Source organism: Variovorax sp. GW821-FHT09D05 (assembly GCF_059416325.1).
In genome coordinates this window covers 169882-223331 of record NZ_JBWKOZ010000006.1, presented here as the reverse complement: position 1 = coordinate 223331, position 53450 = coordinate 169882, and the positions used below count along the sequence as shown (strand labels likewise).

Genomic DNA, 53450 nt, shown 5'->3' with positions numbered 1-53450 from the left:
TTCCAGATCGAAGAGTGGAAGCGCAAGGGCGACTTCAACAAGGTCGCCGAGCTCCAGTACGGCCAGCTGCCCGCGCTCGAAAAGCGCTTGAAGGAAGCCGAGGCCAGCGAGGCGAACAAGGGCAAGTCCAGCGCGCCCACGCTGCTGCGCACCCAGGTCGGCGCGGAAGAAATCGCCGAGGTCGTGGCGCGTGCCACCGGCATCCCGGTCGCCAAGCTGATGCAGGGCGAGCGCGACAAGCTGCTCGTGATGGAAGACAAGCTGCACGAGCGCGTGGTCGGCCAGGACGAGGCCATCGGTGCGGTCGCCAACGCGATCCGCCGCTCGCGCTCGGGCCTGTCGGACCCGAACCGTCCGACCGGCTCGTTCCTGTTCCTCGGCCCCACGGGCGTGGGCAAGACCGAGCTGTGCAAGGCGCTCGCGGGCTTCCTGTTCGACAGCGAAGACCACCTGATCCGCATCGACATGAGCGAGTTCATGGAGAAGCATTCGGTCGCCCGCCTCATCGGCGCGCCGCCGGGCTACGTGGGCTACGAGGAGGGCGGCTACCTCACGGAAGCCGTGCGCCGCAAGCCTTACAGCGTGGTGCTGCTCGACGAAGTCGAAAAGGCCCACCCCGACGTGTTCAACGTGCTGCTGCAGGTGCTCGACGATGGCCGCCTTACAGACGGCCAGGGCCGCACCGTGGACTTCAAGAACACCGTGATCGTGATGACGAGCAACATCGGCTCGCCCATCATCCAGGCCATGGTGGGCAAGCCTTCCGAAGAGATCAAGGAAGCGGTGTGGGACGAGCTGAAGAACTACTTCCGCCCCGAGTTCCTGAACCGCATCGACGAGACGGTCGTGTTCCACGCGCTCGACGCGAAGAACATCGAATCGATCGCGGCGATCCAGCTCAAGGTGCTGAAGGCGCGGCTCGCGAAGATGGATCTGGGCCTGGAGGTGTCGCCGGCGGCGCTGGCAGAAATTGCCAAGGTCGGCTTCGACCCGGTGTTCGGCGCGCGTCCGCTGAAGCGTGCCATTCAGCAGCGCATCGAGAACCCGCTCTCGAAGCTGCTGCTCGACGGCAGCTTCGGGCCGAAGGACACGATCGAGGTCACGACCGATCCGATCCAGTCGCCGGGCAAGTTCTCGTTCGCCAAGGCCGGGGAACCAACGGCGGCGGCTTCGGCCTAAAGTTGGATGATGAACTTCATTTTTCGCGTCATTCTTCTGCTCCTGGGGCTGGTTTTCGCGGCCAGCCTGGCCGTGGCGGTCATGCTGCTGGCGGCTGTGTGGGGTGTGCGCTACGCCTGGGGGCGTCTCACGGGCAAGCCCGTGACGCCTTGGGTCATGCGTTTCAACCCGCGCTCGGGCTTCGATAAATTTCGTAATGCGGCACAGCCGGCCGAACCGACCGCCGCCGACGTGGCCAACGCGCGGGCACGCGGCGAATCGGTGGAGCGCCCGGTGCGCATTCGCGGCAGCGCCAGCGACGTGACCGACGTGTCGCCGAAATCGGTCTCGCGCGGCTGAGCCACTTCTATTTCAGGCGCGACAACCCGTCGCGCCTTTCGCCGTCAGAATCGTCCTCCTGCAGCCGCCGCTGAGTGCGGCTTTTCGCTTTCATCAGGAGAGACATTCCATGACATCGCGCGACATCTTCGTGGTCGGCACCGCCCGCACCGCCATCGGCACCTTCGGCGGCGCGCTGAAGGACGTGCCCAATACCCAACTGGCCACCACCGCCGTCAAGGCTGCCATCGAGCGCAGCGGCGTGGCCGCCGATGCCATCGGCCACCTGGTCATGGGCAACGTGATTCCCACCGACGTGAAGGATGCGTACCTCAGCCGCGTGGCCGCCATCGACGCCGGCTGCCCCATCGAGACGCCGGCCTTCAACGTCAATCGCCTCTGCGGCTCGGGCTTGCAAGCCATCGTGTCGGCGGCCCAGGCCATTGCGCTGGGCGACTGCGACATCGCCATTGGCGGCGGCTCGGAGTCGATGAGCCGCGGCCCGTACTTCGACACCTCGGCGCGCTACGGCGCGCGCATGGGCGATGCGGTGTTGGTCGACTACATGCTGGGCATCCTGCACGACCCGTGGGAGAAGATCCACATGGGCATCACTGCAGAGAACGTGGCTGCCCGCTACGGCATCACGCGCGGGCAGATGGACGAACTGGCCGTAAGCAGCCAGCAGCGCGCGGCAGCCGCCATTGCGGCGGGCCATTTCAAGGAGCAGATCGTTCCGGTCGAAGTGAAGACGCGCAAGGGCATCGTCTTGTTCGACACCGACGAGCACGTGCGCGCCGACACCACCGTCGACGCGCTCTCGAAGATGAAGCCCGCTTTCAAGAAGGACGGCCTCGTCACCGCCGGCAACGCCTCGGGTATCAACGACGGCGCTGCCGCGGTGGTGCTGGCAAGCGGCGAGAGCGTCAAGGCGCGGGGCCTGAAGCCGCTGGCGCGGCTGGTGGGCTATGCACACGCCGGCGTCGAGCCCGCATACATGGGCATCGGCCCGGTGCCGGCCACGCGCACGGTGCTGGAGCGCACCGGCCTGAAGGTGAGCGACTTCGACGTGATCGAGTCGAACGAAGCCTTCGCGGCGCAGGCCTGCGCGGTCATCAAGGAGCTGGGCTTCGATCCGGCCAAGGTGAACCCGAACGGCTCGGGCATTTCATTGGGTCACCCCGTCGGCGCGACCGGCGCGATCATCACGACGAAGGCGATTGCCGAACTGCATCGCACGGGCGGCCGCTACGCACTCGTCACGATGTGCATCGGCGGCGGCCAGGGCATTGCCGCCGTCTTCGAAAGAGTCTGACCCGCATGCTCCGTCCGCCCATCCTGATCGACCCCGACGAGGTCGACTTCAGCGCCATCCGTGCGCAGGGTGCGGGCGGGCAGAACGTCAACAAGGTGTCGAGCGCGGTGCACCTGCGCTACGACATCCACGCCAGTTCGCTGCCGGCCGACGTGAAGGAAAGGCTGCTCGCGCTGCGCGACAGCCGCATCACGCAGGAAGGCGTGTTCGTGCTCAAGGCGCAGCAGCATCGCACGCAGGAGATGAACCGTGCCGACGCGCTCGCGCGCCTGCAGGCGGTGATCGACAGCGTGGCCACGCCGCCGCGCGTGCGGCGCGCCACCAAGCCGACCTACGGCTCGAAGCAGCGCCGGCTCGAAGGCAAGAGCCAGCGCTCGCAGATCAAGAACCTGCGCGGGCCGGTGCGGGACTGAGCGCGCTAGCGCCGCCGCGCAGCCGGCGGATCTGCAGGCCGACGCCGATCAGGTACAGCACGAACAGCACGCCGGTGATCGCCTTGAGCTCCGGCGAGTCGGCGTTCGGCAGCAGCGGGGCGCCGAGCGGCAGGCGCGTCAGCGTTTCGGTGAAGGCCGGAATCCAGTGGAACAGGAAGCTGGCCGAGAACGCGATGGCCTCGACATAGCGCGCCGACTTGCCGAAGAGCACGCCCCGGCCCGCGAGCGTGCCCACGGCCAGCGCCAGCAGCGTGATGATGCCCAGCACATGCGGCTTGCCGAAGCCGCCGTGCTGGAAGATGCCGAAGCCCGTGAGGCAGGTGAGCACGGTGGTCCATACGAAGACCTGGCCGAGCCCGGTGCGCATCGTGATCTCTTTGTAGCGGAACAGGGCCAGCAGCCCTGCGGCGACGGCGATCAGGCTGATCGCGGTATGAACTGTGCCCAGGGACGTGAGTCCCAGCCATCCTGTCGGTGCCATGCGGATCCCCTCGTTGTTCGTGGTGCGGCATTTTGGCGCGTTGCATCAAATTTGTGGAATCTGGGATGAAATGAGTGCAAAAGGCCCTGCTTTACGGGCCTGAAACATCTCCCAAGCACAATCGTGGTCATGAGAAGGCTCTTTTCGCGCGCCGTGCTGGCCGCGCTCCTGCTGGTGCCGGCCGCGGCGCTCCTGACCGGCTGCGGTCCGGGAGTGGCGGCGCAGCAGACCGCGAGCGCCGCGCCGGCCCCCGAGCTCAAGTGGGAAGAGCTGATTCCCAAGAGTTGGGATCCGACCAAGCGCTACCGCAACATCAGCCTCGAGGCGCTGCGCGACAACGACCCGCGCGCGATCCAGATGCTCGACGAGATGCGCGCCGTCTGGGACAACGCGCCGGTCAACGTGGCGCTGGACGACAAGCCGGCCAAGCTGGCGGGCTTCGTCGTGCCACTCGACAGCACGCAGGACGGCATCCGCGAATTCCTGCTGGTGCCGTATTTCGGCGCCTGCATCCACACCCCACCGCCGCCCGCCAACCAGATCGTTCACGTGATCGCGGCCACCACCGTGAAGGGCCTGCACGCGATGGACACGGTGTATGTCAGCGGCACGCTGAAGGCGGCGCGCTATTCGTCGGTGGACATGGGCGTGAGCGGCTACGAGATCAAGTCGGCCGCGGTCGAGCGCTTCGTGGCCAAGCAGCCGCAGTAAGCCGCGGTAATTGCCGGCCGCGCAGCTCAGGCCATGCGCTGCGACAAAAAGTCCAGAAACGACGTGATGCGCGCTGTCAACTGCGTGTTGCGGTAGTACACCGCGTTGACCGGCTGGCGCACGTCCGCCGTTTCTTTCGCCAGCACCTGCACCAGCGCGCCGCTGGCGCGGTCGGCACCCGTCATGAAATCCGACAGGCAGACGATGCCTACGCCGGCCAGCGCCAGCTGGCGCAGCGTTTCGCCGCTCGACGCCATCAGCGTCGGCGCGATGTTCCATTCGTCGCCATGCACGCCGCGCAGGGGCCAGCGGTTCAGCGACTCGGGCTGGGTGAAGCCCAGCAGCGCGTGCTCGGCCAGATCGGCCACCTTGCGCGGCTTGCCATGCGCTTCGAGGTATGCCGGGCTCGCGAGCACGCGCAGCCGGTGCGTGCCCAGTGGCCGCGCATGCAGCGTGGAATCGCGCAGCGGCCCGATGCGGATCGCGATGTCGGTGCGGCGCTCCAGCAGGTCGATGGGCAGGTCGTCGGTGTCGAGCTCGAGGCTGATCTGCGGGTAGAGCCTTCGAAACTCCGGCACCAGAGGCACGATGGCATGCAGCATGAAGGGCGAGGCCGCGTTCACGCGCAGCCGGCCGGCCGGTTGCTGGCGGCGAGCGGCCATCTGCTCTTCGGCGTCGTCGATGGCATCGAGGATGGCGCGCGTGCGCTGCAGGAAGGCCGCGCCTTCTTCCGTGAGTTCGAGCCGCCGCGTGGTCCGGCGCAGCAGCGTGGTGTCGAGCTTCTGTTCGAGCCGGCTCAGGGCGCGGCTGATGCCCGAGACCGTTTGCGCCAGCTGCTCGGACGCGGCCGTGATCGAGCCCGTGTCCACCACCGTACGGAACGCGACCAGTTCTTCGATGGTGGTCTTCATGGGCGCTGGCGGGTCAGGCTTCGGCTTCCTGCACCGCGGGTATGCCGTCGATGCGCGGCATCAGCGCCGCGAGCGCTTCGCCGTCGGTGCGGTAGCTGAACAGCATCGGCCCGGGCGCCAGCAGGCCGGCGCGCTCCAGCACCTGCATCGCGGGCAGCTTCAGGCCGCTCAGGTGCAGGCGGATACCCTTGGATTCCATCATCCGGCGGATCGAACCGAACACCTCCGCGCCGGTGATGTCGATGCGGTTGATGGGCTGCGCGAACAGGCACACGTCGGTGAGCTCGGGCCGCTCGGCCAGCGCCACGGTGAGTGCGCGTTCGAGCGTGGAGGCCGAGGCGAAGTCGAGCTCGGCATCCATGCGCAGCGCATAGAGCTGCGGCGCCAGCGGCGGCAGCTTCCAGAGGTTGCGGTCGCGCAGGCTGCCGTCGGGGTGCAGGCCCACTTCGATGATGCGCGGGTGCAGGTGCCGGTACATGTAGTGCGCCAGGGCGGCCAGCAGCCCGCCGAGCACGCCCCAGTAGATGCTGGGCGCGGTCGCGATGGTCAGCACGAAGGTACCGAAGGCAATGCCCGCCTCGATGCGTGAGATGCGCCACAGCGCGGTGAAGCTCGCCGGCTTCACCAGCCCGAGGATGGCCGTGACCACCACCGCCGCCAGCACCGCCTGCGGCACGTGGTACAGCAGCGGCATCAGCCACAGCAGTGCGCCGGCCACGACGACCACGCTGAACAGCGTGGCCCAGCCGGTCTGCGCGCCCGCATAGAGCGTGATGGCCGAGCGCGAGAAAGACGAGCTGGTGGGAAACGCACCCGTGAAGCCTGAGGCCAGCTTGGCCAGGCCCTGGCCGATGAGGTCCTGGTTTTCGTTCCACAGCGTGCCGGCACGCGCGTTGTCGACCTTGGCGCTCGATGCGGTTTCAAGAAAGCTCACCAGCGTGATCATCAGCGCCGGCAGCACCAGCGCGCTGAAGGTGCTCACAGGCAGCAGGCCGGGCCAGTAGAACGAGGGCAGGCCCGAAGGCAGGCTGCCCACCACCGCGCCGCCGCGCAGCGCGTAGTCGATGACCCAACTGATGGCGGCAGCGCCGGCCACCAGCGCCATCGTGGTCGGAAAGCGCGGCAGCATGCGCTTGCCCAGCCACAGCACCGCGATGCTGCCGAGCCCGAAGGCAATGGCCACGAGGTCGGGCAGCGGGCCGCCCTGCAGTACCTGCGGAATGGTGCGCCCCGTGAAGCCGAGCAGCGCGGGCAATTGCGAGATGGCGATCAGCACCGCCGCGCCCTGCGTGAAGCCGATGAGCACCGGCGAATTGACCAGCCGCAGCAGCCAGCCGAAGCGCCCCGCGCCGAGCACGATCTGGATCGTGCCCGACATCAGCGTGAGCCACACCGCCATTGCCACCCACTCGGCGCTGCCCGCCACCGCCAGCGGCGCAAGCGAGGCGCCGACCAGCAGGCTGGTGAGTGCCGTGGGCCCGACCGACAGCCGCTGCGACGAGCTGAACATCACTGCGATCAGCGCCGGGAACAGCGCCGCGTACACGCCCGTGACCAGCGGCATGCCCGCCAGTGCCGCATACGCCACGCCTTGCGGAATGACCATCAGCGCCACGGTGATGCCAGCCATCGCCTCGTTGCGCAGCAGCGCGGCGGAAGGGCGCGGCCAGGCGAGACAGGGAACCCAGCGCGCGAGGCGCTGGCGCAGGGAGGGAGAGGGGGCAGCCGGGGTCATGGAGATTTGCGGGCGCACTGGGGAAAACTGCAAACGCATGCGCGGTGCGCCGCGCGGGAGCGATGTGGAATGCGGGTCGGGATCAGATCAGCGAACTCGCGTTCTTCAGAACGTAGTCGCAAGCCTTTTCCTTCACCTTCGACGACAGGCCCTTGAAGTTCAACGACTTGCCGTCGCCGCCCTGCAGCAGGCCCTTGGCGCCGCTGGCGAAGCCGGTTTCCTGCTTCTTCTGCCCGGTGATCCTGGCGAGCAGCTTGTCTTTCACCGAGGCCGCGTCGCCGCCCAGGTAGTTGTTCTTCACGCAGTACTGCAGCACGCCGGCTGCGTTGCCCATGGTGCTGGAGCCGATGGCGGGCATCTTGAAGCCCAGGTTGCTGCCGAGGCTGCCGAGCGCAGATCCGCCTGCGCTGCCCTGCGAGTTGGAGGTAGCCGCTTCGCCGGCCTTTTCCTTCAATTGGTCGAGCAGGTCGTTGGCTTGTGCCGAGGCGCCTGCCGCAAGCAGAGCCAGGGCGATGAGGGTGGAACGGGCGTGCATGGTGTCCTCCTGTCGGTAAGCGTGATGGAAAGCGGCCACCAGCATACCGGAGACTTCCATGGGCGCACCCCCTCGGTGCACGCCCGCTTGCCTGCTTACTTCGTGCGGGGCGGGCGCTTCTCGAGCAGCGGCGCGCTGGTGCCTTGCACGCCTACCAGACCGAGCACCGTCACCAGCGAGTTCTGCGCACCCTTCCAGCCGTCGGTCACGTCGATCCACTCGGACAGCGCATGGAAGCCGCCGGTCTTGCCGCCGCCGCCGATGATGATCGCCGGGATGCCCAGCGACATCGGCACGTTGGCGTCGGTGCTCGCGCCTGTCAGCAGCGTCTTGTGGCCGAAGGCGCTGTTCGCGCGCGTGGCGGCTTCGACGATCACAGTGTCTGATTGTGTGCGGCCACCCGGGCGGTCGCCGATGAGCTTGGTGCTCACGCTCAGCGTGCTCACGTTCCAGCGCTTGTTTTCTTCGACCACGGCTTCGTCGATGGCGGCCAGGATCTTCTTTTCGGTTTCGAGCAGCGGCGCCATTTCGTCGGAGCGGATGTCGACCGCCATGCGGGCATCCGGCGCGATGGTGTTGACCGAGGTGCCACCGCCCACGGTGCCGACGGTGAAGGTGGTCTTCGGGAAGCTCGGCGTGCGGATATCGGCGATCTTGGCGATGGCGCGGCCCATGCCGTGGATGGCGCTCGGCACCTGGCCGAAGGCACCGTAGCTGTGGCCGCCCGGGCCCTTGAAAGTCACTTCGTAGCGGTGGCTGCCCGTGCCCAGCATCAGCACCGAGCCGTCCGGCGCAGGCTCCAGGCCGACCATGCCGTCGATGTCGAGGTTGTCGCGGAAGATGGCCTTGATGCCGCGCAGGTTGCCGAGTTCTTCTTCGCCGACATTGCCCACGAACAGCAGGTCGCCCACCGTCTGGACCTTGTTGTCGTTCAGCACCTTGAGCCACGACAGCAGCACCGACAGGCCGCGCGTGTCGTCGGAGATGCCGGGGGCGTAGAGCTTGCCGTCACGCTCCTTCACCTTCACGTCGGTGCCGGCGGGGAACACGGTGTCGAGGTGGGCCGAGATCAGCAGCTTCGGGCCGTTGCCCGTGCCCTTGCGCAGGCCGACGACGTTGCCTTCGGCGTCGATCTTCGCGTCCGTCAGGCCGAGGGCCTTCATGCGGGCGAGGAAGGCTTCGGCGCGCTTCTGTTCCTTGAAGGGGGGCGCCTCGATCTCGGTCAGCATCTTCAGGTCTTCGACCGAGCGATCGTGGTCGGCCTTGACCGCGTCGAGCAGCTTCTGGATGGCGGGCGAGGCCATCAGCTGTGTGTAGGCCTTGTCCACGTCTGGCCGCACCTGCGTGGGGGTGGCCGCGACGCTGCCGCTCTGGGCGTGTACGAGGCCGGCGGCCGCGGAGGCCAGGGCAATAACGAGCGGGGCGAGACGAAGCGACACGAGGCGGGGCATGGTGCGGGGATGTCCTTGTAAGCGAGCAACGCCGACGCGGCGTCTTCAGCGATTCTTACGGCTGTGTTAGCCGTGCGCTCTGGTTTAATCTTCGGCGTCGTCAGTTTTTCTAACAATGCCCGCCATGCGCCGCCACATCCCCAGCACCCGAGCGCTGCTGATCTTCGACGCGGTGGCCCGCCACCATGGCGTGGGCAAGGCCGCGGAGGAGCTGTGCCTCACTCACAGCGCGGTGAGCCAGCAGCTGCGGCTGCTGGAGACGCAGATCGGCGTGCGGCTGGTGCAGCGCACGGCGCGCGGCACCGAGCTCACCGAAGCCGGGCGGCGCTACCACGGGCAGATTTCAGGCGACCTGCTGCGGTTGCAGAACCACACGCTCGAAGCCATGGCACAGCGCACCGACGGCCTGCGCCTGCTGGTAGGTGCGGTGCCGGTGCTGGCCGAGGGCTGGCTGACGCCGCGGCTGCCGGAATTCATCGCGCGGCACCCGGGCTGCAGCCTGCATCTACAGGTGTTCCCGACGCACCTCTACATGGAAGACATGTCCTTCGACGTGGGCGTGCAGTACGACGATGCGGTGTGGCCCGGCGCGAATGCGCTGCCGTTGATGGGCGAGTCCTGCGTGGTGGTGTGCTCGCCACAGGCAAAGGGGCGAGCGGCCATGGCGCGGGGCGATTTCCGCGCAGCGTCGCTGCTGCAACTGCGCACGCGTGTGGGTGCCTGGGAAGAGTGGTTTGAGCAGACGGCACATGCGCAGCGGCCCGAAAACCTGGTGACGGGGCACCGCTTCGACCTGTTCTCGTCGCTGGTTGCAGCGGTGCGTGCCGACCTGGGCGTGGGGCTGGTGCCCGAGTACTTCGTCGAGCGCGAGTTGCGTTCGGGCGAGCTGGTGCTGGCCTGCCCGCATCGGGCGCCGTCGAGCCGGGGCTACAGCGTGTTCGTGGCGCCGAGCCGCACGGACGATCCGTTGGTCAGCGCTTTCGTGGCATGGCTGTGCGCGGCGGCGGCACTGCCAGAAACTTTGCCTGCCTAGGCGCGGCGGAAAAGCAGCACCGAGTTCGTGCCGCCGAAGGCGAACGAGTTGCTGATGGCAGCTTCGAGCGACGGCGCCGCCGCGTCGTCTTGCGTCACCAGGTTCAGCCTGCAGTCCGCATCGATCTCGCGGCAGTTGGCGTTGGGCGGCAGTTGCCGCTGGTGCAGCGCCAGCACGGTGATGAGCGCTTCGAGCGCGCCCGCCGCGCCCAGCAGGTGGCCATGCAGTGCCTTGGTCGAACTCACGCGCAGCGTGTCGAGCTCGTCGCCCCATACATCGGCCAGCGCATTGCGCTCGACCACGTCGCCGATGCGCGTGGCCGTGCCGTGGGCGTTGCAATAGCCCACGTCGCGCGGCTGCAGGCCGGCCTGGCGCAGGGCGGTGCGCAGCGCTCGGGCCTGGCCCGGTGCATCGGGCTTGGTGAGGTGGGTGGCGTCGCTGCTCAGCCCCCAGCCGGCCAGCGTGGCATAGCTGCGGGCGCCGCGTGCGCGCGCCCGCTCGGCGGATTCGAGGATCAGGAAGGCCGCGCCTTCGCCGAGCGCAAAGCCGCTGCGGTCGGTTGCGAAGGGCCGCACCGCGCCGGCCGCTTCGCCGGGCTGGAAGGTAGCCAGCGTCTGCATGGCCTGCCAGGCCACGACCACGCCCGGCACGATCAGCGCTTCGCTGCCGCCGGCGATGGCGATGTCGACCTCGCCGCGCTGCACGGCCTTGGCCGCTTCGGCAATCGCGGCCGAAGAAGAAGCGCAGGCGACCGAGTAGGTGAGCACCGGGCCCTGAACACCCTGGCGCATTGCCACATGGGCGGCCGGCGCGTTGGGCATGAAGGCGGGAATCGTGAGCGGCGACACGCGGCCGTTGCCGCGGTAGGCCGCTTCGAGCGCCGCCGCGCCACCCATGCCGCAGCCGGCAAAGACGCCCACGCGCTCCGGGTCGGCGTCGGCAACGGCCAGGCCCGCGTCGCGCATCGCCATGTCGGCGGCGGCCACGGCCAGCTGGCTCACGCGGTCGACACCCGCCAGCTGCAGCTTGGTGAACCAGCGGGTTTCATCGAAGGCCACGGTGGCTGCGGCGGCCGGCTTGGGCAGATCCGCAAAGATGGGCTGGATGGCCGATCGGCCCTGCAGCAGGGCCTGGAACAGCGCGTCGGGCTCGCCGCCGTGCGGCGCCATGACGCCCAGTCCGGTGACTGCGACCTCGTGGTTCACGCGACTTTCGCGGCTCGCACCTTGTCGACCAGCAGCGCGAGTTCGGCCAGGGTGTCGATGCTCGCGTCCTCGTCGGGCATGGTGATGCCGAAGTGGTCTTCGATGGCGAACAGAAACTCGGCGAGGGCCAGCGAATCGAGTCCGCCGGTTTCCCGCATCGAGGCGTGGGGGTCGAGCTTCGACGGTTCGATGCCGTACTTCTCGTGGATCAGGTCCTGCAATTCCTTCAGCGAACTCATCGTGCAATGCCTGTCGTCATGTGCCGTTGATCGATTGCCACCGTGTGGTGGTTGCCATTGAATCGATCCCTTCCTCGTCGGCCAGTGGTGAGTGTGGTCAGTGATTGCAGATGATATCCGCTCCGACCCGAGGGGCATCCCCTCGCTAACGCGCCCCCGGGCGCCAGCGCAACGAGGGTAGTGCGAAGGCCATACCCAGCAGCGCGCCGGCCGCCACGTCCAGCGCCACGTGCTGCTTGACCGCCAGCGTCGAATAGGCGATGGCGGCGAACCAGGCCCAGTTCAGCACGCGCCACAGGGCCGGCGTGCGCGCATCGCGCAGCACGTGTTCGACGCGGATGGCGGTGAAGATGGCCACGGCCACGTGCATCGAGGGGCAGGCGTTGCCCGCCGCGTCCACGCCTTGCAGCATCGCGAAACCGGGGTAGCCGGTGCCGTCGATGGCCATAGGGGGTATCTGGGTCGGCCAGAAGTAGAAGAGGCTCAGACCGGTGATGCACAGCCCGCCGATCCACAGCCCGTAGACCACCAGCTCGCGGAACGTGAGCTGCAGCCCCGGCGCGATGCCCACGTACACCCAGAGCGAGAGGTACGCGCCCAGCGTGTAGGGCTGGAACGGAATCAGGTGGTCCAGCGGCGTCAGCGGCATCACCGCCACCGGAAAGGCCGGGTTGCGCAGCAGGTGGAAGTAGCCGATGAAGAACAGCCACGTGAAGACGGTGGTGCCGACCGCTTTTAGCAGGAAATGGCGGCGCACGCGCAACCAGATCTCGGCGGTCCACGTGGGGGGCCGGGCGTCGGGCGCCATGTGCAGGGGGATCGGTGAGTGCATGGTGTTGTCGGTCGCCGATCTTGCCAGAGCACCATGAAGCATCCCCTGCGATGCCCCGCTGCATCAGGGGGAGGTGGGCCGCTTGCGGTGCTGGAACGAAGTGGGCGAGCGGCCTGTGGCGGCCTTGAACATCGCGCAGAACGCGCTGTCTGTGGCATAGCCGCTGGCGGCCGCCACCTGGCTCACGGCCATGCCGCGCGCCAGCAGCGGCAGCGCATGTGCCATCACGGCTTGCTGGCGCCACTGCTGCCAGCTCATGCCGAGCTGGTCGCGGAACAGGCGCGCCACAGTGCGCTCGCTGGCACCGATGGTGGCGGCGCGCTCGGCCAGCGTGGCGCGGTCGGCCGGGTTTCGCAGCAGCGCCTCGCACAGCTGGCGCAGGCGCTTGTCGGTGGGTAGCGGCACATCGATGCGGATCTGCGTGGCGCGCTCCACCTCGTCGACCAGCAGCGGCGCGATCATGCGTTCGCGCTGCGGTGCGTGCGGATCGGTGGGTGGCAGGCCATCGGGCGTGGTGTCGAGAGCCAGCATCAGCGCGCGCAGCAGCGGGCTGATTTCCAGCACTTCGCACTTTTCCCAGGTAGGCGCGATCCAGGCGTGCAGGTAGACGGTACGCAGTTCGGCGTCTTCGATCAGCGTGATGCTGTGCGGCATGTTGGCCGGCACCCAGAGCGCGCGCGAGGGCGGCACGATGTAGCTGCCGTCCTGCGTGCTCAGGCGGATCACGCCGCGTGTGGAAAAAGTGAGCTGCGGCCACGGGTGCTCGTGCAGTTCGACCAGCGTGTCCGCGCTCAGGAAGTGCTCCTTGGCGCGCAGCGGACGCACCGCGTCGGGGGCGTAGAGGTGCGGCGTGAGAGAGGCAACGCTGGTGATCGGGGCGGGGGGCGCGCCGCGCGGCCTGGCGGGCGCGGCGCTCCTGGAGGTGGGTGAGGCGGCGCTTGGCATGGTTTCGACAAATGTTGTCGCTGTATCGCCATTCTGCCGCGTCCCCGGCGCATAGCATCGATGCCTGCCCCGTTTTTTTGTAGCAATCCATGTCTTCCACTTCGTCCGCGAGCGCTGGTTCTCCTCCTCACAACAACACCTTGCGCACCGACGCCAAGCTGATCGGGCTGGTCGGCCTGGCCCATGCGGTCAGCCATTTCAGCCAGCTCATCCTGGCGCCGCTGTTCCCGTGGCTGAAGGACGCGTTCAACGTGAGCTATGTGGAGCTGGGCGCGGTGCTCACGGTGTTCTTCGTGGTCTCGTGCATCGTGCAGGCGGCCTCGGGCTTCATCGTCGACAAGCTGGGCCCGCGGCCGGTGCTGTTCGTCGGGCTCGGGGCACTGGGGCTGGCGGCTTTCGGCTACGCCGCGGCGCAGAGCTACTGGATGCTGCTGTTGTGCGCGGTGGTCGGCGGCATCGGCAACGGCGTGTTCCATCCGGTGGACTACACGCTGTTCAACCGCAAGGTCGCGCCGACGCGGCTGGGCCATGCCTACAGCGTGCACGGCATCACCGGCAGCCTGGGCTGGGCGCTGGCGCCGGCCTTCGTGGTGCCGATCGCCATCGCCTTCTCGTGGCGCGTGGCGCTGGCTTCGGCGGGCGTGGTGGCTCTCGTGGTGCTGCTGGTGCTGTGGGCGTATCGCAGCGTGCTGTCGCTCGACGCGGCGGCCGTGCACAAGGCCACGGGGCAGGGCGAGCCCGCACCCGTCGGCGGCGAGTTCGACTTCCTGCGCATTCCGGCCGTATGGATGTGCTTCGGTTTCTTCTTCTTCTATGCCGCGGTGATCAGCGTGGTGCAGACCTTCGCGCCGGTGGCCGCGGGACACCTGCATGCGGTGCCGGTGGCGCTGGTGGCGGTGTGCCTCACGGTCTACATGGTGGCGAGCGCCGCGGGGATGGTGGTGGGTGGCTTCCTGGCCTCCGATCCGACGCGCTGCGAGCGCATCGTGGGCGCGGGCTTCGGCATTGCGGCCGCGCTGGCGCTGGTGCTGGCGTTCGCGAGCTTTCCGCCGGTCGTGGTGCCGGTGCTGTTCGGGGCCATGGGTTTCGTCTCGGGTGTCGCAGGGCCGTCGCGCGACCTGCTGGTGAAGAAGTCGACGCCGCCCAATGCGACCGGGCGCGTCTACGGCGTGGTGTATGCGGGGCTGGACATCGGACAGGCCCTGGCGCCGCTGGTGTTCGGGCGGCTGATGGACCATGGGCAGTACACGAGCGTGATCGTGGGGCTGGCGCTGGTGCAGGGTGTGCTGATCGCCAGTGCGTTCAACGTGCGCCGCGTGCGGCGCACGGCGCTGGTGCCTGCCTCGGCCTGAGTCCCTTCTTTTTGATCGAAGTGCGGTCGATATCATCGGCCGCATGCAAGCCTTGTATGTCTATGTGATCGCCGGTGCTGTATTGGCGGGTTTCGTGCAGGGCCTGTCGGGCTTTGCGTTCGGGCTGGTAGCCATGTCAGTCTGGGCGTGGACACTGGAGCCGCAACTCGCGGCGGTGCTTGCTCTCTTTGGCGCGTTGACGGGGCAGGTGATCGCGGCGGTCACGGTGCGGCGGTCTTTCGACAAGAGTGTTCTCTGGCCCTTTGTGCTCGGTGGGCTGGTCGGGGTGCCGTTCGGTGTCTGGCTGCTGCCGCACCTCGATCTTGTCGTCTTCAAGCTGTGTCTTGGCGTGCTGCTGGTGCTGTGGTGTCCGGCGATGCTGATGTCGCAGCATCTGCCGAAGGTTTCGTTCGGTGGGCGTTGGGCTGATGGCGTGGTGGGTGCCATGGGTGGTGCGATGGCGGGCATCGGCGGGTTCTCGGGGACCCTTCCCACGTTGTGGTGCACGTTGCGCGGCTTTCAGCGCGATACGCAGCGGGCTGTGATCCAGAACTTCAATCTGTCGATGTTGATGGTGGCGTTTGCCATTCATGTTTTCAGCGGGAGCATCGGGCGTTCTGTGGTGCCTCTGCTGGGGCTTGTTGCTCTGGCTGTTGCTGTGCCTGTGTTGCTGGGGGCTCGGCTTTATATCGGGATCAGTGAGGTGGCGTTTCGGAAGCTGGTGTTGGGGTTGTTGACTGCTTCTGGGGTGGCTTTGTTGGCTTCTGCAGTGCCTGCTTTGTTGCGGCGCTGAGGGGTTGTGTTCCGGGGCCGGGACTCGCCCCGGCGGGCGACCTACTTTTCTTTGCTTCGCCAAAGAAAAGTAGGCAAAAGAAAGGCGACCCCACTGTCTGCGACCCCTTCGCTTTGCGAAGGGGCAACCTGCGGTGCTCGCGTTTCGCGGGGTCTCGCCCAAACTCGCTTCGCTCAGACAAGGGCGAGCCCTGATCCGCGAAACGCTGCGCTCCTCGGCGCAGCCAGAGGGGAGAGGAGACGGAACGGGCCTTTGCTTCGCTCGGCTTGGTATCGGCTGTTCAGAGGCCGAGCGCAGCGATGGCCTGTTGGGCTCCCCAATCCCTTCTGGCTGCGCCGAGGAGCGCAGACGTAGGAGGGATCAGGGCCGCAGCTGTCTGAGCGGAACGAAGTGCAGCGAGTTCTGCGGCCCCCCTCCGGAGTCGAGCACCGCAGGTTGCCCGTAGCGAAGCGAAGGGACGCAGACAGTAGGGTCGCCTTTTCTTTGCTTACTTTCTTTTGGCGAAGCAAAAGAAAGTGAGTCGGCCGCCGGGCCGAGACCCGGCCCCGGAACGCACTAAACCAGCAAGGCTTCACCGAGGCAGCGCCAAGGCAAACGGCAAACTGAAAACCCCCAGCAAGGTAGACAACGTCACCAACCCCGCCACATAAGGCCCGTTGTACCCCATCCGAGCAGCCAGCACATAAGCACTGGAAGCCGTAGGCACAGCAGAAAAAGCCATCAACACGGCCGCATGCGTCGCATCCAGCCGCAACCAAAGCGCCAACCCCCATGCGACCAGCGGCAAGAACAGATGCCGTATCGCCAGTACCGAAACAGCCAGCACCTTCCCCGCCCCCAGCGTGGAGAACTTCATCCCAGCCCCCGCAGCCAGCAACCCCAACGCCAGCGACGCAGCCCCGATACGCGTCAACGTAGGCGTCGCCCAGGCAGGCACAGCCAAGCCCAGCACATTCGCCAGCAGCCCTGCCACCGTCGCGACGATCAGCGGGTTGCGCACCAGTTGCCGCACGAACCCGGTCTGCGCATGCCGCGTCATCGGCCACACGGCCGCGATGTTGAAGATGGGCACGCACACGCCGATCAGCACCGCGATCAGCAGCAGGCCCTCGGCCCCGGCCAGCCGCTCCGCCAACGCCAGGCAGATGAACGAGTTGAAGCGGAACGCGACCTGCGCACTGGCCGCGTGGTCGCGCCGGTCGATGTGCGTGCGCAGGCCCGGAATGAAGGGCAGGGCATAGGCCATCGCGATGCCGCAGGCACCGACGCCGACGCCCGCCGTGAGCAGGCTCGATGTCGCACCGAAGTCGAGCGGGCTGCGCACGATCGAATGGAACAGCAGTACGGGAAAAAGAAAGTAGTAAACGAGGCTCTCGACCTGATCCCACACGCGGCGGTCGAGCGCGGTGTAGCGGCACAGGAGCCAGCCGATGGCGATGAGGGAGAAGTCGGGGAAAAGCAGCTGAGCGTAATTCACCGCTTCGAGGATAAACCCGCTTGACCATGGGTAATCCACAGCACGGAGAGCGCTCCTGAACCGCTAGCATCCGGGCTTCGTTTTTCGACATCATTCATTCAAATACCAAGGAGTTTTCGATGCAACGTCGTCAATGGAGCGCGCTGGTGGGAGGCGCCGCACTGGTCGCCATCGCGGGTCAGAGCTTTGCGCAGGGTTACCCCAACAAGCCCGTCGAGTTGAGCGTGCCCTTTGCACCGGGCGGCACGACGGACATCGTGGCGCGCGTGATCTCCGATCCGCTGGGCAAGGTGCTGGGCCAGCCCGTGGTGGTGATCAACCGCGCCGGTGGCGGCGGCATCGTGGGTGCGGCCGAAACGGCACGCGCCACGCCCGATGGCTACAAGCTCGGCATTGCCACCGTGTCGAGCACGGCGGCCAACCCGGCCATCAACCCGAAGACGCCGTACGACCCGATCAACGACTTCACGCCGATCATCAACATCGCGGCCACGCCGAACATCATTGCGGTCAACCCGAGCTTCCCGGCCAAGAACTATGCCGAGTTCGTGGCCGAGCTGAAGAAGAACCCCGGCAAGTATTCGTACGCCTCGTCGGGCACGGGCGGCATCGGCCACCTGCTGATGGAGCTCTACAAGAGCCTGACCAACACCTTCGTCACGCACATCCCCTACCGCGGCGCGGGCCCGGCGCTGAACGACGTGGTGGCCGGCCAGGTGCCGATCATGTTCGACAACATTCCCTCGGCCATGCCCTTCATCACCAGCGGCCGGCTGATCCCCATCGTGGTGTCGGCGCCGCAGCGCCTGGCCGCGCTGCCCAATGTGCCGACCTTCAAGGAAGTGGGCCTGGAGCCGGTGAACCGCATGGCCTACTACGGCATCCTCGGCCCCAAGGGCCTGCCGAAGGAAGTGGTCGAAAAGATCAGCGCTGGCGTGAAGAAGGCCGTGGAAGAACCGGCGGTGCGCAAGCGCATCGAGGACACGGGCTCGCTGATCGTGGCCAACTCGCCCGAGCAGTTCGCTGCGCAGATCAAGGCCGAGTACGAGGTCTACAAGCAGGTCGTGAAGAAGCAGAACCTGAAGCTCGACTGATAACTCTTCTTCGCACGAAAGAAAGCCGCCCGCATGCCGGGCGGCTTTTTCTTTTGTTATCTTGCAAGGCATGACCGAGGCAGCCACGCAGACACCCGACATCGACGACTTCATCGACGCCCTCTGGCTCGAAGACGGGCTGTCGAAGAACACGCTGGCCGCCTACCGCCGCGACCTCGCGCTGTTCGCGCAGTGGCTGCACGCGCAGCGCAGCGGCGCCGGGCTCGATGCCGCGAAGGAGTCCGACCTGCAGGCCTACATGGGCGCGCGCCTGTCCACCAAGGGCAAGGCCACTTCGGCCAACCGCCGCCTCACCGTGTTCAAGCGCTACTACCGCTGGGCGCTGCGCGAGCGCCGTATCGTGGCCGACCCGAGCATCCGGCTCGCGCCCGCGCGGCAGATGCCGCGCGCCATCAAGACGCTGTCGGAAAAGCAGGTCGACGACCTGCTGGCCGCGCCCGACGTCGAGTCGGCGCTCGGCCTGCGTGACCGCGCGATGCTGGAGCTGATGTATGCGAGCGGCCTGCGCGTGAGCGAGCTGGTGGCGCTCAAGGCCATCGACATGAGCCTGAACGACGGTGTGCTGCGCGTGCTGGGCAAGGGCAACAAGGAGCGGCTCGTGCCCTTCGGCGGCGAAGCGCGGCGCTGGATCGAGCGCTACCTGGAGGAGTCGCGACCCGCCATCCTCGATGGGCAGCAGACGCCCGACCTGTTCGTGACCGCGCGCGGTGCGGGCATGACGCGCGTGATGTTCTGGATCATCGTGAAGAAGCACGCCACCGCGGCCGGCATCCACGTGCCGCTGTCGCCGCACACGCTGCGCCATGCCTTCGCCACGCACTTGCTGAACCATGGGGTCGACCTGCGCGCGGTGCAGCTGCTGCTGGGGCATGCCGACATCTCGACGACGACGATCTACACGCACGTGGCGCGCGAGCGCCTGAAGCAGCTGCATGCGCAGCACCATCCGCGTGGATGAAGGCGGACAATGAGAAGCGACGCAACCCTCGCAGACGAACGACAGACACCATGAATTTCCTTGCTTCCTCGAAGCCCTCGCACCGCATGGCGACCCGCCTTCTTGCTGCCGCCGCGCTGTGCGCCGCTTCCGGCGCGCACGCGCAGGCCGTGCCCAAGACGGTTCGGCTCATCGTTGCCTACCCGGCGGGCGGCGTCAGCGACGTGGTCGCGCGTGCACTGGGCGACCGGCTCGCTGCGCAGATGGGCATCACGGTGATCGTGGACAACCGCGCCGGCGCGAGCGGTGCCATCGGCATGGACGCCGTCGCCAAGGCCGCGCCCGACGGGGCAACGCTGGGCTTCTCGGCCATCAGCCCGCTGGTGCTGAGCCCGCACCTGGGCAAGCTGCCCTTCGACCCGCTGAAAGACGTGGCACCGGTGGCGAGCGTGATGTATTCGCCGGTGCTGCTGATTGCCACGCCGGCCAGCAAGGCGAAGGATTTCCGCGCGCTGATCGATGACGCCAAGGCGCATCCGGGTGCGGTGCGCTGGGCCACGTCGGGGCCGGCCTCGCTCGGGCACATCGTGCTGGAGCAGCTGCGTGCGGCGGCGGGCGTCGACATCACGCACGTGCCCTACAAGGGCGGCGGCCAGCAGCTCAACGATGCGATCGGCGGGCAGTTCGAGATCCTGTCGACCAACGCGAGCCCGACGCTGTCGTCGCACATCCAGTCGGGCAAGCTGCGTCCGCTGGCGGTGGGCGCCCCCGCGCGCCTCGAGAGCTTGCCCCAGGTGCCCACGCTGGGCGAGCTGGGCTACAAGGCGGCCAACATCAATTCACTGTTCGGCGTGTTCGCGCCCGCAGCCACGCCGAGCGCTCTGGTTGCGAAGTACAACGCCGAGATCAACAAGGCGCTGGCCAGCCCCGAGCTGCGCGCCAAGCTCACGGCCACCGACAACGTGCCGACCGGTGGCAATGCGGCCGCGTTTGCGAAAGAGATCGCCAGCGAGTTCGAAAGCAACGGCCGCATCGTGAAGGCCGCGGGCATCAAGGCCGACTGACGCCTGAATGACACCTCGGCTTGTGGTTTGATTTTCCCTACCTTATAGTAGGTAGATGACCAGCGCCACAGCCCTTGCCACCGGCAGCACCCGCGAGCAGATCCTCGCGGTGGCGCGCGGGTTCATCGAAACGCGCTCCTACCTGGGCTTCAGCTTCCAGGACGTGGCCGACGCGGTCGGCGTGCGCAAAGCCAGCCTGTACCACCACTTCCCGACCAAGGAGGCGCTGGGTGTCGCGGTGATCCGCGCGGCCACGCAGGGCTTCAAGGACTGGGACGCCGCCCGGGCGCGCGAGCCGAAGGACGCGCTCGAATCGTATTTCCGCATGTACCGCAACACGCTGAGGGCTGGCTCGGGCATGTGTCCCGCCGGGGCGCTGGCGCCCGGCTGGGGCGTCATCAACGACGAACTGCGCCAGGCCGTGCAGGAGTTGCGCAACACGCAGGTGACGTGGCTCACCGGTGTGCTGGGCGCGCTGATGCCGGCGCGGAAAAAGGGCGCGTCGGTCGCTTCGCTGGCCGCCTATGTGTTTTCGGTCTGCCAAGGCGCGCTGCTGTCGGCGCGCATGACAGGGCGCGTGGACGACTTCGACGAAGCCGTCGCGCAACTCAGGAGTTCACTGCCCGGCTGACCGCCAGGCCTGATGCAGGCACGTTTCGGCGTGCCTATTTTTTGACCTCGTAGCCTACCGATTGGATGGTAGATAAACCTGTTGGAGCACACCCATGAAAGCCGTCATTTCTGCCTACGCCCGTTCCCCTTTTCATTTCTCGAAGAAAGGCGCACTCGCTGAAGTGCGGCCCGACACGCTCGCCGCCGGCGTGGTGCGCGGCCTGCTGCAGCGCACCGACCTCGACCCTGCGCTGCTCGAAGACGTCATCCTCGGCTGCGCGTACCCCGAAGCCTCGCAGGGCAACAACCTCGCGCGCATCGTCGGGTTGCTGGCCGGCCTGCCGCACGAGGTGGGCGGCATGACGGTGAACCGCTTCTGCGGCTCGTCGATGCAGGCCGTGCACATCGCCGCCGCACAGATCGAGGCGGGCATGGGCGACGCCTTCCTGTGCGTCGGCGTGGAGTCGATGACGATGGTGCCGCAGGGCGGCTTCAACTTCTCGCCGAACCCCGAGTTGAAGGAGAACACCGACGCCTACATCTCGATGGGCGAGACGGCCGAGAACGTGGCGCAGCGCTGGAACGTGAGCCGCACCGACCAGGAGGCCTTTGCGGTCGAGTCGCACCGCAAGGCGGCCGAGGCGCGCACGCAGGGGCGCCTGGCAGGCGAGATCGTGCCCGTGCGCTTGGCATCGGGCGACATCGTCGATGCCGACGGCTGCATCCGGCCCACGACTTCGGCCGAGGCACTGGCGAACCTCAAGCCCGCATTTCGCCCCGATGGCGTCGTGACGGCCGGCACCTCGTCGCCGCTGACCGACGGCGCGGCCGTGGTGCTCGTTACCAGCGATGCCTTCGCTGCCAAGCACGGCCTGCAGGCGCTGGCGCGCATCAGGTCGTTCGCGACCGTGGGCGTCGACCCGGCCATCATGGGCATCGGCCCGATTCCCGCGACCCGCAAGGCGCTGGCGCGCGCCGGCCTGAGCGCGGCCGACCTTGATGTGATCGAGATCAACGAGGCCTTCTCCTCGCAAGCGCTGGCTTGCATCCGCGACCTCGGGCTCGACCCGGCGAAGATCAACCTCGACGGCGGTGGGCTTTCGATCGGCCATCCGCTGGGCGCGACGGGTGCGCGTATCACCGGCAAGGCTGCATCGCTGTTGGCGCGCGAGAAGGGCCGCTATGCGCTGGCCACGCAATGCATCGGCGGCGGGCAGGGCATTGCGACGATTCTCGAGCGGGTCTGAGCGTCCGAGAATGCGGGCAGAAACCACAAGGAGACCCGATGACGGCAAGCACTGAAGTCGGCGCGAAGCGCAAGCTGTACCTGGAAGACCTGGCGGTAGGCGACCGCTTCCAGAGCGGCGAGCACGTGCTGGACGTGGCGCAGATCAAGGCCTTCGCGCAGCAGTTCGACCCGCAGCCTTTCCACACCGACGAAGAGGCCGCCAAAGCCACCTTCTTTGGCGGCCTCGCCGCGAGCGGCTGGCACACGGCCGCCCTCACGATGAAGCTGCTGGTCGACAGCGGCATCCCCCTGGCCGATGGCATCATCGGTTCGGGCGGCGAGCTCCAATGGCCCAGGCCGACGCGCCCCGGCGACGTGCTGCACGTGGTGAGCGAGGTGGTGGAGATCACGCCCTCGCGCTCCAAGCCCGGCCGCGCGATGGTGACGATGCACTGCCAGACGCTCAACCAGCGCGGCGAAGTGCTTCAATCCTTCACTCCGAAGCTGGTGGTGCACAGCAGGCCAGCATCGGCCTGAGTTCAGACCACGCGCAGGCCCAGTTCCTCGACCAGGGAGGCGGCCTGCCGGTGTGAGATGGTGGCGCCCTTGAACTGGGCCGCGTTCGCGAGCCGCAGCCCGCCGAGATCGACCTCGCGCAAGTCCGCGCCTTCGAAGCGCGCAAGCTTCAGGTGCGCGTTGCGCAGGCTGCCACCCTCGAACACGGCCTCGCGGAAATCGCAGCCCGACAGGTCGGCCTCGGAGAAGTCGAGTTGTTCGAGCTTCTGCTTGCGGAATGACATGCCCCGCAGGTGCGCATCCACCAGCAGCGAATCCTTGAAGCCGATGCCCAGCGCCGAGACTTCGCCGAAGTGCGCGCCCGTGAGCTTCACGCCGGTGAAGAACGCCGAAGCCAGCTTGGCGCGCGTCCACTGCGTGTTGTTCAGGTCGCAGTCCTGGAAGCGCGCGTTCGTCAGGTCTGCAAGGCCGAAGTCGGCCTGGCGTGCCCTGCATCCGGCCCAGCGGGTTTCCGACAGCAGTGCGCGGTCGAACGAGGTTTCGGCGAAGTTGCAGAGCGTGAATTGCGCGCCGCGCAGGTCGAGCCGCGACAAGTCTGCTTCGTCGAAATTACAGCGCTCGAAATGCAGCGGCTCGGCGCCCTTGTGGTCTTGCAGGCAGGCCAGCAGGTCGGGGCGCGACCAGGTCTGGTCGGAAATCACATTGCTCATTCGGGGCGCGAGTCGGTCAGCGCACGGAGCTCTTCGGGGCTGAAGCCCGCCCGGCTGCGTGCCTCGAGGTTGAAGGGGGGCTTGTGGCGCGGTGCGTCGTAGTGCGCCACCAAAGTGGGGTAGGTCGCCTCCGCATCGAGGCCCGCGCCGTCGCACAGCCAGCGGTACCAGTGGTTGCCGATGGCCACGTGGCCCACTTCGTCGCGCAGGATGATGTCGAGGATCTCCACCGCGCGCAGCGCATCGGGCGTGTTCACGCGCTTGAGCTTGGCCTGGATGAGCGGCGTGGCGTCGAGCCCGCGCGCCTCCAGCGTGCGCGGCACCAGCGCCATGCGGGCGAGCACGTCGTCCTTCGTTTTCTCGCACATGTTCCACAGGCCGTCGTGGCCGGGGAAGTCGCCGTAGCGCCAGCCCATGTCCTGCAGGTGCATGTGCAGCAGGGTGAAGTGCAGAGCTTCTTCGTCGGCCACGCGCAGCCAGTCGCGGTAGTAGGCCTCGGGCATGCCGTCGTAGCGCCACACGGCGTCGAGCGCGAGGTTGATCGCGTTGAACTCGATGTGGCAGATCGAATGGATCAGCGCGGCACGGCCTTCGGTGGTGAAGGGCGAGCGCTTTTGCACGGCAGTGGCGGCCACGCGCAGCGGTCGTTCGGGGCGGCCCGGCACGCCAACATCGTCGCCGGCGGTGCGGATCGGGTCGGTTGCTATGGAATCGGTAGCGCCGGACAAAGATATGGCGCGCGTTGCGGCCACCTTTTCGTCGGGGTCTGTCAGGCGTAGCGCGGCTAGCGCGCTCAAACGGGGGTGCATCCCTACAATTCTAGTTTTTGACCTTCCATGGACTGAAAGCAATGGCGCTCTACGAACTCGACGGCGTGGCCCCCCAGATGGGCGAAGGAGCATGGGTGGCCGACAGCGCTGAGGTCATGGGCAACGTCAAGCTGGCGGACAACGCCAACGTGTGGTTCGGCGCCGTGCTGCGTGGCGACACCGAGCTGCTGACCGTCGGGCGCAACAGCAACATCCAGGACCTGTCGGTGCTGCACGCCGACATCGGCTGCCCGCTGACCGTCGGCGACAACGTGACCATCGGCCACCAGGTGATGCTGCATGGCTGCACCATCGGCGACAACACGCTGATCGGCATCCAGGCAGTGGTCTTGAATAACGCGAGGATCGGCCGCAATTCGATCGTTGGCGCCGGCAGCGTCGTGACCGAGGGCAAGGAGTTTCCCGACAACTCGCTCATCATGGGCTCGCCGGCCAAGGTAGTGCGCACCCTCGACGACGCGGCGGCCGCCAAGCTGCGGCAGGGCGCCGAGCACTATGTGTTGAACGCCCGTCGCTTCGCGAAGGGCCTGAAAAAGATCGCCTGACCGTCACGGTCGCAGGCACACAGAGAAAGAAGACGTTTTGAGCGAGCTGCACAAATTCCTGTTCGATGGCCTGCCGGTGCGCGGCATGATCGTGCGCCTGACAGATGCGTGGCAGGAGATCCTTGCGCGGCGCGCCTCCAACACCGCCACCGGCGCCTATCCGCCGCCCGTGGCCGAATTGCTCGGCGAGATGACGGCTGCCGCCACGCTGATGCAGGCCAACATCAAGTTCAATGGCGCGCTGATCCTGCAGATCTTCGGCGACGGTCCCGTGAAGGTCGCGGTGGCCGAGGCCAAACCCGACCTGAGCCTGCGCGCCACCGCCAAGGTGATCGGCGACCTGCCGGCCGATGCGCGCCTGCCCGACATGGTCAACGTGAACAACAAGGGCCGCTGCGCCATCACGCTCGATCCCAAGGACAAGCTGCCGGGCGCCACCCCCTACCAGGGCGTGGTGCCGCTCTTTGGTGACGAGGGCGAGAAGCTCGGCAAGCTCAGCGACGTGCTGCAGCACTACATGCTGCAGAGCGAGCAGCTCGACACCACGCTGGTGCTCGCGGCCGATGACAAGGTGGCTGCTGGCCTGCTGATCCAGCGCCTGCCTGTGAAGGGCGAGGGCAACCTCGAAGGCACCTCCGACAAGGATCACGACCAGGCCAACGAAGACCAGATCGGCCGCAACGAGGACTACAACCGCATCTCGATCCTCGCGTCTAGCCTGACGCGCGACGAGTTGCTGACGCTCGACATTGAGACCATCCTGCGCCGCCTGTTCTGGGAAGAAAAGCTGCTGCGCTTCGAGCCGCAGGCCGGCCTGCTGGGCCCGCACTTCGCATGCACCTGCGGCCGCGAGCGCGTGGCGCAGATGATTCGCGGGCTGGGCGTCGAGGAGGCCGAGAGCATCCTCGCCGAGCGCGGCGACATCGAGGTGGGCTGCGACTTCTGCGGCAAGCAGTACCGCTTCGACGCGGTCGACGCGGCGCAGCTGTTCAAGCCGCTGGGCGACCAGATTCCGGGTAGTCCGGTCGTTCAGTAATCCTGGGTGCCCGGGCTGGGCAGGCTCAGCGCGCGCCGTCGTCGAGACCGCTGAACGCGATGTCGGGCGCGCTCGTGTTGTGCTTCGACGGCAGGCTGCGGCCGAAGCGCACTTGCGTGGCCTGCAGCGTCTTCACCTCGGGCAACGGCAGCACCTGCAGCGCCGCTTGAGGCGATGCCTGCCAGCGCACTTCGCTCACGTCGGCGTTGTCGGGCGTGACGTACATCGAGCGCAGCACAGCGAAGGGCTGTGCGCTCGCGGTGGGCTTCGACAGCGTCACGTCGAGCGCGGTGCGCGCGCGGCTGATTTCGTCCACGCTCACCGCGGCGCTGCCGCCGTCGGTGAAGCGCACGTTAATGGCCAGCGGCCGCGGCACGATGCGGATCGACGCGATGTTCACCACCGGCCGCGCGGCCGCCTCGACTGGGCCGAGCAGGAACGACGATCCGTACACGCCATCACCGAAACGAGCCTCGGGCAGCGGCTTGATGCGCCAGTAGCCGTCGGACGGGTAGAGCACGATCGCTTCGAGCGCCTTGCCGTTTTCCTTCTTGAACACCTGCAGCAGGTGAAAGCCGCTGTCCTTGCGCTTGCCCACCTGCACAGGCACGCGCTGCGGCCGCCAGAAGGTCGGCAGCGTCATGCCGACGATGCGCCACTGGGCGTTGTCCATCAGCACCACGGTGCGCTTGCGGAAGCGGTGCGCCGGGTCGGTCGGGTGCGCGCCGCCGTCGAAATTGCAGCCCGAGAAGTCGGGCTTGGTGACGTCGTTGCCGATCTTGTCGAGATAGTCAGGCTGCAGCGCCTCGATGCGCATGTGGCGGATGCCATCCCCGCGCAGGGTCAGCGAGACGTTGTCTTCCTCGGCGCAGGCGGTGGTGGTGGTGCCGTTCTCGACGGTGGCGGCAACGGGGGCTGCGGTGGCCTGGCCAGTGGCCAGCAGCAGGGCGGCCAGAGCGCCGGGAAGAAGCGTGACGCGCGCGACGGTCGAAAGGGGCATCGGGTCTCCGGTAAGAGGTGAGGCGCGCTGCTACTCGCGGCGCGCGATCAGGTCGCTGAAGAGCTTATGTTCGCATTCCGGGTCGGAGCATTTCTCGCAAGGCCACGACCACGAGGCGGGCTTCGCGTCGGACTGGACGCGCGTACGTGGACGGCCTTCGCTGCCCGCGATGGAATTGATGGCGTTCCAGGCATTGGCGAGCCGTTCGCCGCCCGTGCCGTGCACCACGGCATACGAGAGCTTCGCGCCCGTGAGCGCGGCGCGCACCAGCGTGTCGGTCGGCTGGCGCGCGTGCGGGCCGTCGCGCATGTCGTCGGCCACCCAGGGCAGGTCGAGCGCGGTGAGCAGCGTGATGGCATAGCGCCGTTGCGCGGCCAGGGCGCTTTCGTAGAGCGTGGTGTCGGCGAACAGTTGCTCACTGTAGACCGCAGTCATGAGTGCGGTTGTGTCGGCCACCACCACGCCGGTGGCGGCCGCGGCGTCGATACGGCGGGTCTGCTCGTCGGCGATGGCCTGCTGCTCGTCGGGGCGTGGCGTGCGGCCTTCACGCTCGCACCATTCGCGCAGGTATTCGCCCACCAGCGTGGCCGGCGTGCCACGGTCCTGCAGGCGCTGCGCGATGGCGCGGGCCAGTTCGGTCTTGCCGGTGCTCTCGGCGCCCACGAGTGCGATGACGCAGCCGGTCGGCAGCACTGGCGTCATGCACGCACCGCCTGCGCGGGCATGCGCTGCCGCCACGCGATGTAGCCGGCCACGCTGAGCACGGCGAATACCGCGTACAGGCCTACGGTGAGCCACAGCCCCTTGTGGATGAACAGGCCCACGCTCACGACATTCACGGCCAGCCAGATCAGCCAGTTCTCGATGAACTTGCGCCCGAGCAGGAACTGCCCGACAAGGCTCAGGCCGGTGGCGAAACCATCCCACCAGGGCACGTCGGTGTCGGTGAAGCGGCGCAGGAAGAGGGCGACGGCCGGCCACGCCAGTGCGCAGGCAGCAAGTGTGAGCGCGATGCCGCGCGGCGAGAGCCGGGTGACATGCAAGGCGCTGCCGTCGGCGCGATGGCCACGCAGCCATTGCGACCAGCCCCATAGCGCGACGAAAGCGAAGAAGACCTGGAGCGAGGCGTCGCCGTAGATGCGCGCCTTGGCGAATACCGCCACGTAGAGCAGTGAACTGACGATGGCCAGCGGCCATCCCCAGTGAATCTCGCGCATGTTGCAGCCGACCATGGCGAGCGCCAGGAGCGAGGCCACGAGCTCGAGCCAGCTGACAGGAGAGCCCCACAGCAGAAATGCAGGGGCCGAGAGAAGCTCGAGGATCAGGTTCTCCCCCGGAGGGCACCGTCGCAGTCTGTGCGTGGGACACCGCGGAACCGGCTTTGCCGGGCCGCTGGTGTCGCCCCCTGGAAGGGGGTGGGCGGAGCGACACGAAGTGCGCGAAGACTGGGGGTCATCCTAATGTGCGATCTGTACGAACACTTCGTTCGGCTTCACCATGCCGAGTTCCGCGCGTGCACGCTCCTCGACCATTTCTAGGCCGTCCTTGAGGTCGTTGACCTCGGAGGTCAGGCGCTCGTTGGTCAGCGCAGCCTTGGCGTTGGCTTCCTTCTGGTCTGCCAGCTTGGTGCGCAATTGCGTCACGTCGCGCACGCTGCCGCGCCCGTTCCACAGCTGCCACTGCAGGATGGCCAACAGGAGCAGCAGGACGATCGGTGGAACGAGGCGGGCGCGCATGCCGCGTGGCGTCCGGGCGTTACTTCAGGTTGTAGAACGCGCCGCGGCCGGGGTAGACGGCGATGTCGCCGAGGTCTTCTTCGATGCGCAGCAGCTGGTTGTACTTGGCGATGCGGTCCGAACGCGACAGCGAGCCGGTCTTGATCTGGCCGGCGTTGGTGCCCACGGCGATGTCGGCGATGGTGCTGTCTTCGGTTTCGCCCGAACGGTGCGAAATGACGGCCGTGTAGCCTGCGCGCTTGGCCATCTCGATGGCGGCGAAGGTTTCGGTCAGCGTGCCGATCTGGTTGATCTTGATCAGGATCGAGTTGGCGATGCCCTTCTCGATGCCTTCCTGCAGGATCTTGGTGTTGGTAACGAACAGGTCGTCGCCCACCAGCTGAACGCGCTTGCCCAGGCGTTCGGTCAGGTGCTTCCAGCCGTCCCAGTCGCCTTCGTGCATGCCGTCTTCGATGCTGATGATCGGGTACTTGTCGACCCAGGTCGCGAGCATGTCGGTCCAGCTTTCGGCGGTGAGCGAGAGGTTTTCGCCCGACAGCACGTACTTGCCGTCCTTGTAGAACTCGCTGGCCGCGCAATCGAGGCCCAGGGCGATCTGCTCGCCGGCGGTGTAGCCGGCCTTGTCGATGGCTTCGAGGATCAGCTGGATGGCCGCTTCGTGGCTCTCGACGCTGGGGGCGAAGCCGCCTTCGTCGCCAACCGCCGTGCTGATGCCGCGGTCGCCCAGGATCTTCTTCAGTGCATGGAACACTTCGGCGCCATAGCGCACGGCCTCGCGGAAGCTCTTGGCGCCCACGGGGATGATCATGAATTCCTGCAGGTCGAGGCTGTTGTTGGCGTGCGCGCCGCCGTTGATGACGTTCATCATCGGCACCGGCATCTGCATGCCGCCCATGCCGCCGAAGTAGCGGTACAGCGGCAGGCCCGACTCTTCGGCTGCTGCGCGGGCCACGGCCATCGAGACGGCGAGGGTGGCGTTGGCGCCCAGGCGGCCCTTGTTGTCGGTGCCGTCGAGGTCGATCATCGTGCGATCGAGGAAGGCCTGTTCGCTGGCGTCGAGGCCGAGCACGGCTTCCGAGATCTCGGTGTTGATGTTCTCCACGGCCTTGAGCACGCCCTTGCCGAGATAGCGGCTCTTGTCGCCGTCGCGCAGCTCGATGGCTTCGCGCGAACCGGTCGATGCGCCCGAAGGCACGGCTGCGCGGCCCATGGTGCCCGATTCGAGCAGCACGTCGCATTCGACGGTGGGGTTGCCTCGGCTGTCGAGAATTTCGCGGCCGACGATGTCAACGATTGCACTCATCTTTTGTCTTTCTCTTTCTGGTCTCTTTGGCGGATGAACAAATTGGGATCAGAGGCCTTCGACGGCGATCATGTTCATGATTGCCGCGCCGGCACGCGCTTCGCGTGCCTTGAGGTACTCGGGTGTCTCGTAGAAGGCCTTGGCCTTCTCGAAGCTGGCGAACTTGAGGATGACGATGCGCGTGGGCTTCCAGTCGCCTTCGAGCGGTTGAATCTGGCCGCCCCGCACGCACACTTCGGCGCCGTGCGCCTGCATGGCGACGGTCGACCACTTCTTGTATTCCTCGTACTGCGTCGGGTTGGTCACCTCGACGTGGGCGATGACATAGCCGCTGCTCATGCGACCGCCTTCAGTGCCTTGTTGGTGCTGCCGGCCCCCTTGTCCTTGTGCTCGAGCGCAGCCTTGATGAAGGCGTTGAACAGCGGGTGGCCGCCCCACGGGGTCGACTTGAACTCGGGGTGGAACTGCACGCCGATGAACCACGGGTGCACGTCCTGCGGCAGCTCGACGATCTCGGTCAGGTGCTCGCGCTGCGTGAGCGCGGAGATCACGAGGCCGGCGTTGCGCAGCTCGTCGAGGTAGTTCACGTTGGCTTCGTAGCGGTGGCGGTGGCGCTCGGTGACCACGTCGCCGTAGATGCTGTGCGCCAGCGTGCCGGGAGCCACGTCGGAGCTTTGCGCGCCCAGGCGCATCGTGCCGCCGAGGTCGGACTTCTCGTCGCGCGTCTTCACCGTGCCGTCGCGGTCCTTCCACTCGGTGATCAGCGCGATCACGGGGGTAGGCGTCTCGGGGTCGAACTCGGTGCTGTTGGCGTTCTTCAGGCCGGCCACGTGGCGGGCGTATTCGATGGTGGCAACCTGCATGCCCAGGCAGATGCCGAGGTAGGGCACCTTGCCTTCGCGGGCGAAGCGGGCAGCCGAGATCTTGCCCTCGACGCCGCGCTGGCCGAAGCCGCCGGGCACCAGGATGGCGTCGTACTTGGCCAGGCGCGACACGTCTTGTGCCGAGATGGTCTCGGAGTCGATGTAGTCGATCTTCACGCGGGCATGGTTCTTCATGCCGGCGTGGCGCAGGGCTTCGTTCAGCGACTTGTAGCTGTCCGACAGGTCGACGTACTTGCCGACCATGGCAATCGACACTTCCTTTTGCGGATGCTCGACTTCGTACACCAGGTCATCCCAGCGCTGCAGCTTGGCGGGCGGGGTGTTGATGCGCAGCTTGTCGCAGATCAGGCCGTCCAGGCCCTGTTCGTGCAGCATGCGGGGCACCTTGTAGATGGTGTCCACGTCCCACATCGAGATGACGCCCCATTCGGGCACGTTCGAGAACAGCGATATCTTGGCGCGCTCGTCGTCGGGAATCGGGCGGTCGGCGCGGCACAGCAGGGCGTCGGCCTGGATGCCGATGGCGCGCAGTTCCTTGGCGGTGTGCTGCGTGGGCTTGGTCTTGAGCTCGCCGGCGGCGGCGATCCAGGGCACGTAGCTCAGGTGCACGAAGGCCGAGTTGTTCGGGCCCATGCGCAGACTCATCTGGCGCACGGCTTCGAGGAAGGGCAGCGACTCGATGTCGCCCACGGTGCCGCCGATTTCGACGATGGCCACGTCCACCTCGTGCGCCGTGCCGATGCCGGCGCCGCGCTTGATGTATTCCTGGATTTCGTTGGTGATGTGCGGAATCACCTGCACCGTCTTGCCGAGGTAGTCGCCACGGCGCTCTTTTTCGAGCACGGTCTTGTAGATCTGGCCGGTCGTGAAGTTGTTGGCCTTGCGCATCCGCGTGTTGATGAAGCGCTCGTAGTGGCCGAGGTCGAGGTCGGTCTCGGCGCCGTCATCGGTGACGAACACTTCACCATGCTGGAAGGGCGACATCGTGCCGGGGTCGACATTGATGTACGGATCGAGCTTGATGAGGGTGACTTGGAGGCCGCGCGATTCGAGGATCGCGGCGAGCGAGGCGGAGGCGATTCCCTTGCCAAGGGAAGAAACGACACCACCGGTGACGAAGACAAATTTGGTCATGCCAGTTCCGGACGCTGTGAATCCGGGCAGTGGGAAATTGCGATTATAGGTGTGCCCTTCGCGACACCTTTCGCCAAGGGCTTGTTGCCGCTTGTTCGATGGCATGTGAGCAACAATACGGCCCATGCAAGATCTCGCCGGCAAACACATCGTCCTGGGCCTCACAGGGGGCATCGCCTGCTACAAGTCGGCCGAGCTGTGCCGCCTGTTCGTCAAGGCGGGCGCGACCGTCCAGGTCGTGATGACCGAGGCGGCCGAGCAGTTCATCACCCCCGTGACCATGCAGGCGCTCTCCGGGCGCACCGTCTACACCTCGCAGTGGGACACGCGTGAGCCCAACAACATGCCGCACATCAACCTGAGCCGCGAGGCCGACGCGATCGTGCTGGCGCCCTGCAGCGCAGACTTCATCGCGCGGCTGGTGCAGGGCCGCTCCGACGACCTTCTGAGCCTGATGTGCCTGGCCCGCCCCATGGACCGCGTCCCTCTGCTGATCGCGCCAGCCATGAACCGCGAGATGTGGGTCCATCCCGCCACGCAGCGCAACCTGATGCAGGTGTCGGCCGATGGCGCGACCGTGCTGGGCGTGGGCAATGGCTGGCAGGCCTGTGGCGAAACCGGCGACGGCCGCATGCTGGAGCCGGCGCAATTGCTCGAGGACATCACCGCCTTCTTCAGCCCCAAGCTGTTGGCGGGGCAGAAGGTGCTGGTCACGGCCGGCCCGACCTTCGAGGCGCTGGACCCGATCCGCGGCATCACCAACCATTCGTCCGGCAAGATGGGCTTTGCCATTGCCCGTGCGGCCCGCGAGGCGGGCGCCGAGGTCACGCTGGTGGCCGGCCCGGTGCACCAGCCGACACCGCGCGGCGTGACGCGCGTCGACGTGCTGTCGGCGCAAGACATGCTCGAAGCGACCACCCGTGCTGCGCAGTCTGCTAGTATTTTTATAGCTACAGCCGCCGTCGCCGACTGGCGGCCCGCAACGCACAGCGACCAGAAGATCAAGAAGGACGGCAGTGGCAAGACACCGGTGCTGAATTTCGTGGAGAACGCTGACATCCTCCTCACGGTCGCCAAGAGCGAGCGGGCCCAGTCGAAGAAGCTCTTCTGCGTTGGCTTCGCAGCCGAGAGCGAGAACCTCGCCGAGCACGCCAAGGCCAAGCGCGAGCGCAAGGGCATTCCGCTGCTGGTCGGCAACATCGGCCCACTGACCTTCGGGCAGGACGACAACGCGCTGCTGCTGGTGGACGCCAATGGCGTGCGCGAACTCCCTCGCGCGCCCAAGCTCACGCTGGCGCGCGAACTGATGACCGAAATTGCAGCCCGGCTTACCGACTGGAGGGTCTGATGAACCTGAATCCCCAATGGAACACGCCGCCGAACGGCGACTTCGCTCGCTATGTCGAGCGGCTGTCGGCGCAGGCCGCGTTGCCGAAGAGGGCAGCGCAGCCCGGCGAGCCCGGGCTCGATGTCGGCATCACGACGGCACCCGGGCAGCAGGGCGGCCCCGTGACTGCCGCCATGCAGCAACGCAACGAGGCAGCGTCGAACGGCGAAGTGCCGAAGTCACAGCCCGGGTCGTTCGACCCCCTGACCCTCAAGGTGCTGGGCGTCGGCGGCGCACTGGTGTTCCTCGTGCTGTGGGCGGCCGGCGTGCCGTTCGGCGTGCTGGTCCTGCTGGCGGGCCTGGCCGTCTGGTTCGGCAAGAAATTGAAGGGCGTGAAGCTCACCCCCGGCGTCGCCAAATGGCAGCAGGTGCTCGAGGAAGCCGCCCGCAAGCAAAAAGAACAGCAACAGAAGCAAGGCAGCAAGTAAGTGAAAGTCGACGTTCGTATCCTCGATCCGCGCATGGTGGATCAATTGCCCGCGTATGCCACTCCCGGAAGCGCCGGCCTCGATCTGCGGGCCTGCCTCGATGCCCCCATCACGCTGGAGCCCAATGGCTGGCAGCTCGTGGGCACCGGCATTGCCATCCACCTGGCCGACCCGGCCTATGCGGCGCTGATCCTTCCGCGCTCCGGGCTGGGCCACAAGCACGGCATCGTGCTGGGCAACCTCGTCGGCCTGATCGACAGCGACTACCAGGGCGAGCTGAAGATCAGCGCCTGGAACCGCAGCGACACGCCTTTCGTGCTGCAGCCGATGGAACGGCTCGCGCAACTGGTGATCGTGCCGGTGGTGCAGGCGCAGTTTCGGGTGGTCACAGACTTTGCACCTTCGCAACGGGGCGAGGGCGGCTACGGCTCCACGGGCAAGCACTGAGCCGATCTGGGAGGGAAGTTGGGTTTCCGAGCGGTAAAGAGCGGAACCGGCAAAGGCCGGCCGGCCTCGAAGGTATCAGTGTGTGTTCTGACGTCATCGCAGCGGGCGCTGCGGCGTTAGTCAGGCAGGCACAAGCCGATGCATGCATTCTTCATGCATCGTTCTATTCGAGGAGCCTCCCAACATGAAGATCTCAATGCGCTTTGTTTCCGTCACCGCTTCCGTGCTGGCCGTGGCCACGCTTACGGCATGCGTGGCACCGGCGCCGGTCTACCAGACCTCGCGCTATCCGTACCAGGCGCCTCCGCAGGCCATTCAGTACCGCGAAGCTTCCTATGTCGAGTACGGCCATGTGGCCAACATCGAGGTGCTGCGCAGCGAAACCGCTGGCACCGGCACCACGGGCGGCGGCGCTGTCGCCGGCGGTGTCATCGGTGGGGTGGTGGGCAACCAGTTCGGGCGTGGCAATGGCCGTGCCGCAGCCACCGCGCTGGGTATCGTGGGTGGTGCTCTCTTGGGCAACACTATCGAGGCTCAGCAGAACGGCCCGCGTGCCTATGAAACCTATCGCGTGTCGGTGCAGACCGACCGTGGCGGCTTCCGCGCCTTCGACGTGCAGAGCCCGGGCGACCTGCGCATCGGCGACCGCGTGCGCATCGACAACGGTCAGATCTCGCGCATGTAAGTCGCTTCGTCCTTCGGGGCGTGAAAAAGCCGGGCGTCGCCCGGCTTTTTTTGTGGGCGCTCGCTGGCGGCCCTTCGGTCAGTGCAGCGTCTGGTTGCTTGGCGCCATCGGCGACACCTTGAAGAAGCCCGTGCCTGCCGAGCCGCGGCCGACTTCCTCTTCGGTGGCCTCGCGCACCGAACGCACCGTGATGTCGAGCCGGATCGCGATGCCGGCCAACGGATGGTTGCCATCGAGCACGAGGTGATCGGGATAGATCTCGGCCACGGTGTAGATCGCGTCTTTTGGAATGTTGCTGTTCACGCCCTTGGGCAGGGCGGAGCCGTCGAAGGTCATGCCTTCTTCCGTGCCTTCAGGGAAGAGCGAGCGGGGTTCCAGAAAGAGCAACTGGTCGTTGAAGTCACCGAAGCCCTGTTCGGGTTCAATTTGCAGCTGCACCCGGGCGCCGGGCTCATGGCCTTGCAGGGCCGCTTCGATCACGTCGAAGAGATCGTCGCCGCCGACCATGAATTCCACCGGCTCGTCGAGCACATCCAGCACGTCGCCGAGCGTGTCTTTCATGGTCCAGGTCAAGCCGACCACGCATTGTTCAGAGATTTCCATTGCAGAATTCTCCCATGGAGATTAACCAACCGCTGCCGTTGCTCGGCGGCCTGAGCGCCGCGCAGTTCATGCGGCGGTACTGGCAGAAAAAACCTTTGCTCGTCCGCCAGGCGATACCCGCGATGGTGCCACCGATCGAGCGTACTGAGCTGTTCGCCCTGGCCGAGCGTGAGGACGTCGAATCGCGCCTGATCCGCCACGGCAAGGCCGGCTGGTCGCTCAAGCATGGGCCGCTGGCCCGGCGCGCATTGCCGCCGCTGAAGCAGCCCGCCTGGACGCTGCTGGTGCAGGGCGTCGACCTGCATCACGAGGGCGTGCACGAACTGTTGCGGCAGTTTCGCTTTCTACCTGACGCCCGCCTCGACGACCTGATGATCAGCTACGCGAGCGACACCGGCGGCGTGGGCGCGCATTTCGACAGCTACGACGTTTTCTTGCTGCAGGCACAGGGACGCCGCCGCTGGTCCATCGGCAAGCAGAGCGATCTGCGCCTGCAGCCGGGCGTGCCGCTCAAGATTCTCGAGAACTTCGAGCCTGAGCAGACCTTCGTGCTCGAGCCCGGCGACATGCTCTACCTGCCTCCGCGCTATGCCCACGACGGCGTGGCCGTGGGCGACGATTGCATGACTTGCTCCATCGGCCTGCGTTCGTCGGCCCTGGGTGAGCTCGGCGCGGACCTGCTGGCGCGCATGGCGCAGGCCTATGCAGAAGATCTGGACGATGCCGGGCCGGCGGAGCTGGCGCGCTACCGCGATCCGGCACAGCCCGCGGTCGATGCGCCGGCCGCAATGCCTGCCGCGCTCCAGGGCTTCGCGCGCAAGGCCATCGAGGCTGCACTGCGCGACCCTGACGCCGTCGATCGCGCACTGGGCGAGTCACTCACCGAGCCCAAGGCCAACGTCTGGTTCGGCGAAGGCGGCGAGGCGCCCGATGCGATGCAGCACGTGGTGCTCGACCGCCGCACGCGCATGCTCTACGACACGCGGCACATCTACATCAACGGCGAGAGCTTTCGCGCAGGCGGTGCCGACGCGACGCTGATGCGCCGTCTGGCCGACCAGCGCGCGCTCGGCGCACGCGAACTGGCGCGCGCGAGCGAAGGCGCACTCGCGTTGCTGGGCGAGTGGTGCGAGGCAGGGTGGCTTCATGCCGAATGACGACGCGCCCAGCCTATCGTTGCCCGAAGGGCGCTTCGATGGCCGCGAGGCCTTCGATGCACTCCTGCGCGGCGCGCTGTCGGCCGCGGCGCAGCAGGGCTGGAAAGAGATCGTCTTCAGCGACCCCGACTTTGCCGACTGGCCCCTGGGCGAGCGCGCGACCATCGAAGCGCTGCAGGCCTGGTCGGCCAGCGGCCGCCGCCTGATGTTGCTCGCGCAGCGCTTCGATGTTCTCGAACGAGGCCACGCGCGCTTCGTGCCGTGGCGCCGCATGTGGGACCACATCATCGAATGCCGCGCCACCGGCAAGGCCGCGGGCTCCGAAGTGCCGAGCGCCATCTGGACGCCCACGTGGTTCGTGCACCGCATCGACCCCGAGCGCAGCAGGGGCGTGAGCGGTGACGACGCGCGTGCGCGCCGTGCGTTGCGCGAGGCCATCGACGAGTGCTGGCGCCTTGCGCGGCCCGCCTTTCCGGCATCGACACTCGGCTTGTAAGCCAATGCCGCGAATGCGGCCGCGAGACATATTCGGGCGGGTATGCAGGTCTAGAATTTTTTCGTCCAGACCTTCATTGCCAAAGGAGATTCCATGAAGAAGTCATCGTCCGTCCTGATTGCCTCGCTGATTGCCGCTGCCGCGCTCGTCGCCTGCGGAAAGAAGGAGGATGCAGCGCCGGCTGTCGTGACGCCGCCTCCTGCGCCCGTGACCGAACCTGCGCCCGCTCCGGCCCCTGCGCCTGCCACCGATCCCGCCGCAGCGCCTGCACCCGGTGCTTCGTCTGCACTCGATGCCGCGAACGCAGCTACCGAGGCCGCGAAGAAGAATGAAGCGCCGAAGCAATAAGCAAGGTATCCGCCATGCAAAAAGCCGCCATGAGGCGGCTTTTTTTCTTAGGAGAGAGTGAGGGCGCTTCGGCTCACACGTCGAGCCAGGGCGAGCCCTCTGATGCGGTGGCGGTAAGCATCTCGGCTTCATCACCGCCGAGCGCTTCGGCCATCAGGCGCCGCACGATCTCGGGCCGATTGTTCTGCTCGCTCAAGTGCGCCGCGACCACATGGCGCAGGCCGTCGTGCAGCACCGCGCGCGCGATCTCGGCCGCGGCCGTGTTCGACAAGTGCCCGTAGTTGCCGCCGACTCGGTGCTTGAGAAAAGGCGGATAAGCCGAGTTGGCCAGCAGATCGCTGTCGTGGTTGAACTCCAGCAACAGCGCATGCACGCCGCTCAGGCGGGCCAGCACGTGGGCCGTGGCGTGGCCCAGATCGGTCAGCACGCCCAGCGTGCGGTTGCCGTCGGTGCAGCGCAGCTGCAGCGGCTCGCGTGCATCATGGGGAACGGTGAAGGGCTGCACGCAGATGTCGCCGACCGCAAACTCCGCATCGTCGCGCGCCAGGTTCAGCAGGCCCTCGAAATCGCGGCCGCCGGTGGCGAGCCAGGTGCCTTCGCTCATCCAGACTGGAATGCGGTTGCGCCGCGACAGCGAATGGGCGCAGCCGATATGGTCGCCGTGCTCATGGGTCACGAAGACCGCATCGATGTCGCCGGCGGCAAGGCCCGCCTGGGCCAACCGCAGATCGAGCTGCTTGATGCCGAAGCCGCAGTCGATCAGGAGGCGGGAGGTGCGGCCGCCGCTGGTCGCTTCGACCAGCGCGGCGTTGCCCGTGCTGCCGCTGCCGAGACTTCGGAAGCGGAGCATGCGGGTTACTTCAGGTCGTCGGCGATGACCTTGACGATGCGCTCGGCATTCGCCGAGGTTTCGGGCGCACCGGTTTCGTTGAGCACCGACACCGTGGTGGCTTCGCCCTGGCCCTTGACCGAGATGCGGAACTTGAGCGGCGCTTCGGTCTTGCTCGAGCCGCTGAACAGCTTGCCGAAGAAGCCGGGCTCCTTCTTGTCGGGATCGGGCGTCACGTAGCGCACGTAGTACAGGCCGGCGCTGCGATCGCGGTCTTCCACGGTGAAGCCGGTGCGATCGAGCGCGAGGCCCACGCGGCGCCATGCGCGGTCGAAGCCTTCGCTGATCTGCACGACCGGCTGGTTGCCGACCTTGGCGATGGTGGCGGTCTTGGTCGGCGCGGTGGTGGCGGCCAGGATCTTCGACTGCTCTTGCGAGACGCCGAGCTTGACCATCAGGCGGCGCAGGAATTCGGTCTCGAGTTCAGGATCGCTGGGGCGGGGCTGCCACACGGTCTGGTCCTGGCGCGAGTTGTTGTAGACCTCTTGCATGCCGCGGTGGCTGATGAAGATCTCGGTACCGGTCGGCGTACGCTCCAGGCGGGTGCGGAAGCGGTCGAGTTCGCCGGTCGAGTAGACCGAATCAACCAGCTTGCCCAGCGTGCCGCGGATGATGTCCTGCGGCAGCTTGGCGCGGTTTTCGGCCCAGTCGGTTTCCATGATGCCCAGGTTGCGCTGGTCGGTGGTCAGCAGGAAGCCGCTTTCCTGCCAGAAGTCTTTCACCGGGTCCCAGAGCTGGTCAGGCGTGCGGTTGACGATGATCCAGCGCTGCGTGCCCGAGCGCTCCATGCGCACGTCGCCGATGTTGCTCACGGCGGTGGGGATGCCGGGGGCGTTGGCGATGCCGGCCTGGTAGGCATTGGCAGTCACGGCGCCGCCGGGAATGGCATAGCGGTTGTCGCGCGAGAGTTGGGAGAGATCGGGTGGGACTTCGAGCGTCGGGGCCTTGCCTGCGCTCTTGTAGTCGATCTTGTCGCTCTCGAGGACGGAGCAGGCGGCGAGGCTGGCAACGAGGGCCAGCAGTGCAAGTCGCGAAAGGTTCTTCAACGTCGTCTTCCTTGTTGGAATGGTTCGGTCTATCTATGGGCCGCAGTGCCCGCCATCTCAGAGCACGGTTCGGGCAAAAGGTTGCTTAACCTTGCTGCGACCAGGGAAAAGGCAGTTCCGGAATGTAGGGGGAGGGGTGCTCAGCCCTTCAGCAGGCCGGTGGCGCGCAGGGCGCCTTCGACTGCGGGGCGGCTCGCTTCGCCGAGTTCGGTGAGCGGCAGGCGCAGCGCGCCGCCACAAAGGCCGAGCCGGGCCATGGCCCACTTCAGCGGAATCGGGTTGGGCTCGACGAAGAGGTTGCGGTGCAGCGGCATGAGCTCGAACTGGATCTGCATGGCGCGCTTGACGTCGCCTGCCAGCGCCGCCACGCACAGCTCGTGCATCTTGCGCGGCGCAATATTGGCCGTGACGCTGATGTTGCCCTGGCCGCCGCAGAGCATGAGCGCGACCGCGGTCGGGTCGTCGCCGGAGTAGACGGCAAAGTTCTTCGGCAGGTCGCGAATGAGCCACTGGGCCCGCTCGATGTTGCCGGTGGCTTCCTTGATGCCGATGATGCCGGGCACCTGCGCCAGGCGCAGCACGGTGTCGTGCGCCATATCGGCAACGGTGCGGCCGGGCACGTTGTAAAGCACGATGGGCAGGTCGCCCACGGCCTCGGCAATGGCCTTGAAGTGCTGGTACTGGCCCTCTTGCGTGGGCTTGTTGTAGTACGGCACGACCTGGAGCTGCGAATCGGCGCCCACGCCCTTGGCGAACTTGGCGAGCTCGATGGCTTCCTTGGTCGAATTCGCGCCGCAGCCGGCCATCACGGGCACGCGGCCCTTGGCCTGCTCGACCGAGACACGGATGATTTCGCAGTGCTCTTCGACATCGACCGTCGGCGATTCGCCGGTGGTGCCGACCACGCCAAGGCAGTCGGTGCCTTCTTCGATGTGCCAGTCGATGAGCCGCCGCAGGGCGGGGTAGTCGACACTGCCGTCGTCGTGCATCGGCGTGACGAGCGCGACGATGCTGCCTGTCAGTTGCTCCAAGGGGGAATCTCTTTGTCGGTGGACGAAAGCGCCGATTCTACTTACTCCGGCGCCCCGCAAGACAGCCGCCCCGGCCCCCTCAGTTTCCCTTAAGGAGGTGGCGGGCGGGCTGGCCGGCGTCGGGTGCGGCCGGGCGGACGGCAGCGATTCGCTGCACGAAGCGCGCCGGTTCGGGGATGAAGCCGTCTTCGTAGGCCACCACCCGCAGGCCGACACAGGCTGCCAGCAACTCGCCGGGCTGCAGCAGGAAGTCGGGGCGCGAGGGCTTGCCGACGGTCTCGTTGCCCGCGGCAAAGGTTTCGTAGAGCAGCACGCCGCCCGGTGCCACAGCGCCCACGATGTCGGCCATGCGCGGGCGCCAGAGGTAGTTGGTGACGACGACAGCGCCGAAGGCGTGGCCGGCAAAGGGCCAGGGGCCGGATTCGATGTCCGCCTCGACGGTGCGGCCGAAGGCGCCGGCCGCCTCGATGGCTTCGGGCGAGCGGTCGACACCGGTGACCGGGTGCCCGCGGCCCGCGAACCACTGCATGTGCCGCCCGGCGCCGCAGGCCACGTCGAGCACCGTGGCGCCAGGCGCAAGCAGGTGCGAACAGCGGACGATCCATTCGGAAGGCGCGGACAGGCCGTGCATGGGTGCTACGTCTTTCATGACCGGCCCGGCCTCAGAAGCAGGACCAGATCTGATCGACCAGCGTCACCAGAAAGTCCGGGTGCACGTAAAGCGCGAATACGCCACCCAGCACAGCCAGCGCGGCGGCCAGCCAGCCCGCGTGGATGATGTGGTGGCGCATTTGCGGAGTCATGGCCCTGGTTTATACGCAATCCCGTCAGCCTGCGACACCGGCAGGCTGCGGCGACGAGCGCGCAATGGCGCTTTCCTTCACCGGCAGGTTGATCAGCGCCGCGAACACGCCCAGCGCGATCGCGATGTACCAGACGATGTCGTAGCTACCGGTGGTGTCGTACAGGTAGCCACCGAGCCACACGCCCAGGAACGAGCCGACCTGGTGGCTCAGGAACACGAAGCCGCTGAGCATCGACAGATGTGCCACGCCGAAGATGCCCGCCACGATTGCATTGGTTGCAGGCACGGTGGACAGCCACAGGAAGCCCATTGCCGCCGAGAACACATACACGCTGAGCGGCGAGATCGGCGCCATCAGGAACAGCGCGATCGACACGGCCCGTGCGAAGTAGATCGCCGCGAGGATCTTGCGCTTGGCCAGCTTCTGCCCCAGCAGCCCCACCGTATACGTGCCGAACACGTTGAACAGTCCGATCAGCGCCAGCGCGTAGCCAGCCACCTCGGCCGGCAACGCGCGGTCGCGCAGGTAGGTCGGCATGTGGATGCCGATGAACGCCAGCTGGAAGCCGCAGACGAAGTAGCCAGCCATCAGCAGCCCGAAGCTCGGGTAGCGGAAGGCTTCGCCCACCGCCTGCAGCACCGACTGTTCGCGGTGCCCGGCCAGCGCTGCCGTCTTCGGTTCGCGCAGGCCGAAGGCCAGCGGGATGATCACCAGCACCAGCACAGCCACAACGGCCAGCGCTGTCTGCCAGCCCAGGTGGCCGATCAGCCGCCCCTCGATGGGCGCCATCAGGAACTGGCCGAACGAGCCGGCCGCCGCCGCCACGCCCATGGCCCACGATCGCCGCTCGGCCGGAATCTGCCGTCCGATCACGCCGTAGATCACCGCATAGGTCGAACCTGCCTGCGCTGCGCCGATCAGCACGCCCGCACTCAGTGTGAAGAGCAGCGGCGTCGGCGAATGCGCCATGCCGAACAGCCCCAGCGCATAGAACACCGAGCCGCCGATCAACACCCGGAACGCGCCGAACCTGTCGGCCAGCATGCCCGCGAACACGCCGAAGATGCCCCACGAGAGGTTCTGGATGGCCAGCGCGAACGAGAAGGTCTGCCGGCTCCAGTCCTGCGCCTGCGTGATCGGCTGCAGCCAGAGCCCGAAGCCGTGGCGGATGCCCATCGAGAGAGTGACGATCATTGCCCCGCAGAACAGGACTTGCTTGACCGAGAGAGCAGGGGCGGCGGGGGATTGCATGACTTCGAATGTAACGATTCGCCTGCTTTGGCAGGTGGCACGGCGGCCAAAGCCATTGATGATTTATCAGGGCGGCTTTGATGCAATCGGCGCATCAAGCTGACGCGGGCCTCGTAAATCCGTGTTTGTAATTCGTTACATTCATCTGCAGTGCTTTTTCCTCACGAGGAATTCAAACAATGAGAAGAACCGCCCTGAAGCTTGCCGTACTCACGGTGATGACGATCGCGACCGCGGGCTGCGCCGTTACCGGCACCAAATATCAGGACATGTCCGGCACCATTCCCAAGGTGAAGCCCGGCGAAGGCCGCATCTTTTTCTTCCGCGCTGCAACCCCCTACGGCTCGGCATTGCAGCCGCTGATTCGCCTCGACAAGGTGGTGGTGGGCGCTTCGAAGTCCGGTGGCTTCTTCTATGTCGACCGTCCCGCCGGCACCTACCAGGCCGCGACCATGAACGACCTGAGGAAGACGCTCGGCATTTCCCTCGAAGCCGGCGAAACGAAATACGTGCGCATGTCGCCGTCGTTCGGCCTGGTGACCGGGAGCATCGTTCTGGACATGGAACCGGCTGAAAAGGCCAGGCCCGAACTTGCCTCGCTGGCTTACACCGGTCAGGTCATCATCGACAAGTAGGCCCGGCCATCATGCAAACCTCTGGCTGCGGCCGGAGGCTCCTGTATGGGTATCCAGTCATTTGGCGGCGACTGACTACAATCCGCCCCCATGGCGACTCCCCCCAAGACTCCCCCCAATTCACCGTCCGCATCCTCCGGCTACTCGGAAGGCTCCATCCGCGTGCTCAAGGGCCTCGAGCCCGTCAAGCAGCGCCCGGGCATGTACACCCGCACCGACAACCCGCTGCACATCATCCAGGAAGTGCTCGACAACGCGGCCGACGAGGCGCTCGCGGGCTACGGCAAGAAGATCAAGGTCACCCTGCACACCGACGGCTCGGTCAGCGTCGAAGACGACGGCCGAGGCATTCCCTTCGGCCTGCACCCTGAAGAAAAGGCCCCCGTGATCGAACTCGTGTACACCCGGCTGCATGCGGGCGGCAAGTTCGACAAGGGCTCGGGCGGCGCCTACAGCTTCTCGGGCGGCCTGCACGGAGTGGGCGTGTCGGTGACCAATGCGCTGTCGAAGCGGCTCGAAGTCACCTCGCACCGGGAAGGCTCGGCCGCCAAGCTGGCCTTCAGTGCCGGCGACGTGATCGAGGCGCTCGAAATCCGCAAGCTCGAAGCGGGCGAGCGCAAGCAGGGCACCACCGTGCGCGCCTGGCCCGACGCCAAGTACTTCGAAACCGCCGTGCTGCCCATGGGCGAGCTCACGCACCTGCTACGCAGCAAGGCCGTGCTGATGCCCGGCGTGAGCGTCACGCTCACGAACGAGAAGACCAAGGAAACACAGCAGTGGCTCTACAAGGGCGGCCTGAGCGACTACCTGATGCAGACGCTCAACGGCGACCCCGTCATCCCGCTGTTCGAAGGCAGCGGCCATGCCGACAAGAACGCCGACAACTTCGCCGAAGGCGAGGGCGCCGACTGGTGCGTGGCCTTCACCGAAGACGGCCAGCCAGTGCGCGAGAGCTACGTCAACCTGATTCCCACCAGCGCCGGCGGCACGCACGAAAGCGGCCTGCGCGACGGCCTCTTCACCGCGGTGAAGGGCTTCATCGAACTGCACTCGCTGCTGCCCAAGGGCGTGAAGCTGCTGCCCGAAGACGTGTTTGCGCGCGCTTCGTACGTGCTGAGCGCCAAGGTGCTCGACCCGCAGTTCCAGGGCCAGATCAAGGAACGCCTGAACTCGCGCGATGCCGTGCGCCTGGTGTCGAGCTTCGTGCGCCCCGCACTCGAGCTGTGGCTCAACCAGCACGTCGACTACGGCAAGAAGCTGGCCGAGCTTGCCATCAAGGCCGCGCAGACGCGCCAGCGCGCCGGCCAGAAGGTCGAGAAGCGCAAGGGCTCCGGCGTGGCCGTGCTGCCCGGCAAGCTCACTGATTGCGAGAGCAAGGACATCAGCCACAACGAAGTCTTCCTGGTCGAGGGCGACTCCGCCGGCGGCAGCGCCAAGATGGGCCGCGACAAGGAAAGCCAGGCGATCCTGCCCCTGCGCGGCAAGGTGCTCAACACCTGGGAAGTGGAGCGCGACCGGCTGTTCGCCAACACCGAAATCCACGACATCTCGGTCGCCGTAGGGGTCGATCCGCACGGCCCCAACGACACGCCCGACATGAGCGGCCTGCGCTACGGCAAGGTCTGCATCCTGAGCGATGCCGACGTGGACGGCTCGCACATCCAGGTGCTGCTGCTCACGCTGTTCTTCCGTCACTTCCCGAAACTCATCGAAGCCGGCCACGTGTATGTCGCAAAGCCGCCATTGTTCCGGGTCGATGCGCCCGCGCGCGGCAAGAAGCCGGCCTCCAAGGTCTATGCGCTGGACGAGGGCGAACTGACCGCCACGCTCGACAAATTGCGTAAAGATGGCGTGCGCGAAGGCGCCTGGAGCATCAGCCGCTTCAAGGGCCTGGGCGAAATGAGCGCGGAACAATTGTGGGAAACCACGCTCAATCCTGACACCCGGCGCCTGATGCAGGTCCAATTGGGCCGGTTCGACTTCACGTCCACCCAGGGCGAGATCACCAAGCTCATGGGCAAGGGCGAAGCGGCAGCCCGGCGCGAACTCATGGAGTTGCGCGCCGACGATGTCGACATCGATGTTTGATTCCTCCACCACGCATGTCAGTTTTCAAGCGCTTGTTGCTATTGGCCTTCCTGCTGTGTACGCAGCAGGGGCTGGCGCACGCCGCTGACATCTACGGCTACATCGACAGCAAGGGCATCGCGCACTTCGCTTCCGAAAAGATCGACGAGCGCTACCAGATCTTCTTTCGCGGCGGCCAGAGCTTCGACACGGCGCAAGGCATTTCTCCGCTGGGCCGTGGTGGCCGCAAGCTCGACGGAAAGGTGTCACCTGCCTCGCAGAGCCTGCTCGCCATGTTCGAGGCATCGCCCGGCTACAAGACCGCCAAGACGGCGCTGCGCGACGCATCGAACAAGCATTCGATCGACTACGAACTGCTGCAGGCGCTCATCGCGACCGAGTCGGGCTTCGACGCGCAGGCCGTCTCGCCCAAGGGTGCCATGGGCCTCATGCAGCTGATGCCCGCTACGGCGCAGCGCTACGGCGTGTCGGCGGACAAGCGCAACACCATCGAGAAAAAGCTGTTCGACCCGCGCATCAACATCGCTGCCGGCTCGCGCTACCTCGGTGACCTGATCGCGATGTTCCCGGGCCAGATCGAGCTGGCGCTGGCCGCCTACAACGCGGGCGAGGGCGCGGTGCAGCGCGCGGGCAACAAGATCCCGAACTACAAGGAAACGCAGAACTACGTGCAGACCGTGCTGCAGCTGTATGCGTACCTGAAGCCGTCCGTGGCAACGGGCGGTAGTGGCGGTGGTGCCGTGCGTGGTGGCAAGACGCCGGGCCGCATCCGCATGGAGCTGACGGTGCCGCAGGGCGGGGCCATCGGCCGCGGCAACATGCCGTCCGACGCGCCGCGCAACATGCCGACCATGCCAGACATTCCCGAGCCTTCCGCGGTGCCGACCGGCGCGGCCGATGCGCCCGGCGCACCGCTGTCCTGATGAAGGAGCCCGTCATGCACCGTCGAAGCTTCGTCCTCGCGACCGCTGCCGGCATGGTGGCGGGCACTGCGCGTGCACAGCATCCGGCCACGCACGACACGCTGCCCGCAGTGCCTTCGTCGGCCGAGCCCTATGCCAAGCTGCAGGGCGGCGTGCCGCACCACATGACGCCCGACCAGGAGGCGCAGCGCTTCACCGAGAGCACCGCGCCGCCCGGCCCGCAAGGCCGCTGGGAGCCGCGCGCGGCCTTGCCGATTCCGCGCAGCGAGATGGCCTGGGCTACCGCCGCGATGGGGCGCATGCATGTGGTCGGCGGATATGGCGAGGGCAAGGTCAACCGCGACTACCACCACATCTACGACCCGAAGGCCGACCGCTGGCTCGACGGCGCGCCCCTGCCGCGCGGCGCCAACCACGTCGCGGTGACGGCTGAAGGCGGCCGCGTCTATGCGCTCGGCGGTTTCGTCGAGCAGAACCGCCGCTCCGACACGAACGCCTACGTCTACGACATTGCCGCCAACCGCTGGACTGCCATCGCGCCGCTGCCGCGACCGCGCGGCGCGGCGGCTGCGGTAATGCTCGACGGCGCGCTGCACCTGATCGGCGGAGCGTCGGAGCCTGCTGCCGAACGCGCGAGCGTCAGCTGGCACGAGGTCTACGACCCCAAGGCCGATCGCTGGTCCACCGCCAAGCCGCTGCCCGGCGCGCGCGACCACGTCGGCTGCGTGTCGCATGGCGGCCAGATCCACGTGATCGGCGGACGCTTCAACACCTTCGAATACAACACCGACCTGCACCACGTCTACCTGCCCGCACGCGACACCTGGGAGCTGCGCTCGCCGCTGCCTACCGCGCGCTCGGGCCATGGCCTCGTGGCGTATCGAGGCCGCTTCTTCGCCATGGGCGGGGAGGGCGGCATTCTCGTCAGCGGCGTACCGCGCCAGGCCAAGGTGTTCGGCCAGATGGAAAGCTACAACCCCGTGGACGACACCTGGCAACGCCACGCTCCCATGGCCACGCCGCGCCACGCCGTGGGCGCGGCCGTCATCGGCGACTGGATCTACGTCGCGGGCGGCGGCGCGGTGCTCGGCGGCGCCGTGCAGTCCGCGGTCCACGAGGCATTCACACTGGGCTGATCACGACTACCCTCGCGCACGGCCCGCAGCAACTGTTTTTCTCACCTTCTCTTTCATGGATTCCCAACCTCCGCTCGATCTCCAGGGTCCTACCGACGGCGACACGACCCTGACCCTCGCCGACTACGCCCAGACTGCCTACCTCGAATACGCGCTCAGCGTGGTCAAGGGCCGCGCGCTGCCCGATGTGTCCGACGGCCAGAAGCCGGTGCAGCGCCGCATCCTGTACTCGATGTCGCGCATGGGCCTGGGCTTCGGCGGCACCAACGGCACTGTGGGCGCCAAGCCCGTGAAGAGCGCGCGCGTGGTCGGCGACGTGCTCGGTCGCTTCCATCCGCACAGCGACCAGGCCGCGTACGACGCGCTGGTGCGCATGGCGCAAGATTTTTCGCAGCGCTATCCGCTGGTCGATGGCCAGGGCAACTTCGGCAGCCGCGACGGCGACGGTGCCGCGGCCATGCGCTACACCGAAGCTCGCCTGGCGCGCATCACCAGCCTGCTGCTCGACGAGATCGACGAAGGCACGGTCGATTTCATTCCCAACTACGACGGCAGCACCGAGGAGCCGCGCCTGCTGCCCGCGCGGCTGCCGTTCACGCTGCTCAACGGCGCGAGCGGCATTGCCGTGGGCCTGGCCACCGAAATCCCGAGCCACAACCTGCGCGAGATCGCCGACGCCTGCGTGGCGCTGATCAAGTCGAACGGCAAGCTCAGCGAAGAAGAGCTCTTCGCCATCGTGCCCGGCCCCGACTACCCGGGCGGCGCGCAGATCATCAGCAGCGCGAGCGACATCGCCGACGCCTATCGCACCGGCCGCGGCTCGCTCAAGGTGCGCGCGCGCTGGAAGATCGAAGAGTTGGCGCGCGGGCAATGGCAACTCGTGGTCAACGAGCTGCCGCCGGGCGTCAGCACGCAGAAGGTGCTCGAGGAAATCGAGGAAATCACCAACCCGAAGGTCAAGACCGGCAAGAAGGCGCTCTCCGCCGAGCAGACCCAGTTGAAGGCCGCGATGCTGTCGGTGCTCGATGTGGTGCGCGACGAGTCCAGCAAGGACGCCGCCGTGCGCCTGGTGTTCGAGCCCAAGACCTCGCGCATCAGCCAGGACGACTTCATCACCACGCTGCTCGCGCAGACCTCGCTCGAAACCTCGTCGCCGATCAATCTCACGATGGTCGGCATCGACGGCAAGCCCACGCAGAAGTCGCTGCGCCAGATGCTCAACGAGTGGATCGCGTTCCGCGAGATCACCGTCGAGAAGCGTTCGCGGTTCCGGCTCAGCAAGGTGATGGACCGCATCCACATCCTTGAAGGCCGGCAGCTGGTGCTGCTGAACATCGACGAGGTGATCGCGATCATCCGTGCGGCGGAAGACCCGAAGGCGGCGCTCATCGCGCGCTTCAATCTCAGCGAAGTGCAGGCGGAGGACATCCTCGAAATCCGGCTGCGCCAGCTTGCGCGGCTCGAAGCCATCAAGATCGAGCAGCAGCTCAAGGAACTGCGCGAGGACCAGAAGAAGCTCGAGGACATCCTCGGCAGCCCGGCCGCGCTGCGCCGCCTGCTGGTGAAGGAAATCGAGTCCGACGCCAAGACTTTTGAAGACGCGCGCCGCACGCTGATCCAGGCCGAGAAGCGCGCAGTGGCCGAAGTGAAGGTGGTCGACGAGCCCGTCACCGTCATCGTGTCGCAGAAGGGCTGGGTCCGTGCGCAGAAGGGCTGGGCCAGCGAGAAGGCCGCGGGCAACGGTGCGAATGGAGAAAAGGGCGCAACGCCCGAATACAGCTTCAAGTCGGGCGACTCGCTCTACGGCGCCTTCGAGTGCCGCAGCGTCGACACGCTGCTGGTCTTCGGCAGCGCCAAGGACAAGAGCGTGCGCGTCTACACCGTGCCCGTGGCCTCGCTGCCCGGCGCGCGCGGCGACGGCCAGCCCGTCACCACGCTCATCGAGCTCGATGCCGGCACGCACGTCACGCATTTCTTCGCGGGCCCGGTGGGCGCCAGCGTGCTGCTGGCCAACACCGGCGGCTACGGCTTCATCGCCACGGTCGAGAACATGATGTCGCGCCAGCGCGGCGGCAAGGCCTTCATCGACGTGGGCGAGGGCGAGCAGCTGTGCCGTCCGTCGCTGGTGGGTGGCGCAAGTGGCGCCGAGCCGATGCTCCCGGCCACGCATGTGGCCTGCGCCTCGACCGGCGGCCGCATCCTGACTTTCGACATCACCGAGCTCAAGAGCCTGCCGAAGGGCGGTCGTGGCCTCACGCTGATCGACCTCGAGGCCAAGGACACCCTGGCCGGAGCCGCTGCCTACACGCGCAGCGTGAAGATCGAAGGCATCGGCCGCGGTGCCAAGGAGCGAGAAGAGACGCTGGAAATCCGCACGCTCAACAACGCGCGCGGCAGCCGCGCGCGCAAGGGCAAGGCGGCCGACCTGGGCTTCAAGCCGACGAGCATCGTGCGGGTGCTGTGATGGGTGGCATCGACATCAGCGTCATCGGGATCTTCATTGCCGTGGTCACGGGCCTCGGCAGCTACGTGCTGGGCCGTCGCATGCGCGAGAAGCGGGCGGCGAAGAAGCGCGAGAAGAACCGCATTGCGTCGCAGGCCAACGAGACGCGCCAGGTGCGGCGCGCGCGCGAACGCAAGGAGCGCGGCGAGTAAACATGGCCGCTTGCGCTTGGAGTCGAACAGCAGGAGGAGGGAGCGTTATGGCAGTAGCTGAGGGACTGCTCGGTTGCGTTCGCTATATCGCGTTCGCAGGCGCAGCGGCTGTGTTGTCGGGGTGTGCGAGCGTCGAATACAAGGACGCGACGGGCGACAGGACTGCAAGGCTGCGTGTTGTCCAGAATGCGTCGGCCCGGGTGATCTCTTACTCCTTCGCGGTGCGCGAGAGTTGCCGCAGGGAGGGACCCAAGGGCGGTGTGCTCTTCAACGAGCGATCGGAGTCCAGGAGGGTAGGCATGGCGCCCCGTCTGAGTACCGACTTCATGAGCTCTGAGCGGATCATTCCGGCGGACGTTGAAGTGGTGCTGCTGGCTGGCGGCAGCACCGTGTGGTCGAATTGCGTGGGAACCGTTCGCTTCGTCCCTCGCAGCGGCGAACAGTACGAAGCGATTTTTCTCTGGCCTGCATCGGCGCCTCGCTGCACCATTCAGTTGCGCAGGATTGTTCTGGCCGGAAACGGCGAGGTTTCACGTATCGAGGAGCCCAGCGCCTCGCGTTGCGACTAGCGCAACCCTTGCCACCACCGCGTGTTGGTCCGCGCCTGCCCCACCGTCACCACTTCGCCGATCACCGGCGTCGCCAGCTCGATCTTCTTCGCCTCCGCCAGGTCAGCGATGCGGTCCAGCGGGTCATGCCAGGTGTGGAACGCCAGGTCGAAGGTGCTGTTGTGCACCGAGAAGAACACCTTGCCGCGCAGGTCTTCGAAGGCCTGCACGCTCTGCTCGGGCGTCATGTGCACGGCGGGCCACATGGTGTCGTAGGCGCCGTTTTCCATCAGCGCGATGTCGAAGCCGCCGAAGCGTTCGCCGATCTGCTTGAAGCCCGGGAAGTAGCCCGAGTCGCCGCTGTAGAAGAGGCGCTGGTCGCCGCTTTGCACCACCCATGAGGCCCACAGCGTACGGTCGCGGTCGTTCAGCGTGCGGCCCGAGAAGTGCTGTGCGGGCGTGGCGGTGAGCTTCACGCCGTCGTGTTCGCCGCCTTGCCACCAGTCGAGCTCTGTCACGCGCTCGGCCGGCACGCCCATCACTATCAGCCGCGCACGCACGCCCAGCGGCACGAAGTAGCGCTGCACGCTCTTCGAGAGGTATTCGATGGTTGCCACGTCGAGGTGGTCGTAGTGGTCATGCGAGAGGATCACGCCCTCGATGGGTGGCAGTTGTTCGAGCGTGATCGGCGGCTGGTGAAAGCGCTTCGGCCCGGCCCATTGCACGGGTGACGCGCGTTCGCTGAACACGGGGTCGATCAGCCAGTATTTGCCGCGCAGCTTCAACAGATGCGACGAATGGCCGAGGCGCACCACGTGGTTGGCTTTGACGTCGAGCGAATCGAGCGCACCGCGGTCCAGCGCCTTCACCGGAATTGCATCGACCGGCACGGTGTCGACCTTGCTGCCCACGATGAAGCGCGACCAGATGCGCCATGCGCTGGCTTGGGCGGGCAGGTCGGGGTTGGCCATGTTGTGGAAGCCGCCGTCCTTGAATTGCGGCGAGCTGTCATAGCGCGTCTCGCCGCTGCCGGCGGCACTGCAGCCCGCGACGAGGGCGCAGCCGGCCGCGGCCAGCACGGTGCCCCGGCGCAGCAGTTGGGGCAGGTAGGAGCCCTGGGAGCCCGAATCGTCAGCCATGAGAAAACCCTCTGGATCTTTGTTTGCAGGATGGCGCGAGAGTAGCCACGGCGAACGTTTCAATGGTTTCAGCGGTAGAAACATTTGGGGCGCGGGGGTATATCGGTCTCCCTTGCGCCAGTGTCCCCCGGCCTTCCTATGCCATGAGCCGTATGGCGGGCTCCTGCCAGGTTCGGCACACTGGAAAGCTTCATCGACTTTCGACGAGGCGGCAGATTCCATGAGCAGCAATCGCTATCCCATCATCTACGTGCGCGGCTATGCCATGACCGAGTCCGAGCGGGACGAAACCGCGGCCGATCCGTTCTGCGGCTTCAACATCGGCTCCACGGTGTATCGCGCCACCGTCAAGAAGGAAGCGCCGGCGCAGAAGTTTGTTTTCGAATCGCCCATGGTGCGCCTGCTGGCCGACTTCCAGTACCAGAGCGTCTACCAGAACGGCCTGGACATCCTCGACCCCGACTGGAAACCCTCGCCGGACGAGAACGGCAGGGACGTCGACGGCATCCCCTCGGCCTCGGTCATCATCTACCGCTACTACGACTCGGGCTCCGAGCTGCTGGGCGACGGCCAGGCCAAGGACGTCAAGGTGTATGCGCAGGGCCTGAGCCAGCTGATATTGCGCGTGCGCGAGCTCGTGGCGCTGCGCGAGGGGCCGGGTTACTCGCCCGCCGACTTCCGCTGCTACCTCGTCGCGCATTCGATGGGCGGCTTGGTGGTGCGGGCCTTCCTGCAGAACGCTGCACTCGGTGATGCGGCCGCGCGTGCCTGCGTCGACAAGGTGTTCACCTATGCCACGCCGCACAACGGCATCGACATGGGCGGCATCAACGTGCCGGCCTGGCTCACGGTGAACGAGATGAACACCTTCAACCGCGAGAAGATGTCCGAGTTCCTGGCCACGCAGCCGATCAACGGCCGCATGGACTACCTGCCGGCCACGGCCTTTCCGGCCGAGCGCTTCTTCTGCATGGTCGGCACCAATCGCGGCGACTATGAAAGCGCCAAGGGCCTGTCGCGCATGTTTGCGGGCCACGGCAGCGACGGGCTCGTGCGCATCGAGAACGCCTCGCTCTGGTCCACCGATGCCGCAGGCAAGACGCAGCCGGTGGCCACTGCCTTCACCTACCGGTCGCACTCGGGCTTCTTCGGCATCGTCAATTCCGAGGAGGCTTACCAGAATCTCACGCGCTTCCTGTTCGGCGACGTGCGGGTCGACCTGTGGTTCGACATAGACGGCGTCACCTTGCCGCCCGACCTGCCTGCCGGTGCCGACGTCGATGCGCTCTACCAGGTCGAGTTGCTCGCCGCGCCGCGCGGCAAGCGCTGGTACCTGAGCCGGCGCGTGGCCGAAGAAGACTCGCCCGCCTGCCGCACGCACAAGGAACTGACCGACCCGGCCAAGGCCGACCGCCGCTCCATTTACCTCTCGACCGTGTTCCTTGCCAACAAGGCCCGCGTGAAGCAGGACCGCCCGACGCTGGCCTATGCCATGACGCTGGGCGTGCGCGTGCCCGACTACCAGGTCAACAACAAGTTCTGGCTCGACGGCCACTACGAGGGCAGCTCGCTGTTCCGCGACACGCTGATCATCGAGATCGCGCCGCCCCAGCCCGACGACGCGGCTCAGAACTGGAACGTCAAGTACGGCTGGCAGACCGACACGGCCGGGCGGGCCTCGCTGCCGATGAGCCCGAAGCAGCTGGCCGGCGGCAAGCTGCAGTTCGTGGTGCCGCTGTCCAGCCTTGGTGCGGCGCCCGCCGCACCGGGCATCAGCGGCAAGGTGCGGCTGGAGGTGAGCGCCTGGCAGTAGGGCGCAGGTCAGGCAGCGTGGGGCACAATCGCGCCGGTCAAGAACCCGCCGATTCCGGACCCATGAAAACTGCCGTTCTCGTCATCGACGTCCAGCGTGGCCTTTGCGACGATCCGCCGCGTCCCCATCAGGCCCACGAGGTGATGCAGCGCATCAACGCGCTCACCGAACGCGCCCGCGCGGCCGGCGTGCCGGTGGCCTTCATCCAGCACGAGAATGCGGTCGACCTCGAATTCGACTCCGAGCGCTGGCAGCTCGCCGGCGCGCTCAACACCGACTCGCGCGACGCGCGCATCCGCAAGACCACGCCCGACTCCTTCCTTCGCACGCCGCTGGAAGCCTG

At 66.8% G+C, this 53450-nt stretch carries 59 protein-coding genes (2 of these 59 only partly in view); 32 read left to right on the top strand and 27 right to left on the bottom strand.

Annotated elements, in window-relative coordinates:
* The 4 genes from clpB to arfB all read left to right on the top strand — a co-directional run.
* Window positions 1-1179 carry the final stretch of an ATP-dependent chaperone ClpB gene (clpB, locus tag AC07O3_RS18010; protein WP_093051037.1) on the top strand. 1443 nt of this gene lie to the left of the window's left edge, so 1179 of the gene's 2622 nt are visible here — the last part of the coding sequence; its start codon lies beyond the left edge, outside the window; its stop codon occupies window positions 1177-1179.
* Between the two features lie 9 nt (window positions 1180-1188).
* On the top strand, window positions 1189-1518 hold the full coding sequence (locus AC07O3_RS18005) for a hypothetical protein (protein ID WP_256216808.1): 330 nt from the start codon (window positions 1189-1191) through the stop codon (window positions 1516-1518).
* 109 nt (window positions 1519-1627) lie between these two features.
* Window positions 1628-2812, top strand: a complete 1185-nt coding sequence (locus tag AC07O3_RS18000; protein ID WP_495339965.1) for an acetyl-CoA C-acyltransferase family protein — start codon at window positions 1628-1630, stop codon at window positions 2810-2812.
* 5 nt (window positions 2813-2817) lie between these two features.
* The gene (gene arfB, locus AC07O3_RS17995; protein ID WP_354339363.1) at window positions 2818-3225 is read left to right on the top strand and encodes an alternative ribosome rescue aminoacyl-tRNA hydrolase ArfB; all 408 of its coding nucleotides are present in this window, start codon (window positions 2818-2820) and stop codon (window positions 3223-3225) included.
* Here the strand turns inward: arfB and AC07O3_RS17990 are convergent.
* Window positions 3194-3727 carry a hypothetical protein gene (locus AC07O3_RS17990; protein WP_495339964.1) on the bottom strand — a complete coding sequence of 178 codons (534 nt, stop codon included), beginning with the start codon at window positions 3725-3727 and terminating at the stop codon, window positions 3194-3196. The genes arfB and AC07O3_RS17990 overlap by 32 nt on opposite strands.
* A gap of 129 nt (window positions 3728-3856) precedes the next feature.
* Here AC07O3_RS17990 and AC07O3_RS17985 point away from each other — a divergent pair, with 129 nt between their 5' ends.
* Window positions 3857-4438 (top strand): DUF3299 domain-containing protein, encoded by a 582-nt coding sequence (locus tag AC07O3_RS17985; protein WP_093051022.1) that lies wholly within the window; start codon window positions 3857-3859, stop codon window positions 4436-4438.
* 26 nt (window positions 4439-4464) lie between these two features.
* Here AC07O3_RS17985 and AC07O3_RS17980 read toward each other — a convergent pair whose 3' ends face one another.
* From AC07O3_RS17980 to AC07O3_RS17965, 4 genes are all read right to left on the bottom strand, one after another.
* Window positions 4465-5349 (bottom strand): LysR substrate-binding domain-containing protein, encoded by an 885-nt coding sequence (locus tag AC07O3_RS17980; RefSeq protein WP_093051019.1) that lies wholly within the window; start codon window positions 5347-5349, stop codon window positions 4465-4467.
* Window positions 5350-5362: 13 nt separating this feature from the next.
* A complete protein-coding gene (locus AC07O3_RS17975) occupies window positions 5363-7084 on the bottom strand; it encodes a SulP family inorganic anion transporter (RefSeq protein ID WP_093051015.1) in 1722 nt (573 codons plus the stop codon).
* 82 nt (window positions 7085-7166) lie between these two features.
* The gene (locus tag AC07O3_RS17970; protein ID WP_256216807.1) at window positions 7167-7619 is read right to left on the bottom strand and encodes a DUF2501 domain-containing protein; all 453 of its coding nucleotides are present in this window, start codon (window positions 7617-7619) and stop codon (window positions 7167-7169) included.
* A gap of 95 nt (window positions 7620-7714) precedes the next feature.
* Window positions 7715-9070 carry a M20/M25/M40 family metallo-hydrolase gene (locus AC07O3_RS17965; RefSeq protein ID WP_495339963.1) on the bottom strand — a complete coding sequence of 452 codons (1356 nt, stop codon included), beginning with the start codon at window positions 9068-9070 and terminating at the stop codon, window positions 7715-7717.
* 124 nt (window positions 9071-9194) lie between these two features.
* Between AC07O3_RS17965 and AC07O3_RS17960 the strand changes: the two genes are divergently transcribed.
* Entirely contained in the window at window positions 9195-10103 is a 909-nt protein-coding gene (locus tag AC07O3_RS17960; protein ID WP_093051005.1) for a LysR substrate-binding domain-containing protein, read from the top strand.
* Here AC07O3_RS17960 and AC07O3_RS17955 read toward each other — a convergent pair.
* The 4 genes from AC07O3_RS17955 to AC07O3_RS17940 all read right to left on the bottom strand — a co-directional run bounded on the left by AC07O3_RS17955 (window position 10100) and on the right by AC07O3_RS17940 (window position 13324).
* Window positions 10100-11308 (bottom strand): beta-ketoacyl-[acyl-carrier-protein] synthase family protein, encoded by a 1209-nt coding sequence (locus AC07O3_RS17955; protein WP_307617775.1) that lies wholly within the window; start codon window positions 11306-11308, stop codon window positions 10100-10102. The two genes, AC07O3_RS17960 and AC07O3_RS17955, sit on opposite strands and share 4 nt — an antisense overlap.
* Entirely contained in the window at window positions 11305-11547 is a 243-nt protein-coding gene (locus AC07O3_RS17950) for an acyl carrier protein (protein WP_093050999.1), read from the bottom strand. Before AC07O3_RS17950 ends, AC07O3_RS17955 begins: the two co-directional genes overlap by 4 nt.
* A gap of 145 nt (window positions 11548-11692) precedes the next feature.
* Window positions 11693-12355, bottom strand: coding sequence for a phosphatase PAP2 family protein (locus AC07O3_RS17945; RefSeq protein WP_495340069.1), 663 nt, complete (start codon window positions 12353-12355; stop codon window positions 11693-11695).
* A gap of 87 nt (window positions 12356-12442) precedes the next feature.
* Entirely contained in the window at window positions 12443-13324 is an 882-nt protein-coding gene (locus tag AC07O3_RS17940; RefSeq protein ID WP_495339962.1) for an AraC family transcriptional regulator, read from the bottom strand.
* Between the two features lie 89 nt (window positions 13325-13413).
* On the opposite strand from AC07O3_RS17940, the gene AC07O3_RS17935 reads away from it, so the two are divergent.
* Both AC07O3_RS17935 and AC07O3_RS17930 read left to right on the top strand, forming a co-directional pair.
* Complete coding sequence (locus AC07O3_RS17935) at window positions 13414-14676, top strand: MFS transporter (RefSeq protein ID WP_093050988.1); 1263 nt, start codon at window positions 13414-13416, stop codon at window positions 14674-14676.
* A gap of 43 nt (window positions 14677-14719) precedes the next feature.
* On the top strand, window positions 14720-15469 hold the full coding sequence (locus tag AC07O3_RS17930; RefSeq protein WP_093177110.1) for a sulfite exporter TauE/SafE family protein: 750 nt from the start codon (window positions 14720-14722) through the stop codon (window positions 15467-15469).
* Between the two features lie 571 nt (window positions 15470-16040).
* Here the strand turns inward: AC07O3_RS17930 and AC07O3_RS17925 are convergent.
* Window positions 16041-16958: an AEC family transporter gene (locus AC07O3_RS17925; protein WP_489013685.1), complete on the bottom strand. Its 918-nt coding sequence runs from the start codon at window positions 16956-16958 to the stop codon at window positions 16041-16043.
* 107 nt (window positions 16959-17065) lie between these two features.
* On the opposite strand from AC07O3_RS17925, the gene AC07O3_RS17920 reads away from it, so the two are divergent.
* From AC07O3_RS17920 to AC07O3_RS17895, 6 genes are all read left to right on the top strand, one after another.
* Entirely contained in the window at window positions 17066-18040 is a 975-nt protein-coding gene (locus tag AC07O3_RS17920) for a tripartite tricarboxylate transporter substrate binding protein BugE (protein WP_093050982.1), read from the top strand.
* Between the two features lie 70 nt (window positions 18041-18110).
* Window positions 18111-19019 carry a site-specific tyrosine recombinase XerD gene (gene xerD / locus AC07O3_RS17915; protein ID WP_093080020.1) on the top strand — a complete coding sequence of 303 codons (909 nt, stop codon included), beginning with the start codon at window positions 18111-18113 and terminating at the stop codon, window positions 19017-19019.
* 50 nt (window positions 19020-19069) lie between these two features.
* Entirely contained in the window at window positions 19070-20062 is a 993-nt protein-coding gene (locus AC07O3_RS17910) for a Bug family tripartite tricarboxylate transporter substrate binding protein (RefSeq protein ID WP_093080024.1), read from the top strand.
* A gap of 55 nt (window positions 20063-20117) precedes the next feature.
* Window positions 20118-20693: a TetR/AcrR family transcriptional regulator gene (locus AC07O3_RS17905; RefSeq protein ID WP_093080027.1), complete on the top strand. Its 576-nt coding sequence runs from the start codon at window positions 20118-20120 to the stop codon at window positions 20691-20693.
* A gap of 94 nt (window positions 20694-20787) precedes the next feature.
* Window positions 20788-21921, top strand: a complete 1134-nt coding sequence (locus AC07O3_RS17900) for a thiolase family protein (RefSeq protein ID WP_495339961.1) — start codon at window positions 20788-20790, stop codon at window positions 21919-21921.
* A 38-nt stretch (window positions 21922-21959) separates the two neighbouring features.
* Window positions 21960-22439 carry a MaoC family dehydratase gene (locus AC07O3_RS17895; RefSeq protein WP_495339960.1) on the top strand — a complete coding sequence of 160 codons (480 nt, stop codon included), beginning with the start codon at window positions 21960-21962 and terminating at the stop codon, window positions 22437-22439.
* Window positions 22440-22441: 2 nt separating this feature from the next.
* Here the strand turns inward: AC07O3_RS17895 and AC07O3_RS17890 are convergent, their stop codons facing one another.
* Together AC07O3_RS17890 and AC07O3_RS17885 are read right to left on the bottom strand one after the other, a co-directional pair.
* A complete protein-coding gene (locus AC07O3_RS17890; protein ID WP_495339959.1) occupies window positions 22442-23128 on the bottom strand; it encodes a pentapeptide repeat-containing protein in 687 nt (228 codons plus the stop codon).
* The gene (locus AC07O3_RS17885) at window positions 23125-23937 is read right to left on the bottom strand and encodes a ferritin-like domain-containing protein (RefSeq protein WP_495339958.1); all 813 of its coding nucleotides are present in this window, start codon (window positions 23935-23937) and stop codon (window positions 23125-23127) included. Before AC07O3_RS17885 ends, AC07O3_RS17890 begins: the two co-directional genes overlap by 4 nt.
* 41 nt (window positions 23938-23978) lie before the next feature.
* On the opposite strand from AC07O3_RS17885, the gene AC07O3_RS17880 reads away from it, so the two are divergent.
* Window positions 23979-24503 carry a gamma carbonic anhydrase family protein gene (locus tag AC07O3_RS17880; protein ID WP_093050958.1) on the top strand — a complete coding sequence of 175 codons (525 nt, stop codon included), beginning with the start codon at window positions 23979-23981 and terminating at the stop codon, window positions 24501-24503.
* A gap of 37 nt (window positions 24504-24540) precedes the next feature.
* Window positions 24541-25539: an Hsp33 family molecular chaperone HslO gene (hslO, locus tag AC07O3_RS17875; RefSeq protein WP_093050955.1), complete on the top strand. Its 999-nt coding sequence runs from the start codon at window positions 24541-24543 to the stop codon at window positions 25537-25539.
* A 25-nt stretch (window positions 25540-25564) separates the two neighbouring features.
* On the opposite strand, the gene AC07O3_RS17870 is transcribed toward hslO, so the two are convergent.
* From AC07O3_RS17870 to pyrG, 7 genes are all read right to left on the bottom strand, one after another.
* Window positions 25565-26539, bottom strand: a complete 975-nt coding sequence (locus AC07O3_RS17870; protein WP_495339957.1) for a hypothetical protein — start codon at window positions 26537-26539, stop codon at window positions 25565-25567.
* Between the two features lie 30 nt (window positions 26540-26569).
* Window positions 26570-27241: an AAA family ATPase gene (locus AC07O3_RS17865; RefSeq protein ID WP_097200760.1), complete on the bottom strand. Its 672-nt coding sequence runs from the start codon at window positions 27239-27241 to the stop codon at window positions 26570-26572.
* Window positions 27238-27831, bottom strand: a complete 594-nt coding sequence (gene pnuC, locus AC07O3_RS17860) for a nicotinamide riboside transporter PnuC (RefSeq protein WP_371127352.1) — start codon at window positions 27829-27831, stop codon at window positions 27238-27240. Before pnuC ends, AC07O3_RS17865 begins: the two co-directional genes overlap by 4 nt.
* Before the next feature lie 165 nt (window positions 27832-27996).
* Window positions 27997-28275: a cell division protein FtsB gene (gene ftsB / locus AC07O3_RS17855; protein WP_093050946.1), complete on the bottom strand. Its 279-nt coding sequence runs from the start codon at window positions 28273-28275 to the stop codon at window positions 27997-27999.
* Window positions 28276-28294: 19 nt separating this feature from the next.
* Window positions 28295-29578 (bottom strand): phosphopyruvate hydratase, encoded by a 1284-nt coding sequence (gene eno / locus AC07O3_RS17850; protein ID WP_093050943.1) that lies wholly within the window; start codon window positions 29576-29578, stop codon window positions 28295-28297.
* A 48-nt stretch (window positions 29579-29626) separates the two neighbouring features.
* Window positions 29627-29917, bottom strand: a complete 291-nt coding sequence (locus AC07O3_RS17845) for a DUF1330 domain-containing protein (protein WP_093050941.1) — start codon at window positions 29915-29917, stop codon at window positions 29627-29629.
* The gene (gene pyrG / locus AC07O3_RS17840; protein WP_093080049.1) at window positions 29914-31596 is read right to left on the bottom strand and encodes a CTP synthase; all 1683 of its coding nucleotides are present in this window, start codon (window positions 31594-31596) and stop codon (window positions 29914-29916) included. The genes AC07O3_RS17845 and pyrG overlap by 4 nt, the downstream gene beginning before the upstream one ends.
* A 124-nt stretch (window positions 31597-31720) precedes the next feature.
* Here pyrG and coaBC point away from each other — a divergent pair, with 124 nt between their 5' ends.
* The 4 genes from coaBC (at window position 31721) to AC07O3_RS17820 (ending at window position 34543) form a co-directional block, all read left to right on the top strand.
* Window positions 31721-32944, top strand: coding sequence for a bifunctional phosphopantothenoylcysteine decarboxylase/phosphopantothenate--cysteine ligase CoaBC (gene coaBC, locus AC07O3_RS17835; RefSeq protein WP_495339956.1), 1224 nt, complete (start codon window positions 31721-31723; stop codon window positions 32942-32944).
* Window positions 32944-33411 (top strand): hypothetical protein, encoded by a 468-nt coding sequence (locus tag AC07O3_RS17830; protein ID WP_256216926.1) that lies wholly within the window; start codon window positions 32944-32946, stop codon window positions 33409-33411. The genes coaBC and AC07O3_RS17830 overlap by 1 nt, the downstream gene beginning before the upstream one ends.
* Window positions 33412-33858, top strand: a complete 447-nt coding sequence (gene dut / locus AC07O3_RS17825) for a dUTP diphosphatase (protein WP_007835673.1) — start codon at window positions 33412-33414, stop codon at window positions 33856-33858.
* 184 nt (window positions 33859-34042) lie between these two features.
* A complete protein-coding gene (locus tag AC07O3_RS17820) occupies window positions 34043-34543 on the top strand; it encodes a glycine zipper 2TM domain-containing protein (RefSeq protein WP_093080054.1) in 501 nt (166 codons plus the stop codon).
* 78 nt (window positions 34544-34621) lie between these two features.
* Here AC07O3_RS17820 and AC07O3_RS17815 read toward each other — a convergent pair whose 3' ends face one another.
* Window positions 34622-35146 (bottom strand): FKBP-type peptidyl-prolyl cis-trans isomerase, encoded by a 525-nt coding sequence (locus tag AC07O3_RS17815; RefSeq protein WP_093050929.1) that lies wholly within the window; start codon window positions 35144-35146, stop codon window positions 34622-34624.
* A gap of 14 nt (window positions 35147-35160) precedes the next feature.
* Between AC07O3_RS17815 and AC07O3_RS17810 the strand changes: the two genes are divergently transcribed.
* The 3 genes from AC07O3_RS17810 (at window position 35161) to AC07O3_RS17800 (ending at window position 37147) form a co-directional block, all read left to right on the top strand.
* The gene (locus AC07O3_RS17810) at window positions 35161-36303 is read left to right on the top strand and encodes a JmjC domain-containing protein (protein WP_495339955.1); all 1143 of its coding nucleotides are present in this window, start codon (window positions 35161-35163) and stop codon (window positions 36301-36303) included.
* On the top strand, window positions 36293-36799 hold the full coding sequence (locus AC07O3_RS17805) for a hypothetical protein (protein WP_426389279.1): 507 nt from the start codon (window positions 36293-36295) through the stop codon (window positions 36797-36799). Before AC07O3_RS17810 ends, AC07O3_RS17805 begins: the two co-directional genes overlap by 11 nt.
* A 93-nt stretch (window positions 36800-36892) precedes the next feature.
* Window positions 36893-37147, top strand: coding sequence for a hypothetical protein (locus AC07O3_RS17800; RefSeq protein ID WP_093050920.1), 255 nt, complete (start codon window positions 36893-36895; stop codon window positions 37145-37147).
* 73 nt (window positions 37148-37220) lie between these two features.
* Here AC07O3_RS17800 and AC07O3_RS17795 read toward each other — a convergent pair whose 3' ends face one another.
* From AC07O3_RS17795 to AC07O3_RS17770, 6 genes are all read right to left on the bottom strand, one after another.
* Window positions 37221-37997 carry an MBL fold metallo-hydrolase gene (locus AC07O3_RS17795; protein WP_097198777.1) on the bottom strand — a complete coding sequence of 259 codons (777 nt, stop codon included), beginning with the start codon at window positions 37995-37997 and terminating at the stop codon, window positions 37221-37223.
* Window positions 37998-38002: 5 nt separating this feature from the next.
* Window positions 38003-39082, bottom strand: a complete 1080-nt coding sequence (bamC, locus tag AC07O3_RS17790; RefSeq protein ID WP_093050915.1) for an NlpB/DapX family lipoprotein — start codon at window positions 39080-39082, stop codon at window positions 38003-38005.
* 140 nt (window positions 39083-39222) lie between these two features.
* On the bottom strand, window positions 39223-40149 hold the full coding sequence (gene dapA / locus AC07O3_RS17785) for a 4-hydroxy-tetrahydrodipicolinate synthase (protein ID WP_371127351.1): 927 nt from the start codon (window positions 40147-40149) through the stop codon (window positions 39223-39225).
* A 43-nt stretch (window positions 40150-40192) separates the two neighbouring features.
* Entirely contained in the window at window positions 40193-40762 is a 570-nt protein-coding gene (locus tag AC07O3_RS17780; RefSeq protein WP_495339954.1) for a class I SAM-dependent methyltransferase, read from the bottom strand.
* A gap of 13 nt (window positions 40763-40775) precedes the next feature.
* On the bottom strand, window positions 40776-40916 hold the full coding sequence (locus AC07O3_RS17775; RefSeq protein ID WP_176928714.1) for a hypothetical protein: 141 nt from the start codon (window positions 40914-40916) through the stop codon (window positions 40776-40778).
* 24 nt (window positions 40917-40940) lie between these two features.
* Window positions 40941-42170: an MFS transporter gene (locus AC07O3_RS17770; protein WP_093050907.1), complete on the bottom strand. Its 1230-nt coding sequence runs from the start codon at window positions 42168-42170 to the stop codon at window positions 40941-40943.
* 179 nt (window positions 42171-42349) lie between these two features.
* Here AC07O3_RS17770 and AC07O3_RS17765 point away from each other — a divergent pair, with 179 nt between their 5' ends.
* The 7 genes from AC07O3_RS17765 to AC07O3_RS17735 all read left to right on the top strand — a co-directional run bounded on the left by AC07O3_RS17765 (window position 42350) and on the right by AC07O3_RS17735 (window position 50176).
* Window positions 42350-42805: a DUF2846 domain-containing protein gene (locus AC07O3_RS17765; RefSeq protein ID WP_495339953.1), complete on the top strand. Its 456-nt coding sequence runs from the start codon at window positions 42350-42352 to the stop codon at window positions 42803-42805.
* A gap of 90 nt (window positions 42806-42895) precedes the next feature.
* Window positions 42896-44893, top strand: a complete 1998-nt coding sequence (locus AC07O3_RS17760; protein ID WP_093050902.1) for a DNA topoisomerase IV subunit B — start codon at window positions 42896-42898, stop codon at window positions 44891-44893.
* A gap of 14 nt (window positions 44894-44907) precedes the next feature.
* A complete protein-coding gene (locus AC07O3_RS17755; protein WP_435459872.1) occupies window positions 44908-45816 on the top strand; it encodes a lytic transglycosylase domain-containing protein in 909 nt (302 codons plus the stop codon).
* A 14-nt stretch (window positions 45817-45830) separates the two neighbouring features.
* Window positions 45831-46952 carry a Kelch repeat-containing protein gene (locus AC07O3_RS17750; protein ID WP_495339952.1) on the top strand — a complete coding sequence of 374 codons (1122 nt, stop codon included), beginning with the start codon at window positions 45831-45833 and terminating at the stop codon, window positions 46950-46952.
* A gap of 55 nt (window positions 46953-47007) precedes the next feature.
* Window positions 47008-49416 carry a DNA topoisomerase IV subunit A gene (parC, locus tag AC07O3_RS17745; protein WP_307616778.1) on the top strand — a complete coding sequence of 803 codons (2409 nt, stop codon included), beginning with the start codon at window positions 47008-47010 and terminating at the stop codon, window positions 49414-49416.
* The gene (locus AC07O3_RS17740; RefSeq protein ID WP_093050889.1) at window positions 49416-49607 is read left to right on the top strand and encodes a hypothetical protein; all 192 of its coding nucleotides are present in this window, start codon (window positions 49416-49418) and stop codon (window positions 49605-49607) included. The genes parC and AC07O3_RS17740 overlap by 1 nt, the downstream gene beginning before the upstream one ends.
* 299 nt (window positions 49608-49906) lie before the next feature.
* Window positions 49907-50176 (top strand): hypothetical protein, encoded by a 270-nt coding sequence (locus tag AC07O3_RS17735; RefSeq protein ID WP_157632220.1) that lies wholly within the window; start codon window positions 49907-49909, stop codon window positions 50174-50176.
* Here AC07O3_RS17735 and AC07O3_RS17730 read toward each other — a convergent pair.
* A complete protein-coding gene (locus AC07O3_RS17730) occupies window positions 50173-51294 on the bottom strand; it encodes an MBL fold metallo-hydrolase (RefSeq protein WP_093050883.1) in 1122 nt (373 codons plus the stop codon). The two genes, AC07O3_RS17735 and AC07O3_RS17730, sit on opposite strands and share 4 nt — an antisense overlap.
* Window positions 51295-51514: 220 nt before the next feature.
* On the opposite strand from AC07O3_RS17730, the gene AC07O3_RS17725 reads away from it, so the two are divergent.
* On the top strand, window positions 51515-53107 hold the full coding sequence (locus tag AC07O3_RS17725) for an esterase/lipase family protein (RefSeq protein ID WP_426389270.1): 1593 nt from the start codon (window positions 51515-51517) through the stop codon (window positions 53105-53107).
* Between the two features lie 62 nt (window positions 53108-53169).
* Window positions 53170-53450: the 5' portion of a cysteine hydrolase family protein gene (locus tag AC07O3_RS17720; RefSeq protein WP_354338146.1), read on the top strand. 256 nt of this gene lie beyond the right edge of the window; 281 of the gene's 537 nt are visible here — the first part of the coding sequence; the start codon lies at window positions 53170-53172; its stop codon lies off the right edge, out of view.

Excerpts from the sequence above, each read along its gene's own strand:
- AC07O3_RS17805 (WP_426389279.1), top strand. The coding sequence starts at position 36,293 with ATGCCGAATGACGACGCGCCCAGCCTATCGTTGCCCGAAGGGCGCTTC.
- pyrG (WP_093080049.1), bottom strand. The coding sequence starts at position 31,596 with ATGACCAAATTTGTCTTCGTCACCGGTGGTGTCGTTTCTTCCCTTGGC.
- coaBC (WP_495339956.1), top strand. The coding sequence starts at position 31,721 with ATGCAAGATCTCGCCGGCAAACACATCGTCCTGGGCCTCACAGGGGGC.
- ftsB (WP_093050946.1), bottom strand. The coding sequence starts at position 28,275 with ATGCGCGCCCGCCTCGTTCCACCGATCGTCCTGCTGCTCCTGTTGGCC.
- parC (WP_307616778.1), top strand. The coding sequence starts at position 47,008 with ATGGATTCCCAACCTCCGCTCGATCTCCAGGGTCCTACCGACGGCGAC.
- xerD (WP_093080020.1), top strand. The coding sequence starts at position 18,111 with ATGACCGAGGCAGCCACGCAGACACCCGACATCGACGACTTCATCGAC.
- AC07O3_RS17975 (WP_093051015.1), bottom strand. The coding sequence starts at position 7,084 with ATGACCCCGGCTGCCCCCTCTCCCTCCCTGCGCCAGCGCCTCGCGCGC.
- AC07O3_RS17800 (WP_093050920.1), top strand. The coding sequence starts at position 36,893 with ATGAAGAAGTCATCGTCCGTCCTGATTGCCTCGCTGATTGCCGCTGCC.
- AC07O3_RS17960 (WP_093051005.1), top strand. The coding sequence starts at position 9,195 with ATGCGCCGCCACATCCCCAGCACCCGAGCGCTGCTGATCTTCGACGCG.
- AC07O3_RS17900 (WP_495339961.1), top strand. The coding sequence starts at position 20,788 with ATGAAAGCCGTCATTTCTGCCTACGCCCGTTCCCCTTTTCATTTCTCG.
- AC07O3_RS17870 (WP_495339957.1), bottom strand. The coding sequence starts at position 26,539 with ATGCCCCTTTCGACCGTCGCGCGCGTCACGCTTCTTCCCGGCGCTCTG.
- AC07O3_RS17950 (WP_093050999.1), bottom strand. The coding sequence starts at position 11,547 with ATGAGTTCGCTGAAGGAATTGCAGGACCTGATCCACGAGAAGTACGGC.
- AC07O3_RS17990 (WP_495339964.1), bottom strand. The coding sequence starts at position 3,727 with ATGGCACCGACAGGATGGCTGGGACTCACGTCCCTGGGCACAGTTCAT.
- AC07O3_RS17945 (WP_495340069.1), bottom strand. The coding sequence starts at position 12,355 with ATGGCGCCCGACGCCCGGCCCCCCACGTGGACCGCCGAGATCTGGTTG.
- AC07O3_RS17940 (WP_495339962.1), bottom strand. The coding sequence starts at position 13,324 with ATGCCAAGCGCCGCCTCACCCACCTCCAGGAGCGCCGCGCCCGCCAGG.
- AC07O3_RS17885 (WP_495339958.1), bottom strand. The coding sequence starts at position 23,937 with ATGCACCCCCGTTTGAGCGCGCTAGCCGCGCTACGCCTGACAGACCCC.
- AC07O3_RS18005 (WP_256216808.1), top strand. The coding sequence starts at position 1,189 with ATGAACTTCATTTTTCGCGTCATTCTTCTGCTCCTGGGGCTGGTTTTC.
- AC07O3_RS17815 (WP_093050929.1), bottom strand. The coding sequence starts at position 35,146 with ATGGAAATCTCTGAACAATGCGTGGTCGGCTTGACCTGGACCATGAAA.
- AC07O3_RS17845 (WP_093050941.1), bottom strand. The coding sequence starts at position 29,917 with ATGAGCAGCGGCTATGTCATCGCCCACGTCGAGGTGACCAACCCGACG.
- AC07O3_RS17935 (WP_093050988.1), top strand. The coding sequence starts at position 13,414 with ATGTCTTCCACTTCGTCCGCGAGCGCTGGTTCTCCTCCTCACAACAAC.
- AC07O3_RS17795 (WP_097198777.1), bottom strand. The coding sequence starts at position 37,997 with ATGCTCCGCTTCCGAAGTCTCGGCAGCGGCAGCACGGGCAACGCCGCG.
- AC07O3_RS17775 (WP_176928714.1), bottom strand. The coding sequence starts at position 40,916 with ATGACTCCGCAAATGCGCCACCACATCATCCACGCGGGCTGGCTGGCC.
- AC07O3_RS17730 (WP_093050883.1), bottom strand. The coding sequence starts at position 51,294 with ATGGCTGACGATTCGGGCTCCCAGGGCTCCTACCTGCCCCAACTGCTG.
- AC07O3_RS17810 (WP_495339955.1), top strand. The coding sequence starts at position 35,161 with ATGGAGATTAACCAACCGCTGCCGTTGCTCGGCGGCCTGAGCGCCGCG.
- AC07O3_RS17740 (WP_093050889.1), top strand. The coding sequence starts at position 49,416 with ATGGGTGGCATCGACATCAGCGTCATCGGGATCTTCATTGCCGTGGTC.
- AC07O3_RS18000 (WP_495339965.1), top strand. The coding sequence starts at position 1,628 with ATGACATCGCGCGACATCTTCGTGGTCGGCACCGCCCGCACCGCCATC.
- AC07O3_RS17985 (WP_093051022.1), top strand. The coding sequence starts at position 3,857 with ATGAGAAGGCTCTTTTCGCGCGCCGTGCTGGCCGCGCTCCTGCTGGTG.
- AC07O3_RS17970 (WP_256216807.1), bottom strand. The coding sequence starts at position 7,619 with ATGCACGCCCGTTCCACCCTCATCGCCCTGGCTCTGCTTGCGGCAGGC.
- AC07O3_RS17880 (WP_093050958.1), top strand. The coding sequence starts at position 23,979 with ATGGCGCTCTACGAACTCGACGGCGTGGCCCCCCAGATGGGCGAAGGA.
- eno (WP_093050943.1), bottom strand. The coding sequence starts at position 29,578 with ATGAGTGCAATCGTTGACATCGTCGGCCGCGAAATTCTCGACAGCCGA.
- AC07O3_RS17735 (WP_157632220.1), top strand. The coding sequence starts at position 49,907 with ATGGCGCCCCGTCTGAGTACCGACTTCATGAGCTCTGAGCGGATCATT.
- AC07O3_RS17980 (WP_093051019.1), bottom strand. The coding sequence starts at position 5,349 with ATGAAGACCACCATCGAAGAACTGGTCGCGTTCCGTACGGTGGTGGAC.
- AC07O3_RS17905 (WP_093080027.1), top strand. The coding sequence starts at position 20,118 with ATGACCAGCGCCACAGCCCTTGCCACCGGCAGCACCCGCGAGCAGATC.
- AC07O3_RS17910 (WP_093080024.1), top strand. The coding sequence starts at position 19,070 with ATGAATTTCCTTGCTTCCTCGAAGCCCTCGCACCGCATGGCGACCCGC.
- arfB (WP_354339363.1), top strand. The coding sequence starts at position 2,818 with ATGCTCCGTCCGCCCATCCTGATCGACCCCGACGAGGTCGACTTCAGC.
- AC07O3_RS17765 (WP_495339953.1), top strand. The coding sequence starts at position 42,350 with ATGAGAAGAACCGCCCTGAAGCTTGCCGTACTCACGGTGATGACGATC.
- AC07O3_RS17930 (WP_093177110.1), top strand. The coding sequence starts at position 14,720 with ATGCAAGCCTTGTATGTCTATGTGATCGCCGGTGCTGTATTGGCGGGT.
- AC07O3_RS17760 (WP_093050902.1), top strand. The coding sequence starts at position 42,896 with ATGGCGACTCCCCCCAAGACTCCCCCCAATTCACCGTCCGCATCCTCC.
- AC07O3_RS17830 (WP_256216926.1), top strand. The coding sequence starts at position 32,944 with ATGAACCTGAATCCCCAATGGAACACGCCGCCGAACGGCGACTTCGCT.
- AC07O3_RS17890 (WP_495339959.1), bottom strand. The coding sequence starts at position 23,128 with ATGAGCAATGTGATTTCCGACCAGACCTGGTCGCGCCCCGACCTGCTG.
- AC07O3_RS17755 (WP_435459872.1), top strand. The coding sequence starts at position 44,908 with ATGTCAGTTTTCAAGCGCTTGTTGCTATTGGCCTTCCTGCTGTGTACG.
- AC07O3_RS17865 (WP_097200760.1), bottom strand. The coding sequence starts at position 27,241 with ATGACGCCAGTGCTGCCGACCGGCTGCGTCATCGCACTCGTGGGCGCC.
- AC07O3_RS17725 (WP_426389270.1), top strand. The coding sequence starts at position 51,515 with ATGAGCAGCAATCGCTATCCCATCATCTACGTGCGCGGCTATGCCATG.
- AC07O3_RS17780 (WP_495339954.1), bottom strand. The coding sequence starts at position 40,762 with ATGAAAGACGTAGCACCCATGCACGGCCTGTCCGCGCCTTCCGAATGG.
- AC07O3_RS17920 (WP_093050982.1), top strand. The coding sequence starts at position 17,066 with ATGCAACGTCGTCAATGGAGCGCGCTGGTGGGAGGCGCCGCACTGGTC.
- AC07O3_RS17750 (WP_495339952.1), top strand. The coding sequence starts at position 45,831 with ATGCACCGTCGAAGCTTCGTCCTCGCGACCGCTGCCGGCATGGTGGCG.
- AC07O3_RS17895 (WP_495339960.1), top strand. The coding sequence starts at position 21,960 with ATGACGGCAAGCACTGAAGTCGGCGCGAAGCGCAAGCTGTACCTGGAA.
- AC07O3_RS17820 (WP_093080054.1), top strand. The coding sequence starts at position 34,043 with ATGAAGATCTCAATGCGCTTTGTTTCCGTCACCGCTTCCGTGCTGGCC.
- AC07O3_RS17965 (WP_495339963.1), bottom strand. The coding sequence starts at position 9,070 with ATGCCCCGCCTCGTGTCGCTTCGTCTCGCCCCGCTCGTTATTGCCCTG.
- AC07O3_RS17770 (WP_093050907.1), bottom strand. The coding sequence starts at position 42,170 with ATGCAATCCCCCGCCGCCCCTGCTCTCTCGGTCAAGCAAGTCCTGTTC.